The sequence below is a fragment of the Sedimentitalea xiamensis genome (genome assembly GCF_030164465.1).
Lineage (GTDB): Bacteria > Pseudomonadota > Alphaproteobacteria > Rhodobacterales > Rhodobacteraceae > Sedimentitalea > Sedimentitalea xiamensis.
The window spans coordinates 110,144-164,220 of record NZ_JASNJE010000007.1 but is presented as its reverse complement, the minus strand read 5'-3'; the positions used below and the strand labels follow the sequence as shown (position 1 = coordinate 164,220).

The following is a 54,077-nucleotide window of genomic DNA, read 5'->3' as shown; positions in this document are numbered from 1 at the left end:
CGCTTTCGATCTGGTCTTCGCGGCAGAAGATATGGCCGTCATCCTGGGTGAAACCGCGCACCCGCATGATGCCATGCAATGCACCCGAGGGTTCGTAGCGGTTGCATGACCCGAATTCCGCCATCCGCAGCGGCAGGTCGCGGTAGGATTTCAGGCCCTGGTTGAAGATCTGGACGTGACAGGGGCAATTCATCGGTTTCAGCGCGTTGACCGATTTTTCGCGCGCATGCTCTTCATCGACTTCGACGATGAACATGTTCTCCTGGTATTTTTCCCAATGACCCGAGGCTTCCCACAGCTTGCGGTCCACCACCTGCGGCGTGTTCACTTCCACGTAACCGCCGTCGCGCTGCCGCCGTCGCATGTAGTCCTGAAGCTCGGTGTAGATCGTCCAGCCGTTGGGGTGCCAGAAAATCTGACCGGGCGCTTCTTCCTGCATGTGGAACAGGTCCATCTCGCGGCCCAGCTTGCGGTGGTCGCGTTTCGCGGCCTCTTCCAGCATGTGCAGGTGCGCCTTGAGCTGTTCCTTGTTCGGGAAGGCGACGCCGTAGATGCGCTGCAGCATCGGGCGGTTGCTGTCGCCGCGCCAATAGGCCCCGGCGATGCTCATCAGCTTGAACGCGTCTCCCGGCACCTGGCCGGTGTGTTGCAGGTGCGGCCCCCGGCACAGGTCCTGCCAGTGGCCGTGCCAATACATGCGCAGCGGTTCGTCGCCCGGTATCGCCTCGATCAGTTCGACCTTGTAGGGTTCGTTGTTCGCCTCGTAGAACTTGATCGCGCGGTCGCGGTCCCAGACCTCGGTCGTCACGGGATCGCGCTTGTTGATGATTTCCTTCATCTTCTTTTCGATGAGGCCGAGATCTTCGGGCGTGAACGGTTCCGCGCGGTCGAAATCGTAATACCAGCCGTTCTCGATGACGGGTCCGATCGTGACCTTGGTGGCCGGCCAGATTTCCTGCACCGCGCGGGCCATGATATGCGCGAGATCGTGACGCACCAGTTCGTTGGCCTGCGCCTCGTCCTTCATGGTGTGGATCGCGATGCTGGCGTCCTTTTCGATTGGCCAGGCCAGATCGAAATGCTTGCCGTCCACCGTGGCGCTGATCGCCTTTTTCGCCAACGAGGCCGAAATATCGGCCGCGACCTCGGCGGCGGTGATCCCGGACGCGAAGCTGCGGGAATTGCCATCGGGAAGGGTGAGAGAGATCTGAGCCATATCGGCCTCCTCGTCGGTTTGGCGCCCACTGAACGCCCGGTTGCGGGTTATTTGCGATCGCTGTTTGGCCGGAGCGGAGCGGGCTGTCAACCGCTCTGCGCTTCCGGGCATTCGTGTCGACGTGTTTTCTGCGGTGCCGTGCGGCGCGGCAAGCCCGTTCGGCAAGAACCGGATTGCGGCCACGGGATTCGCGTGCATGATCGTCCCAGGACAGGAGACGGCCATGAGCACGACAAACTATCTGGATACGCCGGAGGGGCGGCGGCTCGCCTATCATCTCTCGCCGGGGGATGGCCCCTGCGTCGTGTTCCTCGGCGGGCTGAAATCGGACATGCAGGGGACCAAGGCGATCCACCTTCAGGCATGGGCCCAGGCTCGGGGGCGCGCATTCCTGCGGTTCGACTATTCGGGTCATGGCGAAAGCAGCGGCGCGTTCGAAGACGGGTGCATCGGCGACTGGGCCGAAGACGTGCGGGCGGCGGTGACGCGGTTGACGCAGGGACCGCTGGTCATCGTCGGGTCGTCGATGGGCGGATGGCAGGCGCTGTTGCTGGCGCGGGCGATTCCCGACCGCATCGCGGGCCTTGTCACGATCGCCGCCGCGCTGGATTTCACCGAGGACGGATACTGGCGCCGCTTCACGGCAGAACAGAAACGGGCCCTGGAGACGGTTGGCCATGTCGAACTGCCGTCGGACTACATGGAACCCTATGTCATCACGCGGCGCCTGATCGAAGACGGCCGCGACCATCTGGTGCTGCGGGATGCGCTGGCTCTGCCGTTTCCGGTGCGTTGCCTTCAGGGCACGGCCGATACCGCGGTCAGCGTGGACACCGCGCTGCGTCTGCTGGAACATGCCGATTGCCCGGACATGCGCCTGACGCTTGTCAAGGACGCGGACCACCGGTTTTCCGACGAAAGCTGCCTGCGCCTGATCGAAACCGCGATCGCCGAGGTTCTGGCCGGGCGTGTCTAGAACTGTCGGTCAGGGCCTGCGGCGGCGACGGTTCCGATCCGATCCAACGAGAACGAGGTTTGAAAATGGAACAACGCATCAGTCTGACTACGCTCGGTGCAGAGGATATCGAGGCTGCCGCCGCCTTTTATGAAGCGCTCGGCTGGCGGCGCGTGCCCTCGCAAGATGGGGTTATCGCCTTTGACCTGATCGGTCAGACGCTGGCATTGTATCCGCTGAGCGACCTCGCCCGCGACATGGGTCTGCCGGTTGCCGATCTCGGCCAGGGCGCGATCACACTTGCCTATAACGTGAGAAGCGCGCCGGAGGTGGCGGAGGTGCTGGCCACCGCCGAAGCCGCCGGCGCGACCATTCTGAAAGCCGCGGAAGAGACCTTCTGGGGTGGTCACGCAGGATATTTCCGCGCGCCTGACGGGGCCATCTGGGAGGTGACTTTCAACCCCTTCGCGCCGCTGTCCCCGGATGGCGCCTTTCGCTGGAACGGCTACGGCTGATGCGCAAGCCCCGCAGCATGTGGAGCCTTGAAACGCTGGGCCGGATCCGGTTGTCGCGCCATTTCTTCATGCGGGAGTTTCTCTATTCCGAGATCGCCAGTTTCCATGGCTTGCAGAACATTCCCGACAATCCGGACCTGGCGATCGAAGCCGGTCGGGCGTTCTGCGAAACCCTGCTGGACCCGTTGGAAGAAACCTTTGGCCGGATCGCGGTGCGGTCCGGATATCGCTCGCCCCTGGTCAACGGATTCGGAAACGAAAACGGGTTGAACTGCGCGCGCAACAACCATCCGCTGGAATGCCACATCTGGGACAGGGGGCAGGGCGAGGATCGTGTTGCGGGCGCGACGGTCGTGATCCCCTGGTTCGCGGACCAGTATGAACAGGGGCGCGATTGGAGAGACCTTGCCTGGTGGCTCCACGACCACCTGGCCTATTCGGAAATCTGGTTTTTTCCTAAGCTCTGCGCCTTCAACCTGTCCTGGCGCCCGACGCCGCGTCGCCGGATCGACAGCTATATCGCGCCACGCGGCCGGTTGCTGGCCCCCGGACAGGCGCCGCCGGAGCCGCCGGCCCGGAGGGGCGCAAGATACGCGGATTTCCCGGCGTTTCGCGGCATCGCATTTCCGGGCCCGCCTTTGGACATGGGGCTGTCGCTGCGGGATCAGGTATAAAGCGCGGCCCGCTGTTCTTTCGTCAGGACATGCACCGGCGCGGTGGGGGCGCCTGTGTCCAGGTCGAAGAACGGTGTCTGTTTCCAGCGCCCGGACAGGCGCGCAGAGCCCAGACCGACGGCGAGCCGCCAGGCCATGAACGCCGATCCCTTGTGTTTCGGCGCGCCGCCCGATTGCGGAATGAAAGCCTCGACCCGAACAGGCCCGATGGCGGACACATCCTGAAGCCGGCCGGTATGGATCGAAGAGAAGGGGAGGCCCGACTTCGCCAGCGTGTTGAACATCGGGACCTTGCAGCAGTTTGCATACCAGCGCAGCAAGCCCCTGGGGCCGAGCCGCAAGATGGCCAGATTGGCCGCGCCCTGTTCGAACTGCACAGTGTCCGGTGTCGTCATGAACAGCTCGACGCCGTGGGGGTCCGGATCCTTCCGGTTCAGATGAAGTTCCGCTGCGCGGCAATCGCGGCAATGACAGATTGCGTGGATGCCCGAGGCCGATGTGGCCGGGCTGATCGTGCCTCGGATCTGACCGCAGTCGCAGGAAAAGACAATGGCGTTCCGGTCAACCACCGTCTGCGCTCCGGTTATTCCGCCGCCACGTTCTTGTTGGCGGGCTTCTTGTCGCCGGTGCCGCTGTTGGCATCGATGAAGTCGAGAACCAGCGGCCGTATGTTCACGCGCCAGGACTTGCCGGCAAAGATGCCATAGTGACCCGCGTCGGGTTCGACATGGCTGGCCTTCTTGCTGGCGGGCAGGCCGGTGCACAGTGCCAGCGCCGCGATGCACTGGCCCGGAGCCGAGATGTCGTCCTTCGCGCCTTCGACGGTCTTGACGGCGACGCTGGTGATCTTGCCGATATCCACCTTGTGGCCGTCCACGACGAATTCGTTCCTGGCGATCTCGCGGCCCTTGAAGACACGTTCGACGGTCGACAGGTAGAATTCCGCCGGCATGTCCATGACGGCCAGGTATTCGTCGTAGAACCGGTTGTGGGCGTCATGGTCCGAAGCCTCGCCGCGCGATGCGCGCACGATCTGGTCCTGGAACGCCTTGCCGTGCCGTTCGGCATTCATCGACATAAACGAGGCGAGTTGCAGGAGACCGGGATAGACCATGCGGCCGACGCCGGGATACTTGAACCCGACCCGCTGGATCATCGTTTCCTCGAGCTGGCCCATGGTCACGCGCCGCCCGAAGTCCGTCACTTCCGTCGGGGTGGCATCCGGGTCGACCGGACCGCCGATCAGGGTCAGCGACCTGGGCTGCGCCTCCGGATCCTGCTCGGCCAGGTAGGCGGTGGCGGCGAGCGTCAGGGGCGCTGGCTGGCAGACGGCGATCACATGGGTGTCCGGACCCATTTCCCGCATGAAATTGACAAGGTAAAGCGTGTAGTCCTCAATGTCGAACTTGCCTGCCGACACCGGGATGTCGCGCGCGTTCTTCCAGTCGGTGACGTAGACTTCGCAATCGACCAGAAGCGATTTCACGGTGCTGCGCAGCAGGGTGGCGTAATGGCCCGACATCGGCGCGACCAGCAGGACCTTGCGCGGCTTGGTCTCGCGTCCGGGGACGTGGAAATGGATCAGGTCGCCGAACGGTTTTTCGACCACCGTCTCGATGTTCACCAGATGGTCCATGCCGTCCTCGCAGGTGAATGTCCGTATGCCCCAGTCGGGTTTCACGGTCATGCGCTGAAAGGTGCGTTCGGTCACTTCGCCCCAGCCGGCGATCCAGCTGAGCGCAGGGTTTGGAATCATGCTGAAGATAGGATAGGATGCAAGGGCCAGTGCGGACGCGCCCATCCATTGATTGGTATTGCGCGCCGTCTCCATCAAGTCGTAGGTTACCATGTAGCGCATTGTCGGGACTCCATCCGTTCTCTTTCGACCCTGAGGGATCGGACCATTCGTCGCTTTGCCCCCCGACTACAAGCAACGATATTCTGCATAGCAGCAAGATTACGAGGGATTCGTTAAAATGACAACTACCCAAGACAGCGCACCAGAACTGTCCGGAGAACACATTGAAAGACTTACCGAAAACCTCGGAAAGATCGAGGCTTTGTCAAAACGCCTGATCGATGTGATGACCCGCAAGACCGGACACAACGCTGCGTTGAACGGCCCGAAGCAGGACTTGTTCGCCAAGGCGGCACAGGCCTACTGGACGCAGGCCTTCCAGAACCCCAGCAAGATCATCGAGCAGCAGGTGGAATACTGGGGCAAGTCGCTGAAACACTTTGCCGAAGCGCAGGAAACGCTTGCCAAGGGCAAGTTCCAAGCGCCGGAAGATCCCGGCCCGAAGGACCGCCGTTTCGCGAATCCGCTATGGGACAGCCACCCCTATTTCAACTTCATCAAGCAGCAATACCTGATCAACGCCGACGCGATCAAGCAGGCGGTGGACAGCGTCGAGGACATGGACGCCAAGGAAAAGCAGCGCCTGACCTATTTCGCGACCCAGATCGTCGACATGATGGCGCCGACGAACTTCCTGGCGACCAACCCGGATGCGCTGGAAAAGGCGCTTGAAACCGAAGGCCAGTCCCTGGTGGACGGGCTGGAGAACCTGATCTCGGATCTCGAGGCCAACAACGGCGAACTCGTCGTGCGCCTTGCCGATGAAAAGGCGTTCGAACTTGGCAACAACATTGCGACGACTCCGGGCGACGTGGTTTACCGCAACAAGATGATGGAGCTGATCCAGTACAAGCCCGCCACCGATACGGTGCACGAAGTCCCGCTGGTCGTGTTCCCGCCCTGGATCAACAAGTTCTACATTCTCGATCTCAAGGCGCAGAACAGCCTGATCAAGTGGATCACCGAACAGGGCTACACGCTGTTCGTGGTCAGCTGGATCAACCCGGATTCCAAATATGCGGACATCGGAATGGAGGATTATATCCAGGACGGATACCTGACCGCCATCCGCGAGGTGAAATCGATCTGCAACGTCAAGCAGGTCAACGCGATCGGCTATTGCATCGCCGGCACTACGCTGGCGATGACCCTGTCGCTGCTGAAACAGCGCGGCGACAAGTCGGTGAAATCGGCGACGTTCTTTACCGCGCTGACGGATTTCGGCGATCAGGGCGAATTCACGCCGTTTCTGACGGACGATTTCATTGACGGGATCCAGGCGGAAGTCGAAGACAAGGGGATTCTGCCATCCTTCATCATGGCGCGGACCTTCAGCTATCTGCGGTCCAACGATCTCGTCTACACGCCCGCCATCCGCAGCTACATGATGGGAGAGGCGCCGCCGGCTTTCGATCTGCTCTACTGGAACGGCGACGGTGCGAACCTGCCCGCCAAGATGACCCTTCAGTATCTGCGCGGCTTGTGTCAGGAGAACCGGTTCACCCAGGATGGGTTCGACCTGTTGGGGCATACGCTGAAAGTATCGGATGTCGATGTTCCGCTGTGTTCCGTCGCCTGCGAGACCGATCATATCGCGGCGTGGAAGGACTGTTACCGTGGCGTTCAGATGATGGGGTCGCAAAGCAAGACCTTCATCATGACCCAATCCGGCCATATCGCCGGCATCGTCAATCCGCCCAGCCGGAACAAATACGGCCACTACACCAACGAAGACCTTTCCGGCGATCCGAAGGCATGGCTGGACGGCGCGGATTTCCACGAAGGATCCTGGTGGCCGCGCTGGGAAAGGTGGCTCATGGACCGGTCCGGTAAGAAAATTCCCGCCCGCGACATTGGCGATTCGGACCATCCGTCGCTTGCTCCGGCCCCTGGAACCTATGTCCGCATGAAGGCAAGCGCCGGGAAACGTTGACTTTTCCAGTTTTTGCTGCGACGCAGCATTTTTTCCTTGAAATGCCGCGCCGCAGCATGCATATTGTCCTCAATACAACCGATACCGGACAGACCCGGTTGAACACAAAGGACATGAACCATGGCAAAGACCCAAGATTTCACCGCCGTCATGAAAGACATGATGGGCGCTTTCCCCGTTGACACCAAAGCTCTGGAAGACGCTTTCAAGACTCAGGCAACCCTGAACGAGAAACTGTCCGGCGTTGCTCTGGAAGCTGCCGAGAAATCCGCCGAGATTTCCAGCAAGTGGACCAAAGACACGATCGCCAAGCTGGGCGAAATGTCCAAAGCGAAAGCCGAGCCGGCCGACTACGCCAAGTCGATCACCGATTTCGCTTCCGCTTCGGCTGAAGTTGCTGCCGAGAATATGGCCGCTTTCGCCGAAATCGCGAAGAAAGTGCAGATGGACACCGTCGAACTGCTGATGGCTGCCGGCAAGGACATCACCGAAGATGCGACCGCCGCTGTCAAGAAGGCCACCAACGACGTGACCGCCGCTGCCAAGAAAGCAGCAGCCAAGTAAGGCGCACAAGACGCCGATTTGCGCCAACTCCTCCCAACCGGTGCAATCGCGGGGGCAGGTCGAAAGACCTGCCCTTTCTTTTTGTTCTGCGCTCGCATAGTCTTTGCTGCATCGCATCATATGTCGGGAGGACAAGACGTGGCGGAACAGGAAAAATCCCTTCTGATCAAACGGTATGCCAGTCGGCGGCTCTACAATACCGAGACCAGCGACTACGTCACGCTCGAGGATATCGCCGGGTTCATCCGCGACGGTCGCGAGGTGCAGATCGTCGATCTGAAATCGGGAGACGACCTGACGCGTCAGTATCTGCTCCAGATCATCGCGGAACATGAAAGCCGGGGCGAGAACGTGCTGCCGGTCACGGTTCTGAACGATCTCGTGCGCAGCTACATGCTGCCCGGCGGGGGGATGATGCCGCAGTTCCTGCAAAGTTCCTTTGACATGCTGCGCGAGAACCAGGCCAAGATGATGGAAAACATGTCGGCCATGAACCCGATGAGCAAGATGCCGGGATTCGAGGCGATGAAAGCCCAGCAGGAAGCGTTCCTGAAGGCGATGACCGGCGGCATCACCCGGTCATGGTCGGGACCCGAAGCGGAAGAGACGGATGGCGGCAGCGACTCGGAGGATCTCGATGAGATCAAGAAACAGTTGGCCGACCTGCAAAAGAAGCTGTCAAAGCTGAAGTAGCGAACCCGCGCCCCGTTCAGGTTCCGTAGGTTCGGGCCGGGTGCATTACCTGATCGATGGCTTGCAGGACAATGTCCGCGATCACGTCGAGTTCGGCCCGGGTCAGGCGCACCGGAAGGCGCGCGTCGCAGGCCCGCATCAGCATCGCGCGCGTCTTGGGCAGGTCCGGCCGGTCCGGCAGGAACCGCCAGTTCCAGAAAGCGCGGGCGTTGTCTTCGCTCATCCCGAAGATCTGCACCTTGAGGCCGCGCGCGTCGGCTGCTTCGGCGAAGGCGCGGGTTTCGGAATCGCTGAGACCGACCAGATTGAACTGGATCGAATCCGGCGCGCGGGATTCCTGCGGCAGCGCGGGCGGAACCGACAGGTAGGGGGAGCCGTTGAGGCGGGCGGCCACATGATCGTGGTTCTTCCGTCCATCCCGCACCCGCCGGGCAAGTTCCGGAATCTGCGGACGGATAACCGCCGCCGTAAGATTGCTCATCCGCATGTTGTAGAGAGGCAATTCGTTCTGCCATCTCGCGAAGGCCAGTTCGAGATCCGGCGTGTTTTCGCCATGGGGACCCTTGTGCTTTTTCCAGTTGTGTTCGTAGGCTCCCGACATGATCACGGCGCGCGCCACCAGATCGGCGTCGTCGGTGATCAGAATGCCGCCCTCGCCGGCATTGAGCATCTTGTAGGACTGGAACGAAAAACAGCCGATGCGTCCGATCGTGCCGATGTTGCGATCCCGCCACGTCGTGCCGAGCGAATGCGCCGCGTCTTCGATCATCGGGATCCCGCGGGCGTCGCAGAGGTCCATGATCGCATCCATGTCGCTCGTGTGTCCGCGCATGTGGCTGATAATGACGGCGGATATGTCCTGATCCAGCCGCGTTTCGAAATCCGCCAGATCGATGCGGAAGTTATCGCCGACCTCGCAGAGGACCGGCACGCAGTCGGCGTGAACAATGGCGGAGGGCACCGCCGCGAAGGTGAAGCCGGGGATCAGTACACGCGCATCGCGCGGCAGCCCCAAAGCCTTGAGCGACAGGAACAGGGCCGCCGAGCAGGACGACACCGCGAGCGCGTATTTGCTGCCGATCATCCGCGCGAATTCGGCTTCCAACAGCGCGACCGGCGCGTCCTTTGGCGCGGTATAGCGAAACAGATCGCCCGACAGCATCAGGTCGTCAATGGCGTCGCGCGCGGCGGGCGGGATCGGTTCGGCGTCGTGAACGTTCGGCGGCAGTATCATATTTGAACTTTCCTAATCCGGATTTCGGAAAACATAAATCAGGAACGAGGGCGTGCCAACACCGCTTTTCGACCATCGGCAAGGATCCGGACGGACCCGGTGCGTTTTTGTCAGAAACCGAGCCGGTCGCGCATGGCGAACCAGGTCATCGCGAGAACCAGCAAGGGCGAGCGCAGGGCCGAACCGCCGGGAAAGGACGGGGTCGGAATGCGGGCCATGGTGTCAAAACCCTCGGCCTGACCCTGGATCGCCAGCGCCATCAGTTGACCGGCATGGGTGGCCGTCCCGACGCCATGCCCGGAATATCCCGACGCCGACAAGATGTTCGGCGCCACCCGTGCGAGAAACGGCATGCGTTTCATCGTGATCCCGAGCGTTCCGCCCCAGGCGTAGTCGATCCCGATATCCGCCAGATGCGGATAGATCTGGGTCATCGGTTTGCGCACCAGCGCCGCGATGTCCGCCGGGAACCTGTATCCATAGCTCTCGCCGCCGCCGAACAGCAGCCGCTTGTCGCCGCTGAGTCGGAAGTAGTTGATGACGAACTTGCTGTCCGCGACTGCGACATCTTTCGTCAGGACCCTGGCGGCATCGTCGCCGAGCGGTTCGGTGGCCGCGATGAAATTGTTGATCGGCATGACACGCGCCGCGACCTTTCGGTTCAGGTTGCCGAGGTATCCGTTGCAGGCCAGGATGACGTGTTCGGCGACGACCCGCCCCTTGTCAGTCTGCACCGTGGTGGGCCGCCGTTCCTGGATGTGATGCACGGGGCTGTCCTCGAACACCCGCACACCGGCCTTCACCGCCGCATGTCCAAGCCCCAGGGCGTAGTTCAGGGGATGCAGATGACCGGCGCCCCAATCCAGCGTTCCACCCTTGTAGTCGGGCGACGGACAAAGCGCGTGGCAGGCTTCTTCGTCGAGCATTTCGATCTGATCATAGCCATAGCGGGTCCGGAGATGTTCGCCATAGGCATGCAGACCAGCCACCTCGCGGGTATTTGACCCGGTATGCGCCACGCCGGGTTTCAGATCGCAGGCGATGTCGTGCTTCGAAATCAGGTCCTTGACCAGCGCCTTGGCGTCTTCGGCCAGTTGCCAGAGTTTCGCCGCTTCCGGCTCGCCCATCAGAGATTCCAGCGCATCCTGTTCCATCCGCTGTCCGCTGCCGAGTTGACCGCCGTTGCGCCCGGATGCACCGAATCCGATCCGGTGGGCATCCAGCAAAACGACGTCGAACCCGGCTTCCGCAAGGTGCAGGGCCGCGGACAGCCCGGTATAGCCGGCGCCAACCACGCAGACATCCGCGCGGGTTTCTCCGCGCAATGGCGCGAACCGGTCCATCGGTGTGGCGGTGGCGGCATACCAGCTCCTGGGGTATTCGCCTTGCGTGTCGTTGGAATACAGCAGGTTCATCCGTCCGGCCGGCCTTTCTCGCGTTGACGTATCGACGTCGATCAGACGTTCAGCAGAAGATGTTCCCGCTCCCAGGGGGAAATCACCTGCAGGAACTCTTCGTATTCGGCCCGCTTCACGATGCTGTAGACGCGGGAGAAATCCGGTCCCAGCACCTTTTGCAGTTCGACCGCCTCTTCAAACAGGTCCAGGGCTTCGCCCATGACGCGGGGAATGTCCTCTTCCCCTTCATAAGCGTCGCCCTTGAACTGCTTGTCCGGGCGTTTTTCTTCGATCAGGCCGAGATAGCCGCAGGCCAGCGACGCGGCGATGCCGAGATAGGGGTTGCAGTCCATGCCGCCCAGGCGGTTTTCGATCCGGCGCGCCTCGGGACCGGCCAGCGGGATCCGTATCCCCGTCGTGCGGTTGTCACGCCCCCATTCCAGGTTGATCGGCGCCGCATGGTCGCGCGTGTAGCGGCGATAGCTGTTCACATAGGGCGCCATGATGGCGATCGCCGCAGGCAGGTGGTTCTGCAACCCGGCGATGAAATGGAAGAACGCATCGGTTTCCCCGCCCTGCGGCCCGGAAAAGATGTTCTTTCCGGTCTCGATGTCCAGGACCGAATGGTGGATGTGCATGGCGCTGCCGGGTTCGTCCGCGATCGGCTTGGCCATGAAGGTTGCGAAACAGTCGTGTCGCAGGGCGGCTTCGCGGATCAGGCGCTTGAAATAGAACACTTCGTCGGCCAGTTTGACCGGATCTCCGTGACGCAGGTTGATTTCAAGCTGACCCGCGCCGCCTTCCTGGGTGATGCCGTCGATTTCGAAACCCTGTGCCTCCGCGAAATCGTAGATGTCGTCGATCACCGGGCCGAATTCGTCGACGGCCGTCATCGAATAGGCCTGCCGCGCGGCGGCGGGACGGCCCGAGCGGCCCATCATCGGTTCGATCTGTTTGGCCGGGTCTATGTTGCGGGCGACGAGATAGAATTCCATTTCCGGCGCCACGACCGGTTTCCAGCCCTGGTCGCGATAAAGCTGAACCACGTTCTTCAGCACGTTGCGCGGGGAAAACGGGACGGGTTTGCCCTTCCGGTCATAAGCGTCGTGAATCACCTGGAGCGTCCAGTCCCCGGTCCAGGGCGCGGCGGTCGCCGTGGACATGTCCGGGCGCAGGATCATGTCCTTTTCGATGAAGCCGTCGTCGCCGGCGGCTTCGCCCCAGTCCCCTGTGATGGTCTGGTAGAAGATGCTGTCCGGCAGGTGGAAATATTCCTGCTTCTCGAATTTGGACGCTGGCACCGCCTTGCCGCGGGCGATTCCCGGCAGGTCGGAAATGATGCATTCGACTTCATCCAGCCGCCGGCCTTCCAGATAGGCCTGCGCCGCGGCGGGAAGTTTGTCGTTGAAACTGGTCATCGGACGCTCTTTCTCTTGAAGAATTCGGCCATGAATTCGGCCATCTCGCTATTGTCGGTCGGGCCGTCCAGCCTGGCGCTGGCGGCGTCGAGCACGTCATCGGAAATCACGCCCCGGCCGCGCGTCCGGATCAGCCCATCGACGAAGGCCGCGTCGTATTCCGGGTGCGGCTGAACCGTCCAGATGGTGTCGCCATAGGCCAGGAACGCGTTCTTGCAGAATGCATTGCCGCCGATCACGCGGGCGTTTTCGGGCAGGCCCGTCACCTGGTCCTGATGCCACGCATTCAGGGTCACGGTCTTGTCGCCCAACCGGTATTCGGTGCGTCCGACGGCCCAGCCGTCCTTGAACTTCTCCACCTTGCCGCCGAGCGCCTGCGCGATGATCTGATGACCAAAGCAGACGCCGATCAGCGGCAGGTTCCGGGCGGCGATATCGCGGATCAGATCCTCCAGCGGCGGTATCCAGGGGTGATCCTCGTAGGCACCGAAGCGCGAGCCGGTGATGATCCAGCCGTCGGCGGCATCCGCATCGGTTGGGAACTCGCCGTCCACAACCGCATAGGCGTCGAAGTCAAACCCGTGACCGGCCAGCATCTTCTGGTAGATGACGTCGTAATCTCCCATTGATTCCAACAGGTTGTCCGGGGCGTGACCGGTTTGCAATATGCCGATTTTCATGTTCGTGCTCATGGGGTCTGTTGCGGACATCGACCGGGCCGAAATCAAACGGTTTCGAGATAGATCTCGACCCGCTCGTTTGGGGTCAGCTCTTCCATGTAATGCATTTCCTGGCGCTTGGTCAGGACAAAGTTGCGGATCAGCTCGGGATGGAAGATGCGTTTGACCTCGGGGCTGGTCTCGAAGGCGTCGATGGCGCTGGCCCAGTCCGAAGGGATCTGCGGCAGAACGGCGGCATAGGCGTTGCCGGTGATCGGGGCGGGCGGATCCTTGGCATCCTCGATGCCGTTCAGCGCGGCGCCGAGGATCGCGGCGACCATCAGATAGGGGTTCACGTCGCCGCCCGCGACCCGGTGCTCGATGCGGCGCGCCGCCGGGTTGCCGCTGGGGATGCGGATCGCCGAGGTGCGGTTTTCGTAGGCCCAGCTGATGCCGGTCGGCGCATGGGCGCCGGGCACCATCCGGTCATAGCTGTTGGCATGGGGCGCGAAGACCAGGGTGCTGCCGGGCATCGCCGCAAGGCACCCCTGCACTGCGTGGCGCAACGTGTCGCTGCCCTTGTCGCTGCCGTCGTTGAAGATGTTGTTGCCGGCCTCGTCCAGAACCGAGAAATGCATGTGCAGCCCCGATCCGGAATAATCCTCGTAGGGCTTGGCCATGAAACTGGCGGCGAACCCGTGCCGCCGGGCCAGACCCTTGACCAGCATCTTGAAGAGCCAGGCATCGTCGGCGGAGCGCAGCGCGTCCGGCCCGTGCATCAGGTTGATCTCGAACTGGCCCAGACCGGCCTCGGAAATCGCGGTGTCTGCGGGGATGTCCATCTCCTCGCAGCCGTCGTAGAGATCGGTGAAGAAGCTGTCGAACTGATCGAGCGCCCGGATCGACAGGGTCTCGGCGGCCTTGCGGCGCTTGCCCGAGCGCGGCGAGACCGGAACCTGCAGCTTGCGGCCGGAATCGTCGATGAGGAAGAATTCCAGTTCGAGCGCCGTCACCGGGGTCAGACCGCGCGCCTTGTAGCGGTCCAGCACCGCGCGCAGCGCCTGGCGCGGATCGCCCGCGTAGGGGCGGCCATCCTCGTGGAACATCCAGATCGGCAGCAGCGCGGTCGGCGCGTCGAGCCAGGGCATCGGCATGAAACCGCGCTCGGTCGGACGCAGCACGCCGTCGGCGTCGCCACTGTCAAAGACCAGCGGACTGTCGTCGATATCCTCGCCCCAGATATCGAGGTTCAGGACCGACATCGGAAAGCGCGTGCCGTCCTTGACCACCTTGTCGGCAAAGCGCGTCGGGATGCGCTTGCCCCGCGGCTGGCCGTTGAGATCGGCGGCGGCGACGCGGATCGTGCGCACCTGGTGGTTCTTGCGGAGCCAGTTGTCCATCGTCATCACTTGCCGGCGACCTTTCCGGCGTCATCGCGGAAATCCCGCGCACGGCGCGATGCGACGCCTGCCCATGCCGTCTGGTCCATTTTGATCATATTGCAGAACTCCGAATATACCTGGTCAGACGCCAAAATGCGTCGGATGACTCCGTACGATAAAAAATTTGATCAAAAAATGCATACTACCGGATGAGATTCGGACGCAAGCGAATTCTTTGCCGTTCGGGCTGCGGCAGATGCCGGTTCAGGTGTTTTCCGATCAGGCCGAACACGAATACGATCACCAGCGTGAACAGGATGAAATACCCGGCCAGGATCGGATAGGGCACGAAGGGATTGAACGTCTTGTCGGCGAAATAACTGGCGTAATACAAGGCGTCGCCCCGTTGTTGCCAGGCCGGAAAGCCGGAAAAGAAAACCAGCGTCGTGGCATGGAACAGAAAGATCGCTTCGTTCGTGTAGGCAGGCCAGGCCAATCGCAGCATGGTCGGCCAGATGATCCGCTTGAAACGCGGCCAGCCGGACATTCCATAGGCGTCCGCCGCCTCTGTGTCTCCCTTGGGGATCGACCGCAGAGCACCGTAGAAAATTTCGCCCGTATAGGCGGCTGTGTTCAGGAACAGCACGATCAGCGCGCCCAGCCATGCCGCGGTGAACGGGCTGAAGAACGGGTTCACGTTCTTCAGGCTGAGAAACAGGAAATAGGCAAAGAAGAACTGGATGAAGAGCGGCGAGCCCCGGAACACGAAGATGAACCATTCCGCGGGCTTGCGAAACCAGGGATTGGGCGATCCTTTTGCCACCGCCAGTGCCGTCGCCAGGAAGAACCCGGTGAGCAGTGCCATGACGCCGAAATAGATGTTCCAGATCATGCCGGACCCGATCAGGGTCGCCTGTTCGCAAAAGGTGAAGCCTTCGCGCGGCAGGAGGCGTTCGCCGAAGCCGAGCGACCGAAGACCATAGTCCTGTATCGTTTGCAGGCAGTCGGACATCAGGCCGCCGCCTTTCTCTGCGCTTCGCCGCCGGACGTGGCCTGCCCAAGGGTGAGGCGGAGCATCAGCCGTTCCAGGACGATTTCGGACACGCGGGTGAAGGCGAGGTAGAAGACCAGCAGGAACAGGAAATACCACATGCGCCAGTCCCCGTGCGGATAGTCCGTGAACCGCGAGGTCTTGGTGCCGCCCAGTTCGCGCGCCCAATAGACGATGTCTTCGATGCCGAGCAGGAACAAGAGCGGCGTCGCCTTGATCAACACCATCCAGAGGTTCGACAGGCCGGGCAGGGCATAGACCCACATCTGCGGCACCAGGATCCGCCAGAAGGTCTGGCGATGGCTCATGCCATAGGCTTCGGCGGTTTCCAACTGCGCATGCGGAACGGCGCGCATGCCACCGAACAGCACATTGGCGGCGAAGGCCCCGAACACAATCGCGAAGGTGATGACCGCCAGGAAAAACCCATAGGTTTCATGCATCCATTGCGGCGCGGTGCTGAGCGGCAGTTTGGCCGCGGTGCAGACCACAAAGTCGGATCCCTGACGGATCGGCTGATCCCAGTCCGGGCACAACGCCTTGTGGCGCAGGTATTCAAACGCCTGATCCAGCGCGATTACGAAGAACAGGAAGAACGCGATATCCGGCACGCCGCGCACCAGGGCGATATAGGTCTTGCCGAGCCAGCGGAACGGGGCGACGCGCGACCGGGCGGCCATGGCGCCGACAAATCCGAAGCCCAGGGCAACCGGCGCGGTGATCGCGAGCAGCAGAAGGACCTTGAAGAAGGCGATGTAGAAAGACATGTGCACGCCGGTCGTGAGATAGCAGGAAAACCAGCGAAAGGTTCCCAGCGTGTCAGGATCGGTGCAGAAGGAAAACATGTCGGTGGATGCGCCTGCTCGTCAGGCCCTGCGGCGGGGCGTGCATGTGTGAAAAGGCCCGCCTTCGGGGCGGGCCTGATCCGTGTGACTCAATAGGTCGTGGTGTCTTCGCCGAACCACTTCTTCAGCATCGTGTTCAACGTGCCGTCGGCCTTCATGTCGCTGATGACCGCATCGAACTTGTCGCGCAGTTCTCCGTCGCTTTCACGCAGGCCCATGCCGACGCCGCCGCCCAGCGGAACCGGGTCGCCGACGAACATCAGTTCGCCGTTTGATTCCTCGACCAGCGGCACAAGATAGTCGCGGTCTGCAAAGACCGCGTCCGCTTCGCCGTTGCGCACGGCGGCGACGGTTTCTTCGGGTGTCGCGAACTCGACCAGGGTCGCGCCGCTCTCGGCGATATAGCCCGCCTGGATCGTCGCCGTCTGGGCCGCGACGATGGCGCTGGATACGTCCACGCCATCAGCCGCCGCGACATAGGCCGAGTCGGTCGGCGGATAGTAGTTCTGGGTGAAATCGATCACTTCGTCGCGTTCGGCGGTGATGCTCATCCCGGCCATGATCGTGTCGTAGTTGCCCGACACCAGGTTCGGGATGATCGAATCCCAGTCGTTCTTGACCCATTCGCAGGTCAGTTCGGCGCGCTTGCACAGCTCGTCGCCCAGCTCGCGTTCGAACCCGTCGACCTCGCCGGCGTCGTTGATGAAGTTATACGGAGGATAGGCACCTTCTGTGCCCATCCGGATGGTCTTGTCTTGGGCGATGGCCAGTCCGGCGCTCAAGGCAAGAGCGGCGGCGCCCAGGATCAGTGTCTTCATTTTGGATACTCCCTTGGTTTTTTTGTTTACGCTGCATGGGTTGCGGACAGAAACCCGCGCAGGCGTTCCGATGTGGGCGCGCCGAACAACCGGTCGGGCGGCCCTTGTTCTTCGATCAGGCCCTGGTGCAGGAACACGACGTGATCGGACACGTCATGGGCCAGCTTCATGTCATGGGTCACGATCAGCATGGTGCGGCCTTCGGCGGCGAGATCCTTGATGACCTTGACGACTTCCTGTTCCAGTTCCGGGTCCAGCGCACTGGTGGGTTCGTCGAAAAGCAGCGCTTCCGGTTCCATGCAAAGCGCCCGCGCGATTGCGGCCCTTTGTTGCTGGCCGCCGGACAACTGCGCCGGATAAGCGTCGCACTTGTCGCCGATGCCGACCTTTTCGAGATATCCGCGTGCGGCGTTTTCGACCTCGGAACGGTCGCGTCCCAGGACGGTCAGGGGCGCTTCCATGACGTTCTGGAGGATCGTCATATGGGCCCAAAGGTTGAATTGTTGAAACACCATCGAAAGATTGGTGCGGATTCGCAGCACCTGTTTCGGGTCCGCCGGGCGGCGGTTGTGGCTGTCGCCTTTCCAGAGGACCGGTTCGCCCTTGAAGAAGATGTCACCCTGCTGGCTGTCTTCCAGCAGGTTCGCGCAGCGCAGCAGCGTCGACTTGCCCGAACCCGAGGACCCGATCAGGGATACGACGTCACCTCTGCGCGCATGGATATCGACCCCTTTGAGCACCTCGAGCTGGCCGTAGCTCTTGTGCAGGTTCCTGATCTCTATGACGGCGGGTGTGTCTTGCACGGCGGGTCCGGTCTGTTGGGCTCTGTTAGGCCGGTAATAGGGATGAAATTTTGGGCCAATGCAACTTGCAAAACGGGCGGCAAGGGCGGGAACCCTCCGAATTGACGGAACAGAATGCTTTTTTGGTCAGGGATCGGGCGGATTCGGGATGGCCAGATAGGCCTCTTTCGGAATGGCGACGAACCCCTTCAGATGCAACGCGGCCCGATCCTTGTCCGTCAGATCGCCGATTGCCCGGCGCACGGCCGATGCGATGGGGGCCGGGTCGCGCCCTTTGGACGTCACGAACGGCAGGCCCGGCGTGGGGGCGGTGGCCCCGACGACCTTGAGCTTCTGCGTCACCGGGTCGTGGTCGGAGAGCAAGGCCCATGTCACCGCATCCACCCCGGCCAGGTCGGCCTGGCCATTGGCGACCGCATGGGCGGAGGCCGCATGCGCACCGGTGCGAAGATGCCCCCTGAAGCGGGTTCCAAGCGCGCCAAGATGCGTCATCGGCCCGGCCCAGCCGGATTGCGACATGGCCTCGTTATAGGCAAAGACACCGCCGGCAAAATCCGCTTCGGTTCTGCCTGGTGCATCCGAACGCGCCACGAAGATCGAACGATAGTAGCCCGGCGGGCATCCGGGCGGTCCGTAATCCGGAGTCCCGACCAGCGTGACCTGCGGATGCAGCCGCTTCCGATAGGGCATGCCGCAGGTCTGCGCCAGAACCAGATCCTTTGACTGCCAGACGTCCCACAGGTCGGCGTCGCGGGTCAGGGCCGTCGGGCCAAATCCCAGCCGGTCCCGTATTAATGACCAGAAACGATCGTTGGACGGGCGCAGCGCGGACATGTCATACATGCCCAGGGATGCGATCACGCCCCCGCCGCTCTTTGCCGGGCCAGAGCGCTATCCACATCGCTGACCCCGAGCAGGTTGGCGACAAGGCGCAGCATCGCGTTTTCCTCCTCCGCCCGCGTGCCGTCGGCCAGCACCACGGTCCAGAGCGATTCGACCACCGAAACCCGGTCGTCGTAGGGTACGGCATCCTTGATCGCGCGGGTGAAACGGACGGTATCGGGGGCTTCGGTTTCCAGGGTTTCGGCCTTGCCGCGCAGGTCGGCCGCTTCGAAGGGGGACAACCCGTACCGGTCGCTGACGATCCGGTCGATGCGGGCGATTTCCGCCGGCGCATAATTGTTGTCGGATCGCGCGATGCGCACCAGCAGCGCCGTCAGGGCGAGACGGGCGTCGTGGTCAGGCAGCGGGGCCGGTTGCGGCTCTGTCAGCCGCCTCAGAAAATCACCAAACATGTGGGATGTATAAGCCGGGCGGAAGCCGACGCCAACTAGGAATGCGCCGGCCTTGACTGCATTGCCCGTTCGCGGGCTGCCTTGCTTTCCAGAAAGCTCAGACCCATCGCTTTTCGGGCGCTTTCGAGAACGCGCAGTTCGTCCTCCTTGGGGTCGCCATCCGCCAGAACCACCTCCCACAGCGCATCGAGTGCCGCGAGGCGTTCGGACAGGCCCGTGGTTTCCCGGATCAGTTTCGCAAAGGTATCGGTTTCCGGGGCCGCGGCGTGCAGTTTTTCGCAGGTGGCGCGGATCTTGGCCGCCTCGATCGCATTGTGCTGGAACAGGCGGGCGAGGATGCGGTCGATCAGGCTGATTTCCGCCACCTTGTAGTCGCGGTCCGACATGGCCACCCGCACCAGCAATGCGCCGAGCGCCAGTTCGGCGTCCGGATCGGGCAGTTCTTCGGTGTTGCTTGCGCGGAATGCGGCAAAGAGCTTGTTCAACATGGCAAAACTGTATCCCGTCCGTTGGGCTTCGCCAAGATTTTCCTACCCGTCGAAGCCTTCGATGATCACCAGATCGCCAGTGGAAACCGGGTCGCGCAAGGCTTTGGCGTCCTGATAGCCGACACTGTCATAGCAGGCCAGGGCCTTTTCGTAGCTGTCGAATTCGATAACGACGGTGCGGGCGCGGGCATGGCCTTCGCGGACCATGCGCGGACCGCCGCGCACCAGAAAGCGGGCGCCGTACTCGGCAAAGGGCGCGGCATTCGCGGCAACATATTTCTTGTAGACGTCCATGTCATCGATATCGACATGCGCGACCCAGTATCCCTTGGCCATGTGGCGTTCCTTCTTCCGATGGTCGTGGGACAGGCTGGGATAGAACGCAGGGAAAATCAACAGGCCATGCAGGCCGGAGACCCGCGCCGCCAGTCGCCCGGCCAGATGTCAGCGGGTCAGTTCCCGCATGCCCCTGTCCAGCCCCGCGAGAGTCATCGGCACCATCCGGTTCTCGAAAATCTGCCGGATCATCTGGATCGAATGCGTGTAGCCCCAGTACTTCTCCGGAACCGGGTTGATCCACAGGTTCTTGGACCATTGTTGCCGGGCCCGCTCCAGCCAGACGCTGCCGGCTTCGGCGTTCCAGTGTTCGTTTGCGCCGCCGGGATAGGCAATTTCGTAGGGGCTCATGGATGCGTCGCCGACGAAGATGCATTTGTAGTCCGGCCCATAGGTGCGCAGGACCTCGTGTGTCGGGGTCTGGGCATCCCACCTGCGGCGGTTGTCGCGCCAGACGCCTTCATAGAGGCAATTGTGGAAGTAATAGTATTCCAGGTGCTTGAATTCGCTGCGCGCGGCGGAAAACAGTTCCTCCACCACCTTCACATGCGGGTCCATGGAACCGCCGATGTCCAGGAACAGCACGACCTTGACGGCGTTGTGCCGTTCGGGCCGGGTTTTCACATCGAGATAGCCGTGTTCGGCGGTCGCACGGATCGTTCCGTCCAGATCCAGTTCGTCGGCCGCGCCTTCGCGGGCCCAGTGGCGCAACCGTTTCAGCGCCACCTTGATGTTGCGGGTGCCAAGCTCGACCGTGTCGTCCAGGTTCCTGAATTCGCGCTTGTCCCAGACCTTGACCGCGCGCTGGTGGCGGCTTTCCTTCTGGCCGATACGGACGCCTTCGGGATTGTAGCCATAGGCGCCGAACGGGCTGGTGCCGGCGGTGCCGATCCATTTGCTGCCGCCTTGGTGGCGGCCTTCCTGCTCCTTGAGCCGTTCGCGCAGGGTCTCCATCAGTTTCTCGAAACCGCCGAGCGCTTCGATTTCCGCCTTTTCCTCGGCGGAGAGATGTTTTTCCGCCATCTTGCGCAGCCAGTCGGACGGGACGTTCACAGCGTCCAGCACCTGATCGAAGCTGATGTCCTCCAGCCCCTTGAAGCTGGCGGCAAAAGCCCGGTCGAACTTGTCGATGTTGCGTTCGTCCTTCACCATCGCGGTGCGGGCCAGGTAATAGAAGGCTTCGACATCGTAGGTGGCCAGGCCCGCTTTCATGCCTTCCAGAAAGGTCAGGTATTCACGCAGCGAGACGGGAACGCCGGACTTCCGCAGGTTTTCGAAGAAGGGGAGAAACATGGGTTCACTGCGCCAATCTGTCGATGACGATCGTGGCGATCATGCCTATAGCGCCGAACGCCATGGCCGACGCCGCCGCGTATTGCGCGATATCCGCGGTTTTGCCGCCCTGGCGTTTCGCGGTCATGGCGCCGACGACAGCGCCCAGTGCGACGCTTGCGATCACGATCATGGTCTCTTACCCGCCTGACTAGCTCTTGTGTTCCCCGCGCAACCTCAACGATGCGATTTCCTGCATCTTGGCCCGCACGGCCCAATCCGAGCCAAACCCGTATCTTGCCCATCCCACGCTGTCCAGTCTGACGGTGCGTGCCGCGTCGCTCTGGCCTTTCATGTCAAGGGCTTCGGCCTGAAGCAGCATCAGGGTGGCCAGAAGGGCAGCGTTTTCCGAACGCGCCGCGACGTCCAGATTGGGCGCGATCTGACGCAAGGCCGCGTCCGGATCGCCCGAAGCGAGCGCATGGGCCGCGGTCTGGGTCGTGATGTAGGCGCGGTGCAGTTCGGTTCCGGGCGTGCGCCCGAGATACCCGAGTGCACTGGCATAATATTGTTGCGACAAGGCGGGATCCTGCGACTGCGCCATCCGTCCGAGCATGTAATATCCGAAGGCGCGCCGGTGGTCCTGCCACCCAAGGCGCTGTGCCGTCAGCGCGGCGGATTGCGCCGCCGACTGGCGGGCGGACAGGCCCGTGTCGGGACCGAGTGCGATCTGGACCGAGTCGATCCAGTCGCGCGGCGTCTGGGACACGGCCTGCACCGGCAGCCGGTTTCCACGCGGATTGAGACGCGACAGGATGTCGGGCAGTTCGGCCGCGACCTGCGCCTTGGACATGCCGCTGTAAAGTTCCGGCGCATAGGTCATGCGCAGAACAAGCATGTCAAAGCCGGTCAGCACCGTATGCACATTGTCATCGTTGAACACCGAATCCGGCAGCCGGTAGAGATCGTTCAGCGGACCGATCGCCTGCGCCAGTTCCTCGTGCAGGCAATCGCGGATTTCCTGCGGCGAGGAATCGTAGGGCACGAAGATGGCGATCCGTTCCCGGCGGCGAAGCGTGGACCAGTTCGTTTCCGGACTGCGCCGCTTGCCTCGGTAATCCGACAGGCTCGAGACATTCGGTACGACGAAACAGGCCGCATGCGGCAGGGTTCGCCGGATTTCGGCGCGGCTGACGGCCTGGATGGTGATATTCGCCGTCGGGGCGGCGGTTTCCCGGATGTCGATCCCGGCTTCGCGTTGCAGGCGGGTCAGCAGGCGCCGCAGGTCGGGTCGCAGGGTGGCTGGCGGATTGCCGATGACCCGCACCGAGATCGGGGTTTCAAAGCGGGTAAAGACGGGAAGGGCACGCCCGCTTTCCAGTTCGAAATGCAGCGACAGGAAATCGGCTGCGATGTTGCTGTTGGATTGGACCGGCGGGTCGGGTCTGGGTGTGGCGAATGCCTTGATCGGCGGCAGGCTGGAATCCGCGATCTGCGCGCGCGACGGAACGTCGGCCGGCTGCGGTGCGGCGCAGGCGGAGAGGATCAAGATAAACAGAAAGATTACGGTTCTGATCAAGGACGCTGGTATTTGATGAACGGGGTCAGGTTTGCAATGCGGTCGTACAGTTTTCGCGCGGTTTCGTTAAAATCCTGTGTCAGCCAGTAGACGGTCGGCGCACCTTGCGCGTCGGCGGCGGCATAGACCGCTTCGATCAGGGCGCGTCCGACTCCGGCGCCGCGCGCTTCGGGTCTGGCATAGAGATCCTGAAGATAGCAGACCTCTTCGATTTTCCAGGCATGCCGGTGAAACAGGTAATGGGTCAGCCCGACAAGGCGCCCGTTCCGTTCCGCAACCAGAGCCGAAAAATCCCTCGGGTCGCCGCCGAGCAGCCGGGCGAAAGTGCTGTCGTAAACCGCATCGGCGACGCCGGTCTCGTAGAATTGCAGATACTCGGTCCACATCTCCGCCCATTCCGGGCGATCCTCGGCGCGGAGCGGGCGAATGTTGATGGTCGTATCTGCGTTCATGCGCGGCAGCGTGGCAGAGAGGGCGGCATCGCTCAAGGAAAAACACGCGGCGGCGGGGGCTGCACGGAGCGTGTCTTTCACGTTTCGCGGTCAGATCGCCGGTTTGTTTCGCGCGTTCTGCACTGAAGCCCGATCTTGATCATCCCACGCAAATCGGATTCACAAGCCCCGATCCGAAACGTCCTGATTGGCACGCCACGCTATCTTTGCCCGCGCGCCATGAATGCAAGCCGTTCGAACAGATGCACGTCCTGTTCGTTTTTCAGAAGCGCCCCGTGCAGTTTCGGCAGGGCATTCGCCCCGTCGCGTTTCAGATCCTCCGCGGAGAGGTCTTCGGCGAGCAGGAGTTTCAGCCAGTCCAGGACTTCGGATGTTGACGGTTTCTTTTTCAGCCCGGCGGTGTCGCGCAGCTCATAGAACTGCGTCAGGGCGGTGGTCAGAAGCTGTTCCTTGATGCCCGGATGATGAACTTCGACGATCTTGCGCATGGTGATCTCGTCCGGAAACCGGATGTAATGGAAGAAGCAGCGGCGCAGGAACGCGTCCGGCAATTCCTTTTCGTTGTTGGATGTGATGATCACGATAGGGCGCTGACGGGCCTTTATCGTTTCGCTGGTCTCGTAGACAAAGAACTCCATCTTATCCAGTTCCTGCAAGAGATCGTTGGGGAATTCTATGTCGGCCTTGTCGATCTCGTCGATCAGCAGGACCACCCGGTCCTCGGCCTCGAAGGCCTGCCAGAGCTTGCCCTTCTTGATGTAATTTCGCACGTCATGCACTTTCTCTTCGCCCAACTGGCTGTCGCGCAGCCGGCTGACGGCGTCGTATTCATAAAGGCCCTGCTGTGCGCGGGTGGTGGACTTGATGTTCCATTCGATCATCCGCAGCCCCAAGGCGTCCGCGACCTGGTGCGCAAGTTCGGTCTTGCCGGTCCCCGGCTCTCCCTTGACAAGCAGTGGACGTTCCAGCGTGACGGCGGCGTTGACGGCAATCGTCAGATCGTCTGTCGCCACGTATTCCTTGGTGCCTTGAAATTTCATGTTTTTACAACCCTTTGCTGTTAACCCCCTAAGGGCGGACGCTTGGAAGGACTTTTAGCGCAAGGCAGGCAGGATTGTGTAGTGACATTCCGAAATGCGTCGGATAAACGCTGCGGCAGTAGGAAGACAGATGTCTGAGGAAGTTGAATTGTCAGGGACTGTTGGCCATTCCAAGGGAGTTGAAATGAAGCAGGACGCGTTTCTTCCGGATGACTACCGACCGGCTGAAGATGAACCGTTTATGAATGAACGCCAACTCGAGTATTTCAGGCGCAAGCTGCTCGACTGGAAACATGAGCTGTTGGTCGGAAGCCGCGACACGATCGAAGGTCTGCAGGATGGCACGCGCAATATTCCCGACGTTGCCGACCGCGCAAGCGAAGAAACCGACCGGGCACTGGAACTGAGAACGCGGGATCGCCAGCGCAAGCTGGTTGCCAAGATCGACAGCGCCCTGCGGCGGATCGAAGACGGCGAATACGGCTATTGTGAAGTGACCGGGGAACCGATCTCCCTGAAGCGTCTGGATGCGCGCCCCATCGCGACCATGAGTCTCGAGGCGCAGGAACGCCATGAACGGCGCGAGAAAGTTCATCGCGACGATTGAGCCTATCGACGCCGGTGACAGGTGACTGGACGTGCGCCGTAGCGAATGCTGCGGCGTTTTGCTTTTCTGGAGAACGCTTTGGACGTTGAAGTTCACGTGATCGGAGCCGGTATCGGCGGGGTCGCTGCGGCGATCGCTCTGACCCGTGCCGGCGCGCGTGTGCGCGTGCTGGAGCAGGCCGGGCAACTGACCGAGGTCGGGGCCGGCTTGCAGATCAGCCAAAACGGCCTGGCGGTCCTGCGGGCATTGGACGTGGTGGGAAACGACCCTGTCGCGGCGGTCCGGTCCACAGGGACCGAGATCCGCGATTTCGCGCGGGGACGTCTGGTCACGAAGTTTCCGCCGCCCGCGGCTGGACCGACCTGGTATTTCCATCGCGCGGACCTGCTTGCGGCGCTGGTGGACAGGGCGCGCGGGCTTGGCGTGACGTTCGAACTGGGAGCACGTGTCGATGAGGTCGAGGTCAACGATGCCGGATGCACGATGACGCTGAGCGATGGCGCCGTCCGGAAAGCCGGGATCGTGATCGCGGCGGATGGGGGGCAAAGCCGGTCCCGGCAGGTGGTCAATGGGACGTCGCGCCCGGAGTTTTCGGGCCAGGTGGCCTGGCGCGCCACGGTGCCCTGGGGGAGAGACTGCCGGCAAGGCGCTGGCCGCCTGACCATGGGTGCGAACAGGCATGTGGTCACTTACCCTCTGAGGGAAGGGCGTCTGATGAACATCGTGGCCGTCGAGGAACGAAACGACTGGACGCGCGAGGGATGGCGTTTGCAGGGCGATCCGGACGAATTCCGCCGTGCATTCCGTGAATTTGGCGGGACCGTGGGGCAGATCTTGGGCCGCGTGGAAACGGTCCATCAATGGGCGCTTTACCTGCATCCGGTGGCGTCGCGCTGGCACCGTGGCAGCCTTGCGCTGCTGGGCGATGCGGCGCACCCGACCTTGCCGTTCATGGCGCAAGGCGCCTGTCTCGCGCTGGAGGATGCCTGGGTTCTGGCCGATTGTCTTCGTGCCCATGGCCGCGCGGGTTTCGGGCACTATCAGAACCAGCGGGTGCCGCGCGCGCGCCGCGTGGTTGCGGAGGCCGCCGGAAACGCCCGGAAATTCCATCTGAAGGGTCCGGCGCGGTGGATCGCGCAGGCGGCCCTGGGCATGGCTGGGCCAAGGTTCGCCCCCCGGTACGAATGGATCTATGGTCTTGACGTGACCGCTTGACGCCCCGGTCGCCGTGGGGCTCGTCGTGGCAGACGCCCGGCGTCAGAGATCCAGTTCCACCCACACCGGGACATGATCCGATGGCTTTTCATGCCCACGGATTTCCTTGTCGATCTGGCAGTCCAGCATAAGATCCGCCGCCTGCGGGGTCAGCAGGAAGTGATCGATCCGAATGCCGTCGTTCTTGTTCCAGGCGCCCGCCTGATAGTCCCAGAATGAAAAATGTCCGGCCGCCTGTGTGCGGGCGCGAAAGGCTTCGGTGTATCCGAGGTTCAGAACCCGGCGAAAGGCAGCGCGGCTTTCCGGCCGGAACAGCGCGTCATCGCGCCAGGCGTCCGGGCGTTTCGCATCCTCTGGCTGCGGGATCACATTGTAGTCGCCCGCCATCAGGGCAGGTTCCTCGTCTTTCAGCAGTTCCGCGGCCCGGTCGCGCAGGCGTTCCATCCACGTCAGCTTGTAGTCGAACTTGGGACCCGGCGCCGGGTTTCCGTTCGGCAGGTAGAGACCGCAGATCCTGAGCGCCTGCTTTCCCACGACGGTCGCTTCGATCCACCGGGCCTGGTCGTCGTTCCCGTCGCCCGGAAGGCCGCGCACCACATCCTGCAATGGCAGTTTCGACAGGATCGCAACCCCGTTGAACGATTTCTGCCCATGAGTTTCCACGTTGTAGCCGCGGTCTTCGAACATGTCGCGGGGAAAGGCATCGTCCACGGACTTGATCTCCTGGAGCAGCACGACATCCGGTTGCGCGGAGTCCAGCCAGGCAGGCAGGGCCAAGGCCCGCGCCTTGATCCCGTTGATGTTGAAGGTGGCGATTTTCATATGGATGGTCCCGGATTGCCGCGTGCCGTTCTGTATCGCCGATGCATGCCGCCGGGGCAAGATCGTCGGGCGGGAACCTGCCTGACACGATTTGTGTCAGGCGGCGATCTAAATCGGACAGAGGTTTCGGATTTGCGGTGATTCGCGGCTGAGTCTTGCACGGTTCCGGGTTCGGAAGTCACAAATCCGGTGCATTCATAACATTTTATTAATCTATCCGGCTTCAGCCTGTTTCTGCGAAGCCTCAATGCGATGCGCGGATTTCCTCATGTGGATAAGTGTCCTGAAAACAACTTTTACACGAAAAAATACTTTGAAACTCTGCTAAAAGCTGAAAGCGTTCCCGCACGGCACACATCAACCAGCGAGGAAACCGTCATGAACGCCCAACGCAAACCCCAGGAAATCTTCACCGCTTTCGCCGAACCGGACATGTCCAGCATGTTCGATGGAGACGGCACCGCCATGTTCTCTTCGGCATCGTCGCCATCATCCCGTGGCGACCTTTTGACCGGCGACGCGACGGCCCTGTTCTCATCCGCCTCGGTTCCGGTTCGATCCGGCGCCACGATGCTTGGCGAGGCGGTGGAGATGTTCTCCTCCGCTTCTGTTCCGACCCCGGAAAGCACGGCGCTGACAGGCGATCTGGTTCAAATGTTCTCGTCCGCGTCCGCGCCCTCAGCCTCGGCGCCGGCGGAACGGACGGCAGCCATCCTCGGAGACCGGACGGAGATGTTCTCGTCCGCCAGTTGAACCTCGCCCGCAAACCCGAAGTTGGACACGGGGCGTTCAGCGTGACGCCATTTGAAGAAGGGAAAACCAATGTCGAATGTCATCAAGCTGACCGTTCCGTTCCGGCGCCAGGGCGCCGCCGCGCGCCGAGCCGCCTTGATTGCGAGTTTCGCGCAGCATCGCCGCCTGCAAGACGACGTTTTCTGGCTCAAGGAGAATGCCGAGCTTCTGAACATTCTCGAATGCACCGGGGCGTCGTTGGACGACGACACCCTTTCGCCGCTGCAAGAATTCTATGACCGGTTGGAAAGCCGGCTGGGATTTTTCCCGCAGTACTATCGCTTCTTGTTGTCCATCTGCCTTGATCTGGAAGATCTTGGTCTGCGCGGAAACAAATCCGAAGCGCTTGTCCGGTGGGTGGCGCGGGAAGGTCTGGCCGAGGCCGAACTGTCGGATCTGCAACGGCTCGAAGCCAGGCGTCTGATGCTGCGGCGCGGTATCGATCCCTTGCCGGGCGATGGCGGACTCGTCGATCGGGTGCACCGTTTCATCGAAAGGCCCGAAACCTTTGCCATGCCGAACAAGAAAGCGGCTTATGAACTGACGCATATCGTCTTTTACCTGAGCGAGTATGGGCGGCGCGATCCGCAGCTGTCGCCGGCAGCGATGATCTCGTTGGAATATGCCGGGATTCTGGCCTATCTCGAACAGAATTCGGATCTCCTGGCCGAGGTCTGCATCGCATTGCGCCATGCCGGGGCGGAACCTCCGGCGATTTGGGAAGACTGGATCGCGCGGCAGGTCGGTCTTTTCGAGATTTCGGCGGGGGTGCGGGCCGTCAACCCGGATGACTACCACGATTATTTCGTCTGCAACTGGATGCTGGAAACATCCGGGCGGGGAGGGTTCCGCAAGGCGGCGGTGGCCGACCGCATGGCGTTTTCGCGGCCCGCGCCCGCGACCGGCCCCTTGCGGGCGATGTCCGAGTGTCTGTTCCGCCTGAACGATGCCCGCAGCGACGATTGGGACACCATGCGTCCGCTGGTTGCGGACATGTTGTCGGAAACCGGGCAGGACGTTCTAGAACAGGTCGAGCGCAGCAGCGACAGGTTCGCCGAATTCTTCGCGGGATTCGCGCGGGTCGGCCTGCACGGGCCAAGGCCATAGCGCGCACTTCCATTGGGGCGGTGATGGTACCCTCGGCAAGAGGCAAGAGCCGCGCCAGTCCCCGGTCGCCGGAAGGACGGTCGAAAGCCCGGTTACATCGAAAAGGACGTGCCGCACCCACAGGACGAGGTCGCGTTCGGATTGTCGATGACGAAGCGCGCGCCGATCAGTTCTTCGGAGAAATCGATCACCGCGTTTTCCAGGAACGGCAGCGATATCGTGTCAACGACGACTTTCTGGCCCATGCCTTCAAGCACCAGATCGTCCTCTGCGGGCGTATCCAGCGCGATCTCGTATTGAAAACCGGAGCAGCCGCCGCCCTCGACGGCGACGCGAAGCGCCTGTCCCCGATCCGACGCACCGATTTCGGCCAGGCGGGCAAAGGCGCGCTCAGTCACTTTGGGGGGCAGTTTCATCTGCGATCTCCAGGGCGGTTTAACTGGTTTTCAATGTATCATATAGAAAGGCCAAGGACAGGCGACAAGGATGACCAGCGATGCGTGCGCCCTTTGCTTCGGAACCAGCGGCCAGCAGGGGGCGTCTGGTCCCGGAAGAGGAAAGCAGTTTCCGATCGTGTTTCCAACGCGATCGCGACCGGATCATCCATTCCAGCGCGTTCCGCCGACTGAAACACAAGACCCAGGTGTTCATCGAACATGAGGGCGACTATTTCCGGACCCGCCTCACGCATTCGATCGAGGTGGCGCAGGTGGCCCGCACGATTTCCGGCGCGCTTGGCCTGAACGGCGAACTGACCGAAGCCGTCGCCCTCGCGCACGATCTGGGTCACACGCCGTTCGGGCACACCGGCGAGGACGCCCTGCACGCGCAGATGGCGCCCTATGGCGGATTCGACCACAACGCGCAGGCAATCCGTATCGTCACCCATCTGGAACGGCACTATGCCGATTTCGACGGGCTGAACCTGACCTGGGAAACGCTTGAAGGGCTGGCAAAGCACAACGGGCCGGTTCTGGGGGACCTGCCCTGGGCCCTGACCGAATATGCCCGGCAGAACGACCTTGAACTGCACACCTATGCCAGCGCCGAAGCGCAGGTCGCCGCGATCGCGGATGACGTGGCCTATAACCACCACGACCTGCATGACGGCCTGCGGGCGGAACTGTTTTCGACCGACGAACTGGCGGAACTGCCGATCCTGCGGGGCTGCTTTGCCGAGGTCGACCGGATCTATCCGGGGCTGAACTACTATCGCCGCCGGCACGAGGCGTTGCGCCGCTTCTTCGGCGTTCTGGTGGAGGACGTGATCGTTCTGGCCCGCCGCAACCTCGCGGAACTCGATCCGAAAACGGTCGATGACATTCGCCATGCCGGGCGTCCGATGGTGCGGTTTTCCAGCGACGTGTTCGACGACCTCAAGCTGATCCGGGACTTCCTGTTCCAGCGCATGTATCGTGCGCCGAGGGTCGTCGAGATGCGCGCCGAGGTGACGGAGGTGGTCAACGACCTGTTTCCCTATTTCATGGCGCATCCCGACCAGTTGCCGAAACAATGGCGCAAGGACGTGGAAGAGGTCAGCGGCAAGACGGCCCTGGCGCGGATCGTGTCCGACTATATCGCGGGCATGACCGATCGCTTCGCCTTGCAGGAACACGAGCGTCTGATCGGGCGGGCGATGTCGGACATTCCGCCGGATTTCGTCTGATCTCGCCGCCCGCGCCCGACGGCACGAGTTGACGGCCCGCCCGCGCGTGTTAAACCCCGTCAAAGCCCGAAGGATGCCCAACATGAACCTGTTTTCCGATATTCGCTCTCTCGTCATTCAGAGCCTTGACGCGATGGTCGCCGAAAGCGCGCTGCCCGAGGGGCTGAGTTTCGACAATGTCGCGGTGGAACCTCCGCGCGATGCGGCTCATGGCGACATGGCGACGAATGCCGCAATGGTTCTGGCCAAGCCCGCCAGGCTGAAACCGCGCGACATTGCCGAGGCGCTGGCCGTGAAACTGGCCGCTGATCCCCGGATCGACAGCGCCGAAGTCGCCGGGCCGGGCTTTCTGAACCTGCGGCTGACGCCGTCTGTCTGGCAGGGCGTCGTCGGGCAGGTCTTGCAGCTGGGTCCCGATTTCGGTCGTTCGGAGATGGGGCAGGGGGTCCGGGTCAACGTCGAATATGTCAGCGCGAACCCGACAGGCCCGCTGCATGTCGGACATACCCGCGGCGCGGTGTTCGGCGATGCGCTGGCCAGTCTGCTGGACTATTCCGGCCACGACGTGACGCGCGAATACTACATCAACGATGGCGGCGCGCAGGTGGATGTTCTGGCCCGCTCCGTCTACCTGCGCTACCTTGAGGCGCTGGGCCAGGATGTGGCCTTCGAGGACGGAACCTACCCCGGCGATTACCTGATCCCGGTCGGACAGGCGCTGGCCGAACAAAAGGGCGACGCCTGGGTCGGCCAGCCCGAAAGCGTCTGGCTGGAAGAGCTGCGCGATTTCGCCACCGACGCGATGATGGATCTGATCCGCGCCGACCTCGCTGCGCTGGGCGTGGAAATGGATGTCTTCTTCAGCGAGAAATCGCTTTACGGAACCGGCCTGATCGAGAAGGCGATCGAGGAACTGCGCGCCAAGGGGCTGATTTATCGCGGTGTGCTGGAGCCTCCCAAGGGCAAGACGCCGGAAGACTGGGAACCGCGCGAGCAGACGCTGTTTCGCTCGACCGCGCATGGCGACGATGTGGATCGCCCGATCATGAAATCGGATGGCGGCTGGACCTATTTCGCGCCCGACATCGCCTATCACTATGACAAGGTGTCGAGGGGCTTTGACGCGCTGATCGACGTGTTCGGCGCCGATCACGGCGGCTATGTCAAGCGGATGAAGGCGGCCGTGTCCGCACTCAGCGGTGGCAAGGTGCCGTTGGACATCAAGCTCACGCAACTGGTGCGGCTGTTCAAGAACGGCGAACCCTTCAAGATGTCCAAACGCGCCGGCACCTTCGTCACCCTGCGCGATGTGGTGGACCAGGTCGGACCGGACGTGACCCGTTTCGTGATGCTGACACGCAAGAACGATGCGCCGCTGGATTTCGATTTCGACAAGGTGCTGGAACAATCCCGCGAGAACCCGGTGTTCTACGTGCAATACGCCCATGCCCGCGTGATGAGCGTTCTGCGGCGGGCCGCAGAGGCGGGTTTCGCGACCGATGACGCGGTTCTGGGCGCGGCTGACCTGAGCAAGCTGGATCATCGGGCCGAACTCGCGGTGGCCCGGAAACTGTCCGAATGGCCGCGTCTGGTGGAAACCGCGGCGCGGGCCAATGAACCGCACAGGGTTGCCTTCTACCTGTATGAATTGGCGGGCGATTTTCATGCCTTGTGGAACCGGGGGAACGATACCCCCGGATTGCGTTTCGTTCAGGACGGGGACGAGGCCACGAGCAGGGCAAAAATGGCCCTGGCCCGTGCCGTTTCCGTTGTTATTTCCGCAGGTCTTGGTATTCTCGGCGTCACACCGGCGCAGGAGATGCGGTAGTCAAATCGCCCGAACCGCCGGTCGAGGCAGTACACAAGAACCCTGAACGCGATCAAATCGGCGTGTTGACGGGCAGCGAGGCGGACATGGCAGATGAGTTTCCCGCGCAGGACGCGGCACAGGCGGATTCAAACCCGGAACACAGCGCCCTGGGCGTCGGCGGGGCGCTGAACGCCGTCGGGGCGCTGGCGTCGCTTGCGCTGATCGGCGGCATCGGCGTCTGGGGCTACAAGCTGGTGATGCGGGATGTCAGCGGGGTTCCGGTGGTCCGGGCCGTCGAAGGACCGATGCGGTTGCAGCCGGAAAACCCCGGCGGGCGGCCCGCGGATCACCAGGGGTTGGCGGTGAATGCGGTCGCGGCGCAGGGCACCGCAGAGGCACCCGCCGAACGGCTGGTTCTGGCGCCGCGCCCGGTTGATCTGCTGGATGAAGACAAGCCAATGGTTTCCGCTTCCGCCCAGGTGGCCCTGACGCTCCCGACATCGCCGGAACCTGCGGCGTCCGCCCTAGGCGCGGGTACCGATGCCGCTGTCGAAACCGATGCGGCCGCCGATCAAACGCCGCAGGACACCATGCAAACGCTGGTGAACCAGTTGATCGCCGAGGTCGTCCCGCCCGAGACGGCGCCATCCGGTCCCAAGATCGTTCCGGCCGCCCTGCGCAGGGTGGAACTGCCCGTGGCCGTCGAGGAAGACGTGATGAGCGAAGCGCACGAGAACCCGCTGGACACAGGACGGGACGAGGCGGAGATCACGCTGGCGGTCTACAGCGGACCCGGATTCGCCACGTCCCTGCGCCCCCAGACCCGCCCTGCCGATGGGGTCGCGCCGATGCGGGCCGCCTTCAGCGGTCCGGGTGTTGCCGATCTGGATGTCGACCCGCAGGACGTTCCCGCCGGAACCCGTCTGGCCCAACTGGGGGCTTTCGAAAGCGCCGAAGTCGCGGCCAGCGAATGGGACCGGCTTTCCTCGAAATTCAGCGACTACCTGGATGACAAACAGCGGGTCATTCAGAAGGCCAGCAGCGGCGGGCGCACCTTCTACCGGCTCCGTGCTCTCGGCTTTGACGATCTGAGCGACGCGCGCCGCTTCTGTTCGGCGCTGGTCGCGGAAAAGGCCGATTGCATCCCCGTGGTCCACAGATGAGCCGCTTTGGCGCGACCATCCTGTCGTCCGACGGTCCACGCCTGAGTCCCGATGAAAAAGCGTTCTTTCGGGACGTCAATCCCTTCGGATTCATCCTGTTCGCCCGACACATCGAGACGGCGGACCAGATTCGGGCGCTTTGCGCCGAATTCCGCGAAGCCGTGGGCCGCGACTGCCTGATCACCATCGACCAGGAAGGCGGGCGGGTGCAGCGCCTTTATCCGCCGCTCGCGCGGCGCTGGCGTCCCGCGCTGGACCACGCCACGGATGCCCCACAGCCGGCGCGCGCCATGTATCTGCGCGCCCGCCTGATCGCGGATGAACTGCGGAGGCTGGGCATCGACAGCAATTGCATCCCGAACCTCGACCTGGTTTTGCCGGAAACCCATGAGTTCCTTGCCAACCGGTGCTACGGCGCGGATCCCCGGCAGGTCAGCACCCTCGGCCGGGCCGTGGCGGACGGGTTGCTGGACGGCGGGGTCGTGCCGGTGATGAAACACGTTCCCGGCCATGGCCGGGCCACGATGGATTCGCATCTCGATCTGCCGGTTGTCGATACCCCGCTCGACATCTTGCGCGAGACCGATTTCAAACCCTTTGCCGCGCTCCGCGACCTGCCGCTGTCGATGACCGCGCATCTGGTCTATTCCGCGATCGATACGCTGCCCGCAACCCTGTCGCCCACGGTCATGCGCATGATCCGCGACGATATCGGCGTTGACGGTCTGATCATGACCGACGACATCTCGATGAAGGCGCTGACCGGCGGGCTTGGCGACCTCAGCCGCGCTGCGCTTGACGCCGGATGCGACGTTGTCCTGCACTGCAATGACACGCTGGCCGAACGGCGCATCGTCGCCGAAGCGTCGGGCGAAATGACCGAAGCGGCGCAAATCCGCGCCGAAGCCGCGATGACCTGGCGGCGCGCCCCGGATGCGATTGACATTCCCGCTCTGGAAGCCGAACTTGAGGCGCTTCTGGACGGACGGGTCTATGGCTGACGCAACATTCCAAGACGACACGCTTTCCGTCGCCGATCGGATCGCCGCCGAAGCTTTGATCGTGGATGTGGACGGTTTCGAAGGTCCGCTGGACGTTCTTCTGACCCTGTCGCGCACCCAGAAGGTCGATCTGCGCAGGATTTCCGTGCTGCAACTGGCGCAGCAATACCTCGGCTTCGTCGAAAGGGCCAAGTCGCTGCGGATCGAACTCGCGGCGGATTATCTCGTGATGGCGGCCTGGCTGGCCTTCCTGAAATCGCGGCTGCTGTTGCCGCCGGACCCTACCGAGGACGGTCCGTCGGGCGAAGAACTCGCCGCGCATCTGGCCTTTCAACTGGAACGCCTGCAAGCCATGCGCGACGTGGCGGCGCGGCTCATGGGGCGCGACCGGCTGGGGCGGGATTTCTTCGCGCGCGGGCAGGGCGAAGACGTGACCCGGATCCGGACGCTGCGCTACACGGCGACCCTGCTCGACCTGATGCAGGGCTATGCCCGCATTCGCACACGTGACGATTTCCGCCCCTTCGTCATGGACCGGGATTCGGTTTTCACCATGGAGCAGGCGCTGGAACGGATGCGCCCGCTGATCGGCTTCGCAGGCAGCTGGACCGATCTGACCTCCTATTTCCCGGAAGGTTGGGACGGCGACCCGGTGCGGCGCCGTTCGGCGACGGCGGCCACATTCGCGGCCTCTCTGGAACTGGTCAAGGAGGGCCACCTGGAAATCCGGCAATCCGACACTTTCGCCCCGATTCAACTGCGCAGGAAAGATGAACGACAGTGATGGACGACAGCGAGATCCCGTCTGAAAGCCTGTTTGACGCTCCGCCGATGGCGGAACAGGAACGCATGGTCGAAGCGGTTCTGTTCGCCAGCGCCGAACCGGTCAGCGTGCGGGATCTTGAAACCCGCATGCCGCATGGGTGCGACGCGGCCGAAGCCGTGGTGCGCCTGCGCAAGCGCTACGAGGGCCGGGGCGTGCAGATTGTCCGGGTCGGGGATGCCTGGGCGATCCGGACCGCGCCCGATCTCGGCTTCCTGATGCAAAAGGAAACGGTCGAAACCCGGAAACTCAGCCGCGCGGCGATCGAAACCCTGGCCATCATCGCCTATCATCAGCCGGTGACGCGCGCCGAAATCGAAGAAATCCGGGGCGTTTCCGTGTCGCGCGGAACGGTGGACCAGCTATTGGAAATGGAATGGATCAGGTTCGGCCGCCGCAAGATGACGCCCGGCCGTCCCGTGACCTTTGTGGTGACGTCGGAATTCCTGGACCACTTCGGCCTGGAAAGCGCCCGCGATCTGCCGGGGCTGAAGGAACTGCGCGCCGCAGGGCTTCTGGAGAACCGACCGCCGCCGGGTGCGATGCCTGCGGGCGAGCCCGACGAAGACGGCGAAACCGACGCAGGGCAACCGGAACTTTTCGAGGACTGAATGGCCGGTGCCCTGATATGGACGGATTTCAGTCATAGGACCGGCCCGGCCGGATCGGGGCAAGGGAGGCTGGCATGAACTTTGACCGGATCGTCAACAGGATCCTTCGCATGCTGACGCGTCGCGCGGTCAACATGGGTGTGAACAAGGGTATTGACGCGGCGGCGGACCTGGCGCGAATGCCTCCGCCGGCACATCCTTTGCCGGATGCCGACAGTTTGCATGGGACAGGCAATGCCGATCAGGCTGCGGAAGGCCGCAAGAGACTGACGCCGGAACAGCGACAGGCGAAGCGGGCGGCGCGCCGGGCGCGCAAAGCGGCCAGGATGGCGAAACGCGCGTCCAGGATGTGACGTCAGGGCCGCCGGGCGCGGAAATGCTTGGACAGTTTCAGCCCCTGTCCCTGGTAATTCGACGCAATGCCCGCGCCGTAAAGCTGGGTCGGCACCTCCGCCATGCGTTCGTAGACCAGCCTGCCGACGATCTGGCCATGCTCCAGAACGAAGGGCGCCTCATGGCAGCGCACTTCGAGAACGCCGCGCGATCCGGCGCCACCCGATTCGGCGTGGCCGAACCCCGGATCGAAGAACCCGGCATAATGCACCCGGAATTCGCCCACCATGGCCAGGTAGGGCGCCATTTCGGCGGCGCAATGGGGCGGAATCGCGATCGCTTCGCGGCTGACAAGGATATAGAAGGCGCCGGGATCGAGGATGATCCAGCCGGTGCCTGTGCGCACCGGCTCCCAGAAGTCCAGCGGGTCGTAATGATCGAGCTTGCTCAGGTCGATGACGCCGGTATGCGGCTTCGCGCGGTATCCGACCAGATCGCCGGCTTCCGGGCGCAGGTCGACGGAAAAGCCCAATCCGCTGGATATGGTCGCCTCGCCGCTCACGATGGGGCTTTCGGCGTGAATGGCCCGCAATTCCTCGTCTCCGATGACCGTGGTCCCGGTTCGAAAGATGATCTGGTTCAGCATCTGGCCGGTCTGAGCGATGACGGAAAAGCTCTGCGGGCAGATTTCGACATAGAGCGGTCCGTTGTATCCGTCCGGAACCCGGTCGAATTCAACGCCATGATCGGTGATGATCCGGGTCAGCAGGTCGAGCCGTCCGATAGACGATTTGGCGCTGGCAGCCCCGGACATTCCTGCCGGCAGGGCCAGGCTTTCCATCAGGGGAACGACGTAGACGCAGCCCTTTTCCAGCACCGCCCCGCCGGTCAGATCGATCTCGTGCATCCGGAAGTCCGAAAGCCGGTCGCCGACCGTCCGGCGGCGACCGGCCAGGAAAGAGGCGCGGACCCGATAGGCCACATCGCCGAGGCGCAGGTCGAGACTGGCGGGCTGCACCTGCCTGTCCGTGATCGGCACAGCCGCCGTAATGGCGCCGCTTTCAATCATCGCGGTGATGTGTTGGTTGGGGCTCACACCGGCCATGCCGCTTTCTCCTTCTTAAAGGCCACCATTCAGGCCGTGGGATGAAAGCGGGCAGGCGGACATCGTCGAATTGTTTTGGTCGGGCTAGCAGGACTCGAACCTGCGACCTTCCGTCCCCCAGACGGACGCGCTACCAGGCTGCGCCATAGCCCGACGATGGGCCGTTCATACCGGTTTTCAGACCGGGGGCAAGGGGGAATCATCGTATTGCCCTATGCCGAGCCCGCCCCGGCATTCCGGTCCAGCCATTTGCGCAAATCCATTGAAATCGGGGTCAGAGCCTGGACCTGTCGCGAGGTCAGCCGGTCCAGCCTTGCCAGATGCGCCAACACGCCGGGGTGATAGGGAATGTCGGATTCGTCGGGCGGATCGGACACCTCGATGGCCTGCGCCTTCGGAGCGAGCTGGTCCGGTGCGATCGTTGCTGCGGACATGTCCATTGCGCCGGGCCGGTCCCGGTGCATGAAGGACGGCAGTTTCGCTTGCGGCGGCGGCGGTTCCGGTCTTTCGGCGGTGGCAGCGGTCAAGGTTTCGACGTGCTGTTCGTCGTCATCGTCATCGTCGTCGTCATCCGCCTCCGGCACGTCAGAGCGCAGGGCAGCATCGATCAGCCCCTGCACATCTTCGGCGTCATCGCCGGTGTCGTCCTGGTCATCGTCACTGTCGTCTTCCATCTCCGCTTCAAGGACAATAGCCTTGCCGCCGTGATCTTCCGCGGTGCGGTTGCCGCGGAATTGCAGGACGGTGCTTTCCTTTTCGGGGCGTTGCGCCAGCGTCTCCATGCCATCCTCGAGCGGTTGCGACAGCTCCGCGACATGCGCGACCCCTTGTTCGCGAAGGATTTTCTGGACGCCTTTGATCGTCACCCCGTCATCATGCAGCAATTTCTTGATGCCGCCCAGAAGCTGCATGTCGCCCGGACGGTAATACCGCCGTCCGCCAGCCCGTTTGACCGGCTTTACCTGCGAGAATTTGCTTTCCCAGAAGCGCAGCACATGCGCTTGAATCCCCAGCCAGTCCGCGACTTCACTGATCGTGCGGAACGCGTCAGGCGATTTGCTCATACCCTCTGCTCCGGATCAGCGCCTGTTGCCTTCGGCGACGCGATCCTTCATCAGATGTGACGGTCGGAAGGTCAGAACGCGGCGGGGCTGAATGGGAACCTCTTCGCCGGTCTTGGGGTTGCGCCCGATGCGTGCCGACTTGTCGCGCACACTGAAAGTGCCAAAGGACGAAATCTTGACCTGTTCGCCGCGCACAAGCGCGTCGGACATGTGTTCCAGCATGCTTTCGACCAATTGCGCGCTTTCGTTGCGGGACAGTCCGACTTCGCGGAACACCGCTTCGCTCAAATCCATCCGTGTCAGCGTTTTTTCGCCCATCTTGTCCCCCTGACGTTGGAGCGAGCATAGGGCCGAGGTATTTTCGCTGTCAATATCAATGATTTGCAAGGGTGCGGATAGGCGTGTTCGCGCGCGCAATCCACGCGCGACAGTTACCACCGCAACACAACCGCGCCCCAGGCCAGTCCGCCGCCGATCGCTTCGGTGACAAGCACATCTCCGCGCTTGATCTGTCCGCGTTCGCTGCCGACGGACAAGGCCAGCGGGATCGAGGCCGCCGAGGTGTTGCCATGAACCTGCACCGTGACCACGACCCGGTCCATGTCCAGGCCCATCTTCCTGGCCGTGCCCTGAATGATACGGATATTGGCCTGGTGCGGCACGATCCAGTCCACATCGGCGGCCGCCAGCCCCGCCTTCTCCAGCGCGGTTTCGGCTGTCGCCGCCAGTTTCTCGACCGCGTGACGGAACACCTGGTTGCCTTGCATCCGCAAGTAGCCGGTGCTTTGGGTGGACACGCCGCCGTCGACGTAGAGCAGGTCCTTGAAACGGCCGTCCGAATGCAGATCGGTCGCCAGAATCCCGCGATCCTCCGACGTTCCGCCACCTTCCTGGCGTTCCAGAACAATGGCGCCGGCCCCGTCGCCGAAAAGCACGCAGGTGCCGCGGTCGGTCCAGTCCATGATCCGGCTGAAGGTTTCCGCGCCGATCACGAGGATCCGGTTGGCCTGACCCGACAGGATCATCGCGTTGGCGGTGCTGAGCGCATAGACGAACCCGGCGCAGACCGCCTGCACGTCGAAGGCGAAACCGCGGGTCATCCCCAGCGCGGCCTGCACCATCGTCGCAGCCGACGGAAACGTCAGGTCGGCGGTGGAGGTGGCAAGGATGATCGCATCTATGTCATCCGGTTGCAGGCCGGCGTTGGACAGCGCCGCCCGCGCGGCCTTTGCGGCCAGATCGGACGTGGTTTCGTCCGGGGCGGCGAAATGGCGGCTTTCGATCCCCGAACGGGACCGGATCCATTCATCCGACGTATCGAGGCTGGCCTCGAATTCCGAGTTCGGAACGACCCGTTCGGGCAGGTAATGTCCCACGCCAACGACAACTGCTCGCCTTGTCATGACTAACCTTTTTCTTTTTGTGTCTCCGCCGTGGTTCCGGTCGGTTCGATCTCATCTTGCGCAAGCTCTACGGTGGATGCAACCCGCGCGGCCAGCTTTTCGGAGAAGCCGGTCTTGGCCAGTTGGAAGGCCAGCTTGACCGCAGCGGACACGCCGGTGGCGTCGGCGCCTCCATGGGATTTCACCACGGTGCCGTTCAGGCCCAGGAACACGCCGCCGTTGACGCGGCGGGGATCGATGCGCTTTTTCAGGCGTTCCAGCGAGGAAATCGCCAGAACGGAGGCCAGCCGCGACAGGAACGAATATTTGAACGCCTCGCGCAGCAACGCTCCGATCAGCCCGGCCGTGCCTTCGCCGGTCTTGATCGCGACATTGCCGGTGAAACCGTCCGTCACGATCACATCGGCCGTCTTGCCCGGAATGTCGGAACCTTCGACAAAGCCGACGAAATCGAAATCGGCCTGATCGGCGAACTGCGCGATCAGCGCCTGCGCTTCCTTCAGTTCGGGCCGGCCCTTGTGCTCTTCGGTGCCGACGTTGAGCAGGCCGATGCGGGGGCGTTTCAGGTTCATGCCATTGCGGGCATAGGATGCGCCCATCAGCGCATATTGCAGAAGGTCGCGCGCATCCGCACGGATGTCCGCGCCGACGTCCAGCATCACGTTGAACCCCTGCGGGTTGCGCGATGGGAACAGGATCGCGATGGCTGGCCGGTTCACGCCCGGAATCTTGCGCAGGCGGATCACGCTCAATGCCATCAGCGCGCCGGTGTTGCCGCAGGATACGGCGCCCAGCGCGTCGCCGTTGCGCACCGATTCGAGCGCGGACCACATGGAGGTGCCCTTGGCGTTGCGCACGACGGCGCCGGGCTTGTCGTCCATTGTGACGACATCCGGCGCGTCGCAATAGCGCACACGCCCCGAGAGCACGCTGCGCTTGGCAACGAGCTTTCTCAGGGTATCTTCCGGGCCATGCAGAATGAACCCGATTTCCGGATTCTTTTCCGCGGACTTGGCGATGCCGGCAACGACGGCCGAAGGGCCGGCATCTCCTCCCATTGCGTCAACCGAAATGATGATCCGTTCGGTGCCCGCCGGGGTCTGATCGGTGTTGGCCGTCATTCAGGGGCCTGTCTGGCCGGCTCAGGCCGCGTCCTCGTCCAGGTCGATTTCCTCGGTCAGGGCGACGATTTCCTTGTCGTCGTAGTGACCGCAGGCCGCACAGACGTGGTGCGGGCGCTTCAGCTCGCCGCAGTTCGGGCATTCGTTGGGATTTGCAGCAACCAGCGCGTCATGCGCACGACGATTGTTGCGGCGCGACTTGGATACTTTGTTCTGTTGGACAGCCATGTCTCAACCTTTGTCTGATGGGGGCTGCGGGCGATCCCGCGGGCCGTGTTGCAATGTTCGTTTCGCGTATCGTTTCGACAGGCGTGACGTGCGTGTAGGCCGCGGCCCGTCCGATGTCCAACCCAAAAACCGATGAGCGCGCGAAAATACTGCGATTTTTTGGCTGTGCAAGCGGTTTTTCCGAACCCCGTCCGCGGAATCCGCCAGGGCGATATTTCAAGGCTGCTTTTTCAGCGAATCCCGAAGCGATGCAAGCCCCGCAAAGGGACGCGCGTCTTCGTCGCGCATCGGTTGGACGCCGGGTTCAGCGAAGACCGACTCGTCCAGCCCGGCGCCGTCCTTGCGCGGATAGAGCGGCAATGCCAGCGACAGGGCTTCGACCATCACCTCGCCGGGATCAATGAACGAACCGAGCCGTTCGAGCGTGTCGTCCTCGGGCATTTCGATTTCCTCGGCGTCGATCTCGGGCATTTCCGCGAGGTAAAGCCGCCTCACATCCGTATCGATCCGGCTGGTCACGGGATCGAGCGTGACGATGCAGGGCTGCACCACCGTGGCCCCGAGCCGTCCGGTCAGCAGCCAGTCCTTGCTGCCCTGGGCGGCGATCTCGCCGGTGAAGCGCAGTTTGCGCAAACCGCTCAGGCCCAGGTCATCGGCGATCGACTTCAGAGCCGCCGGGTCGGGGCGCAGATCGAACGGCGTACTCGCGTTCTGCGACAGGTCTGCGACTCTCAGGGCGGTCTTCCGGGGCATCCTGTGTCTTTCGTTTCTTGAACCATGGGGCGGGTTTCTATAATCGGGGATACGAGGCGCAACGCGCCAAGGCAAGAGGGCAGCCCTGATCATGACCGTATCGCAGGTGAAACGGATGTTTGTCGCCGCCCTGTCGGCCACGGCACTGGCGGCGGTCGCCGCCTGTTCGTCGATATACCGGAATCATGGCTATGTCCCGACCGACGAGGAACTGTCCGAAGTCACGGTGGGTGTGGATACGCGCGACAGCGTGGCAGAGACGATCGGGGTTCCCACGGCGTCCGGCGTTCTGAACGATGGCGGATACTACTATGTCACCTCCCGGTTCCGCCATTACGGGGCAAGGCAGCCCGAGGTGGTCGAGCGTCAGCTGGTTGCGATCAGCTTCACCCAGTCCGGGGTGGTCGAGAACATCGAACGCTACAGCCTTCAGGACGGCCGGGTGATCTCGCTGAACCGGCGCGTTACGGATTCCAACGTCAACAACAAGACCTTCCTGCGCCAGCTGCTGGGCAATCTGGGCAACTTCAATCCGTCCGATGTGCCACAGTGATGGCGGCCGGTCCGGCAGGTGCGTGACGCGCCTTGAACGCCGGGACCGCTGGTCCTAGGCTTTGCGCCAGATACAAGCGGGACCGGAGATGCCCTTTGGAGACCCTGTGCTGACACGGGGCCGATACAGCGCAAGATTCGCGCAAAACGCCCAGGATCTCGTGCGCGCGCAAAACCTGCGCGCCCGGTGTTTTTCAACCCACGCGCCAGACAGCGACGCATTCGATGCGGAGTGCCGCCACATGATGGTGCTGGATCGGCAAACCGATGAACTGGTCTGTTGTTTCCGCATCCGTCTGTTTCAGGGCGCAGCCGACCTTGACCGCAGCTATTCGGCGCAGTTCTACGACCTGACGCGGTTGTCCGGCTTTCCGGGACGTATCGCCGAACTCGGGCGGTTCTGTGTGCGTCCCGGCCGCCGCGATCCCGACATCCTGCGGATCGCCTGGGGCGCCCTGGCCAGGTTCGTGGATGCCAATGATATCGGGCTGCTGACCGGGTGTTCCTCTTTCGCGGGAACGGAGGTGTCTGCCTATCTGGACAGTTTCGCCCTGCTCAAGGCCGCGCATCTCGCGCCGATGCGCTGGATGCCGGGCATCAAGTCCGGCGAGGTGTTCCGGTATTCCGAACTGGTGCGGCACAGTCCCGACAGAACGCGCGGACTGGCGCAGATGCCGCCTTTGCTGCGCAGCTACCTGAGGATGGGCGGCTGGGTCAGCGATCATGCTGTTGTGGACCGGCAGATGAACACGCTGCACGTTTTCACGGCGCTGGAGACCGAAGCGATTCCGAAACCGCGCCGCCGCCAGCTGCTCGCGATTTCGGCGTGATGCCCGCCCGCTCTCGCGGCGGCACCGACAGAGCACGTTGACGCCGCCGCGGGGCCGGTTTAGCTGACGCGCATGGCCCGTATCCCATTGCTTCAGCTTTCCGATGTATCGCTCACCTTTGGCGGAGATCCCGTCTTTGCCGGGCTGGACCTGGTCGTGCAACCGGGGGACCGGCTGGCGCTTGTCGGACGCAACGGATCCGGGAAATCCACCCTGATGAAGGTCATGGCCGGGCTGGTCGAACCGGATTCTGGCAGCCTCGTCGTGGCCCCCGGCAACACGGTCGGTTACATGGAACAGGACGCCGACATGTCCGGGTTCGCCACCTTGGGCGACTATGCCGCCAGCGGCGTCGCGCCGGGGGAACTCTATCGCATCGAGCGCGCGGGCGAGGGGCTGAAATTCGACCCGGCGCGTGCTGTCTCCACCGCGTCCGGCGGCGAACGGCGGCGGGCGGCGCTGGCCAAGCTGATGGGCGAAGCGCCCGACCTGATGCTGCTGGACGAGCCGACCAACCACCTGGACATCGAGGCGATCACCTGGCTTGAACAGGAGCTGTCCTCGACCCGTGCGGCCTTCGTCCTGATCAGCCACGACCGCGCCTTCTTGCGCCGTCTCGCGAAGGCGACGCTCTGGATCGACAGGGGTACCGTGCGCCGCCAGGACAAGGGATTTGACGCCTTCGAAACCTGGCGCGATGCGATCTGGGAAGAAGAGGACATGCAGCGTCACAAGCTGAACCGCCTGATCAAGTCCGAATCCAAATGGGCTGTCGAAGGCATCAGCGCGCGGCGCAAGCGCAATCAGGGGCGGGTGCGGGCCTTGCAGGCGCTGCGGGCGGAACGGGCGGGCCAGATCCGCCGGCAGGGAACGGCCGAACTGGCGTTGCAGTCCGGCGACAAGTCCGGAAAGAAGGTCATCGAAGCCACCGGCATCTCCAAATCCTTTGGCGAGACGGCGATCGTTCGAAACTTTTCTCTGACCGTCCAGCGGGGGGATCGCGTGGCTTTCGTCGGGCCGAACGGCGCGGGCAAGACGACCCTGCTGAAATTGCTGCTGGGCGAAATCCGGCCCGATGCCGGAACCGTCAAGCTGGGCACGAACCTCGAAATTGCGGTGTTCGACCAGGCGCGGGCGCAACTGGACCCGGACCTGAGCCTCTGGGACAGCCTGACCGGCGATGCGGAGATGCGGGTGTCGGGCAAGGCCGATCAGGTGATGGTCCGCGGCGCGCCGCGCCACGTCGTCGGCTATCTCAAGGATTTCCTGTTTGACGAAGCGCAGGTGCGCGCGCCGGTGCGGTCCCTGTCCGGGGGCGAAAAGGCACGCCTGCTTCTGGCCCGCCTGATGGCGCGGCAGAGCAATCTTCTAGTGCTCGACGAACCGACCAACGATCTGGACGTGGAAACGCTCGACCTGTTGCAGGAACTTCTGGACGACTATGACGGCACCGTGCTGCTGGTGAGCCACGACCGCGACTTTCTCGACCGGGTCGCGACCATGACGATCGCGATGGAAGGCGGTGGCAGGGCTGTGGCCTATCCCGGCGGCTGGAGCGACTACATGGCGCAGCGCCGCGAGCGGCCCGATCCGGCAATCCCGGAGGCCGCGCGCCCGGCGAAGGAAAAGGCCCGAAAAGACCCGCCCGCGAAGAACGGGCTGTCGTTCACCGAAAAGCACCGGCTGGAAAATCTGCCTGCCGAGATCGAGCGGCTGGAAGCGGAGATTTCCAAGCTGGAAACCCTGATGGCCGACCCCGATCTTTACACGCGGGAACCCGTGAAGTTCCGCAAGGCGACCGAGGCGCTGGTGCAGCGCCAGTCCGCCCTGTCCGCCGCCGAAACGGAGTGGCTGGAGCTGGAAGAAAAGGCCGGGGGCTGAGCCGGATGCGAAGCATCCGCATCCTGTTCTTCGTCTTCAGCCTGATCGCGGCGCCTCTGTTTTCGGCCTCCTTCAAGGACCTTCAGGCGGCCCGGCCGGACCTTTTCGATCCGCAGACCGGATACCGGATTTCCCGCCATCGCGCCCCGACACCCGACGACATTCCCCCGCCGGCGCAGGTCGTGAATGCGGGCCGGGTTAAGGACCTCCTGTCCGGTGGGGCGATTGCGCTGGATGTCTTTGGCGCGGCGCAGTCCCGCTTTGACGAACTGGATGGCCGTTGGCTGGTGTCCAAACCGCGCCAGAGCCTGCCGGGCGCCCTGTGGTTGCCGGAAACCGGCGCGGGGGCGATCGAACCGGCGATCCTGGCCTATCTCACGGAAAACCTGGCGCGCGTGACGGATGGGGACACATCCCGACCCATCGTCGTATTCTGCATCTCGGATTGCTGGATCAGCTGGAACGCGGCGCAGCGCATCGCGGCGCTCGGATACGAACGCGTCTACTGGTTTCGCGACGGAACCGACGGCTGGCTGGATGCCGGCGGCGAATTGAGCGTGGCGCAGCCTGTCCCCGTCACCGTCGACTGAAGGTCACTCGGCGGCCAGCGTGTTTCTGGCACCGGGAACATAATTCAGGATCGGGGCCAGCCATCGCTCCGCCTCGGACAGGTCCATCCCCTTGCGTTGCGCATAGTCGGCGACCTGGTCGCGTTCGACCTTGCCGACCCCGAAGTAGTAGCTTTCCGGATGGCCGAAATACAGGCCCGACACGGACGATCCGGGCCACATCGCCATGCTGTCCGTCAGGGTCACGCCGGTTGCGGATTCCGCGTCCAGAAGGCGGAACAGCGTGGTCTTTTCCGTATGGTCCGGCTGTGCCGGATAGCCCGGCGCGGGCCGAATGCCGGCATAGGGTTCGTCGATGAGATCCTGCGGCGAAAAGCGTTCTTCGGGCGACGTTCCCCAATAGTCGCGGCGCACGCGGGCATGCAGGAGTTCCGCCATCGCTTCGGCGAACCGGTCCGCCAGCGCCTTGACCAGGATCGCGGAATAGTCGTCGTTGGCCTCTTCAAAACGTTTGGCGATCCCGGTTTCTTCCGGCCCCGCCGTCACCACGAATCCGCCGATCCAGTCCTCGGCCGCACCGGTCGGGGCGACGAAATCGGCAAGGGCGAGGTTGGGGCGCGGGGCGCGTTTCGCCGTTTGCTGGCGCAGCGTGTGAAAGGTCGCCAGCGTCTTGTCTCGGGCCGGGTCGGTGAACACCCGGATGTCGTCGCCGACAGCATTCGCCGGCCAGAACCCCACCACGGCGCGCGGGTTGAACCATTTCTCGTCGATGACCCGGCGCACCATGGCCTCTGCCTCGGCGAACAGGGCGCGTGCGGCTTCCCCCTGTTTTTCGTCGTCCAGGATCTTGGGAAAGACGCCTTTCAGTTCCCATGTCCGGAAAAACGGTGTCCAGTCGATATATTCCGCGATCTCGGCCAGGTCCCAGTCGTCGACGACCCGCGCGCCCGTGAACCGCGGTCGCACCGGGACATATGCGGACCAGTCCAGTTTCAGCGCGTTGTTCCGCGCCTGTTGCAGCGCGAGCCGGGATTTCGCCGCCTCGCCGCGCGCATGTTTTTCCGCAACCTCCACATATTCCGACCGTATTCCGGTGACGAAAGCGGACTTCTGGGTGGGGCTTAGCAGGTGCGACACGACTCCGACCGCGCGGCTGGCGTCGTTCACGTGGATGGCCTGTCCGCGCCTGTAGCCGGGGGCGATCTTGACCGCCGTATGCACCTTGGACGTGGTCGCGCCGCCGATCAGCAGCGGAATGTCGAAATCCTCGCGTTCCAGTTCGGCGGCAAGATGCACCATTTCGTCCAGCGATGGCGTGATCAGTCCGGACAGGCCGATCACGTCGACATTTTCGGTCCGGGCGGTTTCGATGATCTTCTGGGGCGGCACCATCACGCCGAGGTCGATGATCTCGTAGTTGTTGCAGGCCAGAACGACGCCGACGATGTTCTTGCCGATGTCGTGGACATCGCCCTTGACCGTCGCCATCAGGATCTTGCCCGCGCTTTCGCGCCCGCCGCCGCCGGACAGCCGTTTTTCCTCTTCCATGTAGGGCAGGAGCAGCGCGACGGCCTGTTTCATGACGCGGGCGGATTTCACGACCTGCGGCAGGAACATCTTGCCCGCGCCGAACAGGTCGCCGACGACGTTCATCCCGGCCATGAGCGGGCCTTCGATCACGTCCAGCGGACGCGCCGCGGCCTGGTGCGCCTCTTCGGTGTCGGCGTCGATAAATTCCGTGATGCCGTTGACCAGCGCGTGTTCGATCCGCTTCTCGACCGCCCATTCGCGCCAGGCCAGATCGCGCGCCTTGTCTTCGCGCTTGCCATCTCCGCGGAACCGTTCGGCCAGGGCCAGCAACCGTTCGGTCGCGTCCGGGCGGCGGTTCAGAACCACGTCTTCGCAGGCGTCGCGCAGCTCCGGGTCGACCTGATCGTAGACGGCGAGCTGCCCGGCATTGACGATGCCCATGTCCATGCCGGCCCCGATGGCGTGGTAGAGGAACACCGCATGCATCGCCTCGCGCACGGTTTCATTGCCGCGGAAGCTGAAGGACAGGTTGGACACGCCCCCCGACACATGGACGTGCGGCAGGTTGCGGCGGATCCAGCGCGTTGCCTCGATGAAATCGACGCCGTAGTTGTTGTGTTCCTCTATGCCGGTCGCAACGGCGAAGATGTTCGGGTCAAAGATGATGTCTTCGGGCGGAAAGCCGACATCTTCGGTCAGTATCCTGTAGGCGCGGGCGCAGATTTCGGTCTTGCGCGCGCAGGTGCCCGCCTGTCCTTCTTCATCGAAGGCCATGACGACGATCGCCGCGCCATAGGCCAGGCACAGTTCCGCCTGTTCCCGAAACTGGGCTTCGCCTTCCTTCAGCGAGATGGAATTGACCACAGGTTTGCCCTGGACGCATTTCAACCCGGCCTCGATCACGTCCCATTTCGAACTGTCGATCATCACCGGGACGCGGGCGATATCGGGTTCTGCCGCCAGCAGGTTCAGAAATTCCACCATCACCGCGCGGGAATCGATCAGCCCCTCGTCCATGTTGACGTCGATGATCTGGGCGCCGTTTTCCACCTGGTCGCGGGCGACCTCCAGCGCGGCGGCGTAGTCCTGGTTCTTGATCAGCTTCCGAAACCGGGCGGAGCCGGTGACATTGGTGCGTTCGCCCACGTTCACGAAGGGGATTTCCGGGGTCAGCACGAAGGGTTCAAGACCCGAAAGCCGCAGGTATCGGTCAGTCATGGAAAGGCGCCTTTCTGGGTGCATGGGCGGCGACGGCCTCTGCCATGGCGCGGATATGGTCGGGCGTCGTGCCGCAGCAGCCGCCGACCATGTTTACGAGCCCCTGGGACGCAAACGCGCCCAACTGGGCCGCGGTTTCTTCCGGGCCTTCGTCATACTGGCCGAACGCGTTGGGCAGGCCCGCGTTCGGATAGGCGCAGACCAGGGTATCCGCGACGCCGCCGATTTCCGCGATATGCGGCCGCATGGCGGCGGCGCCGAGCGCGCAGTTCAGGCCGACCGAAAACGGCCGCGCATGCCTGACCGAATGCCAGAAGGCGGTCGGCGTCTGCCCCGACAGCGTGCGTCCGGAGGCATCGGTGATCGTTCCCGAAATCATCACCGGCAGGCGCTTGCCATGCTCGGCGAAGGCTTCGAAACAGGCGAAGATCGCCGCCTTTGCGTTCAGCGTGTCAAAGATCGTTTCAATCAGGATCAGGTCCGCCCCGCCCGCGATCAGGCCACGGATCTGCGCCCCGTAGGCGATGCGCAGATCGTCGAATGTGACGGCGCGAAAACCCGGATCATTGACATCCGGGCTCAGCGACGCCGTCCGGTTGGTCGGGCCGACCGCGCCGGCCACGAAGCGTTCGCGCCCATCAATCGCCGTGGCGCGGTCGATGGCGCGCCGGGCGACGCGGGCGGCCTGTTCGTTGAGATCGTGCACCGCCGCCTGCAACCCATAATCCGCCTGCGCGATGGTCGTCGACGAAAAGGTGTTCGTTTCCACGATATCCGCGCCCGCCATCGCAAAATCGAAGTGAATCCTTTCAATGGCTTCGGGCTGGGTCAGTGTCAGCAGGTCGTTGTTGCCCTTCTGCGGGTGATCGGTGGGATGCGCGCAGCCCGTGCCAGAGCCGCCGCGCCCGTGGAAATCGTCCTCGGTCAGGGACAGGGTCTGGATCATCGTCCCCATCGCGCCGTCGAGCATCAGGATCCGGTCGCGGGCCATGGCCTGCAAGCGTCTGACGGTATCGGTTTCGGGGAGTCGGAAAATCTTCATGGCAGCCCACTGCGTTTCTGGATCGGCACCCCGAACTACACCCTGTGAACTCTGACATCAAATTCATAATACTGCTCAAGATTATGAGGTAAATTTATATTTCTTCCATGCGTGCCGGTTTTGTGTGAAATTTTAGGCGGTTGAGAGCCAATGAAAGCGACCGGGACCGCCGCCGGGGGCAGGAGACGGGAAACAGCCGCGCAATTCTGCAGCGGATGGCGTTCCGGCTCTGGGCGAACCGCCTTGCATGAACTAGGACGGGCGGACGCAAATCTGACGGATGCCTCGCCATGCGCATATTTCCACCCGAACGGATCGTCTGCCTGACGGAGGAAACCGTGGAAACGCTTTACCTGCTGGGGGATGAAGACCGGATCGTCGAGGGCCACGCATGAGCCCGCGTCCCGCCATCATGTCCTGGAGTTCCGGCAAGGACAGTGCTTTCGCGCTGCACGAAGCGCGCTCCAGTGGCGATTTTGAGATCGTGGCGCTGCTGTCGAACTTCAACGCTCTGCATGACCGGGTGGCTATCCACGGAACCCGGCGCGACGTGGTTCGCGCACAAGCGGCGGCGCTGGACCTGCCGCTGATCGAGGTGGATCTGCCATACCCCTGTTCAAATGCCGACTACGAGGCGCTGATGGGGGCCGCGACCCGGCAACTGTCGGATGATGGTATCCGCGACTGGATCTTTGGCGACCTGTTCCTCGACGATATCCGGGCCTATCGCGAATCCCGGCTGGCGCAATTGGGACTGACCGCGCATTTCCCGCTTTGGGGGCGCGATACGGACCTTCTGGCCAGGGACATGATCTCTGCGGGGCTTCGGGCGCAGGTCGTGACGCTGGATCCCGCGAAACTGCCGCGCGGTCTTTGCGGGGCGTGTTTTGATCGGGCATTTCTGAAGGCGTTGCCGGACGGGGTCGATCCCTGCGGCGAAAGGGGCGAATTCCACACGGTCGTGACCGACGCGCCGGGATTCCGGACGCCGGTCGATCTGGTGCTTGGCGCGACCGTCGAATGCGACGGTTTCATCTATTCCGATTTCTCGCTGGCGCCGGCGGGGTAGGCCGGTCGCCTAGTTTCCGCGCGGCAGAACGCTCAGTTCGACATCGGGAAAGAGATGGGACACGGAGCGCTGGAATTCCTGCGGTTGTGCCCCCATCGCGGCAAACCGTTTCGGCAATGGCGACTGCATGACCTCGATCATGTCCAGCCCGTTCTCCGCCGACCGGGTCAGTGTGTCGGCCAGCCAGTCCAAATAGGCGGAAGTCTGGCGGATCGCGTCCCCGGACGGGTCCAGTGGGCCGTGGCCAGGCAAAACGGCCGCCGGACGCAGGGCGGCCAGCGTTCCCAGTGACGATTGCCATTGCGCCAGATCGGCGGATGGCGTCGTCGGAGCGCGGTTGAAAAAGACCAGGTCCCCGGCAATCAGGATGCCGGTGGATTGATCCAGGATCGCCATGTCCGCGCCGGTGTGGCCCGACAGCGGCAGGATCGTCAGGGCGCGCCCGTCGATCGTCGTGTCGCCGCCTTCGATCACGTTGCGGGGCGGGGTGACTTCGGTCCCGCGCATCCAGTCTCCCAGCAGGCGATACATGTTGTCGGCAAACCCGTCGCCTTCGGCCTGCGCCAGTCCAATCGTCTCGCCCAGGGCGCGTATGGGCTGCCCGGCGAAGACCTGATTGCCAAAGAAATGATCCGGGTGGTGATGGGTGTTGACGACTTCGGACACGCCGCGAATGTCCAGCGTTCGGGCCAACCGGTGCAGCGCCTCGCCAAAGCGCAGCGATGGGCCGGTGTCGACGACGATCAGCCCGGAATCGCCTTGCAGAAGCACGCAGTTCACGATGGCGCCGCCGTTTTCCATCGTGAAATAATCCGTGCTGCCTTCGATCATCCAGACGCCCTGCGCGACGGGTTTCGGGGTCAGCTCGTAGGTGAGGCGGGCCTGTGCATGCGAGAGGCCCGGCAGGCTTGCCGCCCCCGATCCGATCAGGCAAAGCGCGTGGCGGCGGGTGATCATCCGTTGTAGCCGGCGACTGTGATCAGCCCGTCGATCACATTGCCATTGTTGTCCCGGCCGGAGATCCGCAGCGCGTCCGGAGTGGAAGCGGGCGGAAAATAGAGCGTGAAGGCCGGGTCTTCGTTAACCGGTTCATGCAGTTCGAGACGCGCCAGTTGCGCGCCTTCCACGTCGGAAATATCGAGCGACTGGATGATGAACACCGGTATGCCATCGGCGAGGCCCGTGTCCATCGGGTGATCGACGATCAATCGGGCGCGGCCGGAGTCGGCCCAGACCTTGCCGTGGATGTTTCCCAGCTTCTGTTCCCAGTCGTCGCTCGCATAGGCATGGGACGCCGCCGTGCAGCCGCCGCCGGCGGCATCGACATAGGTGCTGCCGACATGCCATGCGCCATCGGACGTGCGGACCGAGGCCCGTATCGCCGTGGCCTGATCGATCTTGAACCGCAGCGCGATCTTGGGTTCGGCGGAACCGGGGTAGTAGGTCAGGATATGCGGTATCGGGCCGTAATCGGCGAAGATCAGGATTTCCTCGACATCGTCCAGTTGCGTGGCGTCCACCAGAAGCGGCACGTTGACGGTGTCTTCGGCATTGTCCGGGGCCGATACGATGACACGTGCGTCAAAGCCGATCCTTTCGGGATCGCCCAGAAGCTCCTTCTGATGATAGGTCCACATGCCCGACTGCATCGGATCGGCCAGGGGCGTCCGCAGGTCGCCGGCGAATGCGGCGGTCCCGACTGTCAGGGAAAACAGCAAAGCCAGTGGTTTCAGCATAGGGGCATCTCCCGGTCGGCGGCCTCGGGACAGGGTGCCCGGCACCGTGCCCTAGGCATAGCACGGAACCGGGAACTCCGGAAATCCGACCTTGGTCGCGCGATCACCGCATCCGCAGGGCGCCGTCGATGCGGATCACCTCGCCGTTGAGATAGCCCATCTCGACGATGAACCCGGCCAGCCGCCCGTATTCGGCGGGATCGCCCAGGCGGGGCGGGTTGGGCACGTCGGCGGCAAGCTGCTTCTGCACCTCTTCCGGCAGGCCGGCGAGCATCGGGGTCATGAAAATGCCCGGCGCGATGGTCATCACCCGGATGCCCTCGCGGGCCAGGTCACGCGCCATCGGCAGGGTCATGCCGACGATGCCGCCCTTGGAGGAGGCATAGCCGACCTGGCCCTTCTGCCCGTCGAAGGCCGCGACCGAGGCGGTGTTGATGATCACCCCGCGCGCGCCGTCCGGTTCGGGTTCGTTCTTGGCCATCTCGACCGCTGCCAGCCGCGCGACGTTGAAGCTGCCGACAAGGTTGATGTCGATGATGCGGCGGTAGTGGTCGAGACTGTGCGGACCCTCCTTGTGGATGGTCTTTTCGGCGGTGCCGATGCCGGCGCAGTTCACGGCGGCGGTGATCCCGCCCATCTTTTCCACCGCCAGCGCGATGGCGGCTGCGACCGAATCCTCGTCGGTCACGTCGGTCTGCGCGAAATATCCGCCGATCTCTTCGGCGACCTTGGGGCCGCGCTCGGCGTCCCGGTCCAGCAGCGTGACCTTGGCGCCGTTGGCGGCGAAATGACGGGCGGTGGCCTCTCCGAGACCCGAAGCGCCACCTGTGATTACAGCGGCTGTTGTCGACAGTTGCATGGTGTTTCCCCTTTATTCGGATATGCGTCCGGATACCCGCCACCGGCCGTTATTGTCCAGCACGACGGCGCGCTCGCCAGATCTGTGCCCTAACGTCACTCTGCGCTGCATGGAACGCAGACTCGCCGCCGATGTGGCCGGCTATTCCCGCCTGATGGACGAGGAGTCCGAAAGCGCGCTGGCGGCATTGCCGCGTCTCGGGGCGGAGTTGTTCACCCCATCGGTTGCGGGAAACCGGGGCAAGCTGGTCAAGAGCATGGGCGACGGCTGGATCGTGACCTTCGCCAGTGCGCTGGACGGCACACTTCGCCCGGCCTTTGACGATGCCGGTGAGCGGAGCCTGAAGAACATCGCGCGACCGATACGGGTCTGGACACGCGGCGGGCCGAGACATGGTCCGGCATCGGAGCCAGACAATCGCAAAGGTCAGGGACGGCAGCAGCTACGCGGACACCCCGGGATTGCGCAGTATATTGACAGGCTGCGCAAGGCCGGGATGCCCGAGCGATCAGCCCGCCAGCTGCACCAGCGCGTGGCGTTTCCGCCCCGCGCTCAGCTTGACCGGCGAGGATAGCGCCGACGCATCGAGCATCAGACCGGCGTCGGTCAGCGGGGCGTCGTCGATCCGCGCACCCTGTTCGGCGATCAGGCGCTTCGCTTCCTTGCCGGATTTGGCCAGTCCCGCGCGCA

General features: G+C 63.1%; 60 protein-coding genes and 1 tRNA gene (2 of these 61 running past the window's edge). 23 read left to right on the top strand and 38 right to left on the bottom strand.

Going from position 1 to position 54,077, the window contains the following annotated elements; all coding sequences use genetic code 11:
• On the bottom strand, positions 1–1,216 hold the 5' portion of the coding sequence (thrS, locus tag QO034_RS08495; protein ID WP_284485082.1) for a threonine--tRNA ligase. Its footprint begins 731 nt before the window's first position; the window shows 1,216 of its 1,947 coding nt (coding positions 1–1,216); its start codon is at positions 1,214–1,216; the stop codon falls past the left edge of the window.
• Between the two features lie 223 nt (positions 1,217–1,439).
• Between thrS and QO034_RS08490 the strand changes: the two genes are divergently transcribed.
• The 3 genes from QO034_RS08490 (at position 1,440) to QO034_RS08480 (ending at position 3,360) form a co-directional block, all read left to right on the top strand.
• Positions 1,440–2,192 carry an alpha/beta fold hydrolase gene (locus tag QO034_RS08490; protein ID WP_284485081.1) on the top strand — a complete coding sequence of 251 codons (753 nt, stop codon included), beginning with the start codon at positions 1,440–1,442 and terminating at the stop codon, positions 2,190–2,192.
• Positions 2,193–2,257: 65 nt separating this feature from the next.
• On the top strand, positions 2,258–2,686 hold the full coding sequence (locus QO034_RS08485) for a VOC family protein (protein WP_284485080.1): 429 nt from the start codon (positions 2,258–2,260) through the stop codon (positions 2,684–2,686).
• Between the two features lie 17 nt (positions 2,687–2,703).
• Positions 2,704–3,360: a hypothetical protein gene (locus QO034_RS08480; protein ID WP_284485110.1), complete on the top strand. Its 657-nt coding sequence runs from the start codon at positions 2,704–2,706 to the stop codon at positions 3,358–3,360.
• Here the strand turns inward: QO034_RS08480 and QO034_RS08475 are convergent.
• Positions 3,351–3,929 (bottom strand): DUF6151 family protein, encoded by a 579-nt coding sequence (locus tag QO034_RS08475; protein WP_284485079.1) that lies wholly within the window; start codon positions 3,927–3,929, stop codon positions 3,351–3,353. The two genes, QO034_RS08480 and QO034_RS08475, sit on opposite strands and share 10 nt — an antisense overlap.
• A 14-nt stretch (positions 3,930–3,943) precedes the next feature.
• Entirely contained in the window at positions 3,944–5,218 is a 1,275-nt protein-coding gene (phaZ, locus tag QO034_RS08470; RefSeq protein WP_284485078.1) for a polyhydroxyalkanoate depolymerase, read from the bottom strand.
• A gap of 118 nt (positions 5,219–5,336) precedes the next feature.
• Between phaZ and QO034_RS08465 the strand changes: the two genes are divergently transcribed.
• Complete coding sequence (locus tag QO034_RS08465; protein ID WP_284485077.1) at positions 5,337–7,151, top strand: PHA/PHB synthase family protein; 1,815 nt, start codon at positions 5,337–5,339, stop codon at positions 7,149–7,151.
• Here the strand turns inward: QO034_RS08465 and QO034_RS08460 are convergent.
• Entirely contained in the window at positions 7,115–7,312 is a 198-nt protein-coding gene (locus QO034_RS08460) for a hypothetical protein (RefSeq protein ID WP_284485113.1), read from the bottom strand. The two genes, QO034_RS08465 and QO034_RS08460, sit on opposite strands and share 37 nt — an antisense overlap.
• On the opposite strand from QO034_RS08460, the gene QO034_RS08455 reads away from it, so the two are divergent.
• Positions 7,272–7,715 (top strand): phasin, PhaP, encoded by a 444-nt coding sequence (locus QO034_RS08455; RefSeq protein ID WP_284485076.1) that lies wholly within the window; start codon positions 7,272–7,274, stop codon positions 7,713–7,715. The genes QO034_RS08460 and QO034_RS08455 overlap by 41 nt on opposite strands.
• A gap of 138 nt (positions 7,716–7,853) precedes the next feature.
• Positions 7,854–8,408 (top strand): polyhydroxyalkanoate synthesis repressor PhaR, encoded by a 555-nt coding sequence (gene phaR, locus QO034_RS08450; RefSeq protein ID WP_284485075.1) that lies wholly within the window; start codon positions 7,854–7,856, stop codon positions 8,406–8,408.
• Between the two features lie 16 nt (positions 8,409–8,424).
• Here the strand turns inward: phaR and QO034_RS08445 are convergent, their stop codons facing one another.
• From QO034_RS08445 to QO034_RS08360, 18 genes are all read right to left on the bottom strand, one after another.
• Entirely contained in the window at positions 8,425–9,642 is a 1,218-nt protein-coding gene (locus tag QO034_RS08445; protein ID WP_284485074.1) for a DegT/DnrJ/EryC1/StrS family aminotransferase, read from the bottom strand.
• Between the two features lie 110 nt (positions 9,643–9,752).
• Complete coding sequence (locus QO034_RS08440) at positions 9,753–11,057, bottom strand: NAD(P)/FAD-dependent oxidoreductase (RefSeq protein WP_284485073.1); 1,305 nt, start codon at positions 11,055–11,057, stop codon at positions 9,753–9,755.
• A gap of 41 nt (positions 11,058–11,098) precedes the next feature.
• Positions 11,099–12,457, bottom strand: coding sequence for a glutamine synthetase family protein (locus tag QO034_RS08435; RefSeq protein WP_284485072.1), 1,359 nt, complete (start codon positions 12,455–12,457; stop codon positions 11,099–11,101).
• Entirely contained in the window at positions 12,454–13,137 is a 684-nt protein-coding gene (locus QO034_RS08430; RefSeq protein ID WP_284485071.1) for a type 1 glutamine amidotransferase, read from the bottom strand. The genes QO034_RS08435 and QO034_RS08430 overlap by 4 nt, the downstream gene beginning before the upstream one ends.
• 44 nt (positions 13,138–13,181) lie before the next feature.
• Positions 13,182–14,516: a glutamine synthetase family protein gene (locus QO034_RS08425; protein WP_284485070.1), complete on the bottom strand. Its 1,335-nt coding sequence runs from the start codon at positions 14,514–14,516 to the stop codon at positions 13,182–13,184.
• 184 nt (positions 14,517–14,700) lie between these two features.
• Positions 14,701–15,510, bottom strand: a complete 810-nt coding sequence (locus tag QO034_RS08420) for an ABC transporter permease (protein ID WP_284485069.1) — start codon at positions 15,508–15,510, stop codon at positions 14,701–14,703.
• Positions 15,510–16,394: an ABC transporter permease gene (locus tag QO034_RS08415; RefSeq protein WP_284485068.1), complete on the bottom strand. Its 885-nt coding sequence runs from the start codon at positions 16,392–16,394 to the stop codon at positions 15,510–15,512. The genes QO034_RS08420 and QO034_RS08415 overlap by 1 nt, the downstream gene beginning before the upstream one ends.
• A gap of 89 nt (positions 16,395–16,483) precedes the next feature.
• Positions 16,484–17,212: a transporter substrate-binding domain-containing protein gene (locus QO034_RS08410; RefSeq protein ID WP_284485067.1), complete on the bottom strand. Its 729-nt coding sequence runs from the start codon at positions 17,210–17,212 to the stop codon at positions 16,484–16,486.
• A gap of 26 nt (positions 17,213–17,238) precedes the next feature.
• Entirely contained in the window at positions 17,239–18,015 is a 777-nt protein-coding gene (locus QO034_RS08405; RefSeq protein ID WP_284485066.1) for an ABC transporter ATP-binding protein, read from the bottom strand.
• A 126-nt stretch (positions 18,016–18,141) separates the two neighbouring features.
• Positions 18,142–18,876, bottom strand: a complete 735-nt coding sequence (locus QO034_RS08400) for a phosphate/phosphite/phosphonate ABC transporter substrate-binding protein (protein WP_284485065.1) — start codon at positions 18,874–18,876, stop codon at positions 18,142–18,144.
• On the bottom strand, positions 18,873–19,310 hold the full coding sequence (locus QO034_RS08395) for a tellurite resistance TerB family protein (protein ID WP_284485064.1): 438 nt from the start codon (positions 19,308–19,310) through the stop codon (positions 18,873–18,875). Before QO034_RS08395 ends, QO034_RS08400 begins: the two co-directional genes overlap by 4 nt.
• A 35-nt stretch (positions 19,311–19,345) precedes the next feature.
• On the bottom strand, positions 19,346–19,798 hold the full coding sequence (locus QO034_RS08390) for a tellurite resistance TerB family protein (RefSeq protein ID WP_284485063.1): 453 nt from the start codon (positions 19,796–19,798) through the stop codon (positions 19,346–19,348).
• Positions 19,799–19,840: 42 nt separating this feature from the next.
• Positions 19,841–20,134 (bottom strand): DUF1330 domain-containing protein, encoded by a 294-nt coding sequence (locus QO034_RS08385; protein ID WP_284485062.1) that lies wholly within the window; start codon positions 20,132–20,134, stop codon positions 19,841–19,843.
• A 108-nt stretch (positions 20,135–20,242) separates the two neighbouring features.
• Positions 20,243–21,427, bottom strand: coding sequence for a vWA domain-containing protein (locus QO034_RS08380; RefSeq protein WP_284485061.1), 1,185 nt, complete (start codon positions 21,425–21,427; stop codon positions 20,243–20,245).
• Positions 21,428–21,431: 4 nt separating this feature from the next.
• Entirely contained in the window at positions 21,432–21,599 is a 168-nt protein-coding gene (locus QO034_RS08375; RefSeq protein WP_284485060.1) for an apolipoprotein acyltransferase, read from the bottom strand.
• 18 nt (positions 21,600–21,617) lie between these two features.
• Positions 21,618–22,985, bottom strand: coding sequence for a DUF2927 domain-containing protein (locus tag QO034_RS08370; protein WP_284485059.1), 1,368 nt, complete (start codon positions 22,983–22,985; stop codon positions 21,618–21,620).
• Positions 22,982–23,437 (bottom strand): GNAT family N-acetyltransferase, encoded by a 456-nt coding sequence (locus QO034_RS08365; RefSeq protein WP_284485058.1) that lies wholly within the window; start codon positions 23,435–23,437, stop codon positions 22,982–22,984. The genes QO034_RS08370 and QO034_RS08365 overlap by 4 nt, the downstream gene beginning before the upstream one ends.
• A gap of 200 nt (positions 23,438–23,637) precedes the next feature.
• The gene (locus QO034_RS08360) at positions 23,638–24,477 is read right to left on the bottom strand and encodes an AAA family ATPase (protein WP_284485057.1); all 840 of its coding nucleotides are present in this window, start codon (positions 24,475–24,477) and stop codon (positions 23,638–23,640) included.
• A 184-nt stretch (positions 24,478–24,661) separates the two neighbouring features.
• Here QO034_RS08360 and dksA point away from each other — a divergent pair, with 184 nt between their 5' ends.
• Together dksA and QO034_RS08350 are read left to right on the top strand one after the other, a co-directional pair.
• Positions 24,662–25,084 carry an RNA polymerase-binding protein DksA gene (dksA, locus tag QO034_RS08355; protein ID WP_284485109.1) on the top strand — a complete coding sequence of 141 codons (423 nt, stop codon included), beginning with the start codon at positions 24,662–24,664 and terminating at the stop codon, positions 25,082–25,084.
• A 78-nt stretch (positions 25,085–25,162) separates the two neighbouring features.
• Entirely contained in the window at positions 25,163–26,299 is a 1,137-nt protein-coding gene (locus QO034_RS08350; RefSeq protein WP_284485056.1) for an FAD-dependent monooxygenase, read from the top strand.
• A 42-nt stretch (positions 26,300–26,341) separates the two neighbouring features.
• On the opposite strand, the gene xth is transcribed toward QO034_RS08350, so the two are convergent.
• Complete coding sequence (gene xth, locus QO034_RS08345) at positions 26,342–27,121, bottom strand: exodeoxyribonuclease III (protein WP_284485055.1); 780 nt, start codon at positions 27,119–27,121, stop codon at positions 26,342–26,344.
• A gap of 378 nt (positions 27,122–27,499) precedes the next feature.
• Here xth and QO034_RS08340 point away from each other — a divergent pair, with 378 nt between their 5' ends.
• Together QO034_RS08340 and QO034_RS08335 are read left to right on the top strand one after the other, a co-directional pair.
• Positions 27,500–27,874 carry a hypothetical protein gene (locus QO034_RS08340; RefSeq protein WP_284485054.1) on the top strand — a complete coding sequence of 125 codons (375 nt, stop codon included), beginning with the start codon at positions 27,500–27,502 and terminating at the stop codon, positions 27,872–27,874.
• Between the two features lie 69 nt (positions 27,875–27,943).
• Positions 27,944–29,020 (top strand): DUF6902 family protein, encoded by a 1,077-nt coding sequence (locus QO034_RS08335; protein WP_284485053.1) that lies wholly within the window; start codon positions 27,944–27,946, stop codon positions 29,018–29,020.
• A gap of 92 nt (positions 29,021–29,112) precedes the next feature.
• Here QO034_RS08335 and QO034_RS08330 read toward each other — a convergent pair whose 3' ends face one another.
• Entirely contained in the window at positions 29,113–29,436 is a 324-nt protein-coding gene (locus tag QO034_RS08330; protein WP_284485052.1) for a HesB/IscA family protein, read from the bottom strand.
• A gap of 80 nt (positions 29,437–29,516) precedes the next feature.
• Between QO034_RS08330 and QO034_RS08325 the strand changes: the two genes are divergently transcribed.
• From QO034_RS08325 to QO034_RS08295, 7 genes are all read left to right on the top strand, one after another.
• The gene (locus QO034_RS08325) at positions 29,517–30,686 is read left to right on the top strand and encodes a deoxyguanosinetriphosphate triphosphohydrolase (protein WP_284485051.1); all 1,170 of its coding nucleotides are present in this window, start codon (positions 29,517–29,519) and stop codon (positions 30,684–30,686) included.
• 82 nt (positions 30,687–30,768) lie between these two features.
• On the top strand, positions 30,769–32,514 hold the full coding sequence (gene argS, locus QO034_RS08320) for an arginine--tRNA ligase (RefSeq protein ID WP_284485050.1): 1,746 nt from the start codon (positions 30,769–30,771) through the stop codon (positions 32,512–32,514).
• Positions 32,515–32,600: 86 nt separating this feature from the next.
• Positions 32,601–33,659, top strand: coding sequence for an SPOR domain-containing protein (locus QO034_RS08315; RefSeq protein WP_284485049.1), 1,059 nt, complete (start codon positions 32,601–32,603; stop codon positions 33,657–33,659).
• The gene (locus QO034_RS08310) at positions 33,656–34,660 is read left to right on the top strand and encodes a glycoside hydrolase family 3 N-terminal domain-containing protein (RefSeq protein ID WP_284485048.1); all 1,005 of its coding nucleotides are present in this window, start codon (positions 33,656–33,658) and stop codon (positions 34,658–34,660) included. Before QO034_RS08315 ends, QO034_RS08310 begins: the two co-directional genes overlap by 4 nt.
• Positions 34,653–35,444 carry a segregation and condensation protein A gene (locus QO034_RS08305; protein ID WP_284485047.1) on the top strand — a complete coding sequence of 264 codons (792 nt, stop codon included), beginning with the start codon at positions 34,653–34,655 and terminating at the stop codon, positions 35,442–35,444. The genes QO034_RS08310 and QO034_RS08305 overlap by 8 nt, the downstream gene beginning before the upstream one ends.
• Positions 35,444–36,094: an SMC-Scp complex subunit ScpB gene (gene scpB, locus QO034_RS08300; RefSeq protein WP_284485046.1), complete on the top strand. Its 651-nt coding sequence runs from the start codon at positions 35,444–35,446 to the stop codon at positions 36,092–36,094. Before QO034_RS08305 ends, scpB begins: the two co-directional genes overlap by 1 nt.
• 110 nt (positions 36,095–36,204) lie before the next feature.
• A complete protein-coding gene (locus QO034_RS08295) occupies positions 36,205–36,447 on the top strand; it encodes a hypothetical protein (protein WP_284485045.1) in 243 nt (80 codons plus the stop codon).
• Between the two features lie 2 nt (positions 36,448–36,449).
• Here the strand turns inward: QO034_RS08295 and QO034_RS08290 are convergent, their stop codons facing one another.
• The 8 genes from QO034_RS08290 to QO034_RS08255 form a co-directional block, all read right to left on the bottom strand.
• Complete coding sequence (locus QO034_RS08290) at positions 36,450–37,532, bottom strand: 2'-deoxycytidine 5'-triphosphate deaminase (RefSeq protein ID WP_284485044.1); 1,083 nt, start codon at positions 37,530–37,532, stop codon at positions 36,450–36,452.
• A gap of 76 nt (positions 37,533–37,608) precedes the next feature.
• Positions 37,609–37,685: transfer RNA gene (locus QO034_RS08285), tRNA-Pro, on the bottom strand.
• A 59-nt stretch (positions 37,686–37,744) separates the two neighbouring features.
• A complete protein-coding gene (locus QO034_RS08280) occupies positions 37,745–38,596 on the bottom strand; it encodes a MerR family transcriptional regulator (protein ID WP_284485043.1) in 852 nt (283 codons plus the stop codon).
• A 15-nt stretch (positions 38,597–38,611) separates the two neighbouring features.
• Positions 38,612–38,914 carry an integration host factor subunit alpha gene (ihfA, locus tag QO034_RS08275; RefSeq protein WP_284485042.1) on the bottom strand — a complete coding sequence of 101 codons (303 nt, stop codon included), beginning with the start codon at positions 38,912–38,914 and terminating at the stop codon, positions 38,612–38,614.
• Positions 38,915–39,027: 113 nt separating this feature from the next.
• A complete protein-coding gene (locus tag QO034_RS08270; RefSeq protein WP_284485041.1) occupies positions 39,028–39,999 on the bottom strand; it encodes a beta-ketoacyl-ACP synthase III in 972 nt (323 codons plus the stop codon).
• A gap of 2 nt (positions 40,000–40,001) precedes the next feature.
• Positions 40,002–41,120, bottom strand: coding sequence for a phosphate acyltransferase PlsX (gene plsX / locus QO034_RS08265; protein ID WP_284485040.1), 1,119 nt, complete (start codon positions 41,118–41,120; stop codon positions 40,002–40,004).
• 21 nt (positions 41,121–41,141) lie between these two features.
• Positions 41,142–41,348 (bottom strand): 50S ribosomal protein L32, encoded by a 207-nt coding sequence (gene rpmF / locus QO034_RS08260; RefSeq protein WP_284485039.1) that lies wholly within the window; start codon positions 41,346–41,348, stop codon positions 41,142–41,144.
• 216 nt (positions 41,349–41,564) lie between these two features.
• Positions 41,565–42,101, bottom strand: coding sequence for a YceD family protein (locus QO034_RS08255; protein ID WP_284485038.1), 537 nt, complete (start codon positions 42,099–42,101; stop codon positions 41,565–41,567).
• A 91-nt stretch (positions 42,102–42,192) separates the two neighbouring features.
• Here QO034_RS08255 and QO034_RS08250 point away from each other — a divergent pair, with 91 nt between their 5' ends.
• From QO034_RS08250 to QO034_RS08235, 4 genes are all read left to right on the top strand, one after another.
• Entirely contained in the window at positions 42,193–42,654 is a 462-nt protein-coding gene (locus QO034_RS08250) for an outer membrane protein assembly factor BamE (protein ID WP_284485037.1), read from the top strand.
• Positions 42,655–42,742: 88 nt separating this feature from the next.
• Entirely contained in the window at positions 42,743–43,483 is a 741-nt protein-coding gene (locus QO034_RS08245; RefSeq protein WP_284485036.1) for a GNAT family N-acetyltransferase, read from the top strand.
• Positions 43,484–43,555: 72 nt separating this feature from the next.
• Positions 43,556–45,364: an ABC-F family ATP-binding cassette domain-containing protein gene (locus tag QO034_RS08240; RefSeq protein WP_284485035.1), complete on the top strand. Its 1,809-nt coding sequence runs from the start codon at positions 43,556–43,558 to the stop codon at positions 45,362–45,364.
• 5 nt (positions 45,365–45,369) lie between these two features.
• Positions 45,370–45,954, top strand: a complete 585-nt coding sequence (locus QO034_RS08235; RefSeq protein ID WP_284485034.1) for a rhodanese-like domain-containing protein — start codon at positions 45,370–45,372, stop codon at positions 45,952–45,954.
• Between the two features lie 3 nt (positions 45,955–45,957).
• Here QO034_RS08235 and metH read toward each other — a convergent pair whose 3' ends face one another.
• Positions 45,958–48,681, bottom strand: a complete 2,724-nt coding sequence (metH, locus tag QO034_RS08230; RefSeq protein WP_284485033.1) for a methionine synthase — start codon at positions 48,679–48,681, stop codon at positions 45,958–45,960.
• Positions 48,674–49,723 (bottom strand): homocysteine S-methyltransferase family protein, encoded by a 1,050-nt coding sequence (locus QO034_RS08225; RefSeq protein ID WP_284485032.1) that lies wholly within the window; start codon positions 49,721–49,723, stop codon positions 48,674–48,676. Before QO034_RS08225 ends, metH begins: the two co-directional genes overlap by 8 nt.
• A gap of 391 nt (positions 49,724–50,114) precedes the next feature.
• Here QO034_RS08225 and QO034_RS08220 point away from each other — a divergent pair, with 391 nt between their 5' ends.
• Positions 50,115–50,792, top strand: coding sequence for an adenine nucleotide alpha hydrolase (locus tag QO034_RS08220; protein WP_284485031.1), 678 nt, complete (start codon positions 50,115–50,117; stop codon positions 50,790–50,792).
• A gap of 9 nt (positions 50,793–50,801) precedes the next feature.
• On the opposite strand, the gene QO034_RS08215 is transcribed toward QO034_RS08220, so the two are convergent.
• The 3 genes from QO034_RS08215 to QO034_RS08205 form a co-directional block, all read right to left on the bottom strand.
• On the bottom strand, positions 50,802–51,749 hold the full coding sequence (locus QO034_RS08215; protein ID WP_284485030.1) for a quinoprotein relay system zinc metallohydrolase 1: 948 nt from the start codon (positions 51,747–51,749) through the stop codon (positions 50,802–50,804).
• Positions 51,746–52,528 (bottom strand): quinoprotein dehydrogenase-associated SoxYZ-like carrier, encoded by a 783-nt coding sequence (locus QO034_RS08210; protein ID WP_284485029.1) that lies wholly within the window; start codon positions 52,526–52,528, stop codon positions 51,746–51,748. The genes QO034_RS08215 and QO034_RS08210 overlap by 4 nt, the downstream gene beginning before the upstream one ends.
• A 103-nt stretch (positions 52,529–52,631) precedes the next feature.
• Positions 52,632–53,387: a 3-hydroxyacyl-CoA dehydrogenase gene (locus QO034_RS08205; RefSeq protein ID WP_284485028.1), complete on the bottom strand. Its 756-nt coding sequence runs from the start codon at positions 53,385–53,387 to the stop codon at positions 52,632–52,634.
• Between the two features lie 109 nt (positions 53,388–53,496).
• Here QO034_RS08205 and QO034_RS08200 point away from each other — a divergent pair, with 109 nt between their 5' ends.
• On the top strand, positions 53,497–53,961 hold the full coding sequence (locus QO034_RS08200; RefSeq protein ID WP_284485027.1) for a hypothetical protein: 465 nt from the start codon (positions 53,497–53,499) through the stop codon (positions 53,959–53,961).
• Here the strand turns inward: QO034_RS08200 and tyrS are convergent.
• A protein-coding gene (tyrS, locus tag QO034_RS08195) for a tyrosine--tRNA ligase (protein ID WP_284485026.1) crosses the window boundary here: on the bottom strand, positions 53,896–54,077 show its 3' end. The gene runs 1,066 nt beyond the window's last position; only the last 182 of its 1,248 coding nucleotides appear in the window; the start codon falls outside the window, past its right edge — the gene reads right to left on this strand; the stop codon is at positions 53,896–53,898. The genes QO034_RS08200 and tyrS overlap by 66 nt on opposite strands.

What these genes read in the sequence shown, in the direction of transcription:
- QO034_RS08415 (WP_284485068.1), bottom strand. Translation starts at nt 16,394, where the DNA reads ATGTTTTCCTTCTGCACCGATCCTGACACGCTGGGAACCTTTCGCTGG.
- QO034_RS08250 (WP_284485037.1), top strand. Translation starts at nt 42,193, where the DNA reads ATGACCGTATCGCAGGTGAAACGGATGTTTGTCGCCGCCCTGTCGGCC.
- QO034_RS08295 (WP_284485045.1), top strand. Translation starts at nt 36,205, where the DNA reads ATGCTGACGCGTCGCGCGGTCAACATGGGTGTGAACAAGGGTATTGAC.
- QO034_RS08305 (WP_284485047.1), top strand. Translation starts at nt 34,653, where the DNA reads ATGGCTGACGCAACATTCCAAGACGACACGCTTTCCGTCGCCGATCGG.
- ihfA (WP_284485042.1), bottom strand. Translation starts at nt 38,914, where the DNA reads ATGGGCGAAAAAACGCTGACACGGATGGATTTGAGCGAAGCGGTGTTC.
- rpmF (WP_284485039.1), bottom strand. Translation starts at nt 41,348, where the DNA reads ATGGCTGTCCAACAGAACAAAGTATCCAAGTCGCGCCGCAACAATCGT.
- phaZ (WP_284485078.1), bottom strand. Translation starts at nt 5,218, where the DNA reads ATGCGCTACATGGTAACCTACGACTTGATGGAGACGGCGCGCAATACC.
- QO034_RS08445 (WP_284485074.1), bottom strand. Translation starts at nt 9,642, where the DNA reads ATGATACTGCCGCCGAACGTTCACGACGCCGAACCGATCCCGCCCGCC.
- QO034_RS08255 (WP_284485038.1), bottom strand. Translation starts at nt 42,101, where the DNA reads ATGCCCCGGAAGACCGCCCTGAGAGTCGCAGACCTGTCGCAGAACGCG.
- QO034_RS08385 (WP_284485062.1), bottom strand. Translation starts at nt 20,134, where the DNA reads ATGGCCAAGGGATACTGGGTCGCGCATGTCGATATCGATGACATGGAC.
- QO034_RS08340 (WP_284485054.1), top strand. Translation starts at nt 27,500, where the DNA reads ATGAACGCCCAACGCAAACCCCAGGAAATCTTCACCGCTTTCGCCGAA.
- QO034_RS08220 (WP_284485031.1), top strand. Translation starts at nt 50,115, where the DNA reads ATGAGCCCGCGTCCCGCCATCATGTCCTGGAGTTCCGGCAAGGACAGT.
- QO034_RS08485 (WP_284485080.1), top strand. Translation starts at nt 2,258, where the DNA reads ATGGAACAACGCATCAGTCTGACTACGCTCGGTGCAGAGGATATCGAG.
- QO034_RS08420 (WP_284485069.1), bottom strand. Translation starts at nt 15,510, where the DNA reads ATGTCCGACTGCCTGCAAACGATACAGGACTATGGTCTTCGGTCGCTC.
- QO034_RS08435 (WP_284485072.1), bottom strand. Translation starts at nt 12,457, where the DNA reads ATGACCAGTTTCAACGACAAACTTCCCGCCGCGGCGCAGGCCTATCTG.
- QO034_RS08210 (WP_284485029.1), bottom strand. Translation starts at nt 52,528, where the DNA reads ATGCTGAAACCACTGGCTTTGCTGTTTTCCCTGACAGTCGGGACCGCC.
- argS (WP_284485050.1), top strand. Translation starts at nt 30,769, where the DNA reads ATGAACCTGTTTTCCGATATTCGCTCTCTCGTCATTCAGAGCCTTGAC.
- QO034_RS08480 (WP_284485110.1), top strand. Translation starts at nt 2,704, where the DNA reads ATGTGGAGCCTTGAAACGCTGGGCCGGATCCGGTTGTCGCGCCATTTC.
- QO034_RS08270 (WP_284485041.1), bottom strand. Translation starts at nt 39,999, where the DNA reads ATGACAAGGCGAGCAGTTGTCGTTGGCGTGGGACATTACCTGCCCGAA.
- QO034_RS08235 (WP_284485034.1), top strand. Translation starts at nt 45,370, where the DNA reads ATGCGAAGCATCCGCATCCTGTTCTTCGTCTTCAGCCTGATCGCGGCG.
- QO034_RS08490 (WP_284485081.1), top strand. Translation starts at nt 1,440, where the DNA reads ATGAGCACGACAAACTATCTGGATACGCCGGAGGGGCGGCGGCTCGCC.
- scpB (WP_284485046.1), top strand. Translation starts at nt 35,444, where the DNA reads ATGGACGACAGCGAGATCCCGTCTGAAAGCCTGTTTGACGCTCCGCCG.
- QO034_RS08280 (WP_284485043.1), bottom strand. Translation starts at nt 38,596, where the DNA reads ATGAGCAAATCGCCTGACGCGTTCCGCACGATCAGTGAAGTCGCGGAC.
- QO034_RS08310 (WP_284485048.1), top strand. Translation starts at nt 33,656, where the DNA reads ATGAGCCGCTTTGGCGCGACCATCCTGTCGTCCGACGGTCCACGCCTG.
- QO034_RS08455 (WP_284485076.1), top strand. Translation starts at nt 7,272, where the DNA reads ATGGCAAAGACCCAAGATTTCACCGCCGTCATGAAAGACATGATGGGC.
- QO034_RS08440 (WP_284485073.1), bottom strand. Translation starts at nt 11,057, where the DNA reads ATGAACCTGCTGTATTCCAACGACACGCAAGGCGAATACCCCAGGAGC.
- QO034_RS08390 (WP_284485063.1), bottom strand. Translation starts at nt 19,798, where the DNA reads ATGTTGAACAAGCTCTTTGCCGCATTCCGCGCAAGCAACACCGAAGAA.
- dksA (WP_284485109.1), top strand. Translation starts at nt 24,662, where the DNA reads ATGAAGCAGGACGCGTTTCTTCCGGATGACTACCGACCGGCTGAAGAT.
- QO034_RS08200 (WP_284485027.1), top strand. Translation starts at nt 53,497, where the DNA reads ATGGAACGCAGACTCGCCGCCGATGTGGCCGGCTATTCCCGCCTGATG.
- QO034_RS08315 (WP_284485049.1), top strand. Translation starts at nt 32,601, where the DNA reads ATGGCAGATGAGTTTCCCGCGCAGGACGCGGCACAGGCGGATTCAAAC.
- QO034_RS08215 (WP_284485030.1), bottom strand. Translation starts at nt 51,749, where the DNA reads ATGATCACCCGCCGCCACGCGCTTTGCCTGATCGGATCGGGGGCGGCA.
- QO034_RS08430 (WP_284485071.1), bottom strand. Translation starts at nt 13,137, where the DNA reads ATGAAAATCGGCATATTGCAAACCGGTCACGCCCCGGACAACCTGTTG.
- QO034_RS08410 (WP_284485067.1), bottom strand. Translation starts at nt 17,212, where the DNA reads ATGAAGACACTGATCCTGGGCGCCGCCGCTCTTGCCTTGAGCGCCGGA.
- QO034_RS08290 (WP_284485044.1), bottom strand. Translation starts at nt 37,532, where the DNA reads ATGGCCGGTGTGAGCCCCAACCAACACATCACCGCGATGATTGAAAGC.
- QO034_RS08205 (WP_284485028.1), bottom strand. Translation starts at nt 53,387, where the DNA reads ATGCAACTGTCGACAACAGCCGCTGTAATCACAGGTGGCGCTTCGGGT.
- QO034_RS08240 (WP_284485035.1), top strand. Translation starts at nt 43,556, where the DNA reads ATGGCCCGTATCCCATTGCTTCAGCTTTCCGATGTATCGCTCACCTTT.
- QO034_RS08335 (WP_284485053.1), top strand. Translation starts at nt 27,944, where the DNA reads ATGTCGAATGTCATCAAGCTGACCGTTCCGTTCCGGCGCCAGGGCGCC.
- QO034_RS08460 (WP_284485113.1), bottom strand. Translation starts at nt 7,312, where the DNA reads ATGTCTTTCATGACGGCGGTGAAATCTTGGGTCTTTGCCATGGTTCAT.
- QO034_RS08395 (WP_284485064.1), bottom strand. Translation starts at nt 19,310, where the DNA reads ATGTTTGGTGATTTTCTGAGGCGGCTGACAGAGCCGCAACCGGCCCCG.
- QO034_RS08225 (WP_284485032.1), bottom strand. Translation starts at nt 49,723, where the DNA reads ATGAAGATTTTCCGACTCCCCGAAACCGATACCGTCAGACGCTTGCAG.
- QO034_RS08360 (WP_284485057.1), bottom strand. Translation starts at nt 24,477, where the DNA reads ATGAAATTTCAAGGCACCAAGGAATACGTGGCGACAGACGATCTGACG.
- QO034_RS08465 (WP_284485077.1), top strand. Translation starts at nt 5,337, where the DNA reads ATGACAACTACCCAAGACAGCGCACCAGAACTGTCCGGAGAACACATT.
- QO034_RS08375 (WP_284485060.1), bottom strand. Translation starts at nt 21,599, where the DNA reads ATGATCGTGATCGCAAGCGTCGCACTGGGCGCTGTCGTCGGCGCCATG.
- xth (WP_284485055.1), bottom strand. Translation starts at nt 27,121, where the DNA reads ATGAAAATCGCCACCTTCAACATCAACGGGATCAAGGCGCGGGCCTTG.
- QO034_RS08325 (WP_284485051.1), top strand. Translation starts at nt 29,517, where the DNA reads ATGCGTGCGCCCTTTGCTTCGGAACCAGCGGCCAGCAGGGGGCGTCTG.
- QO034_RS08365 (WP_284485058.1), bottom strand. Translation starts at nt 23,437, where the DNA reads ATGAACGCAGATACGACCATCAACATTCGCCCGCTCCGCGCCGAGGAT.
- plsX (WP_284485040.1), bottom strand. Translation starts at nt 41,120, where the DNA reads ATGACGGCCAACACCGATCAGACCCCGGCGGGCACCGAACGGATCATC.
- QO034_RS08245 (WP_284485036.1), top strand. Translation starts at nt 42,743, where the DNA reads ATGCCCTTTGGAGACCCTGTGCTGACACGGGGCCGATACAGCGCAAGA.
- QO034_RS08380 (WP_284485061.1), bottom strand. Translation starts at nt 21,427, where the DNA reads ATGTTTCTCCCCTTCTTCGAAAACCTGCGGAAGTCCGGCGTTCCCGTC.
- metH (WP_284485033.1), bottom strand. Translation starts at nt 48,681, where the DNA reads ATGACTGACCGATACCTGCGGCTTTCGGGTCTTGAACCCTTCGTGCTG.
- QO034_RS08330 (WP_284485052.1), bottom strand. Translation starts at nt 29,436, where the DNA reads ATGAAACTGCCCCCCAAAGTGACTGAGCGCGCCTTTGCCCGCCTGGCC.
- QO034_RS08425 (WP_284485070.1), bottom strand. Translation starts at nt 14,516, where the DNA reads ATGGACAACTGGCTCCGCAAGAACCACCAGGTGCGCACGATCCGCGTC.